Raw genomic sequence first — 57,256 nt, 5'->3', positions numbered from 1 at the left:
CTACCCGCGCTGCGGTGGCCGCGCGCCGGATCTGGAACAGCGCGAGACGCTGGTGCGCATTGGCCGCTTCATCGCGCGTATCCACGAGGTCGGGCGCGCCGACCGTTTTCGCGAGCGCCCGGTACTGGATCCCGTGCCACGTGGCGAGGAAGCGCGCCAGGCCGTGCTCGCCTCCGGCTATCTGCCACTGGAACTGGAATCGGTCTACCGCGACCTCAGCGCCGACCTGCTCCAGCGCATCCAGCGCACACTCGACAGCATTGGCCCGGTCCAGCAGCTGCGCCTGCATGGCGACACCCATCCCGGCAACATCCTGTGGACCGACGACGGGCCGCACTTCGTGGATCTGGACGATGCCTGCACCGGTCCGGCGATGCAGGATCTGTGGATGTTCCTGTCCGGCGAGCCCCCGGAGATGGCGTGGCAGATGCAGGCCCTGCTGGAGGGCTACGAGACCTTCGTGCCGCTGGATCGGCGCGAGCTTGGCCTGATCGCCCCGCTGCGCACCCTGCGCATCCTGCGGCATGCCGCCTGGCTGGCCCGCCGCGCCGACGACCCGGCCTTCATCGACGGCTTCCCGGTCTTCTACACCCCGCGCTACTGGGAAGACCACATCCTCACCCTGCGCGAGCAGGCCGCCGCCCTCGACGAGCCCGCCCTGGATCTCGGCTACTGACCCCTTGGCGCCGGGTCTCGCGCGCCAATTCAGGCCGAAACGGGCTCGGGACGGCTGCCCGGGATCGCGCCCAGGCCACGGTAGTGCTCCAGGAGCTGGCGGCCACTGGCGACCAGGTCATCGGTGACCTCCAGTTCGAAATCGCCAGCCACCCGACGGATCTGTTCGGCGCCCGTCGCCGGCGCCTCGAGCACACGCCACAGCAGGCGGGCACCGAGCGGATTCAGCTCGGCGAAGCGCACCCGCTCCTCGCCCGAGCGATAGGCCAGCAGATAGGTCGGGACCTCACCCGGCTGTTCCGGCTGGAACTCCGCCCCGATGCGATGCACCGGATACTCGTAGGCGAGCAGACGCGCGGTGGCGGAGAACACCGGGACCCCGGTCATCAGGTCGCCCGTGCGGTCGAGGTCCGCAGGGCGCGTATCCTCGGCGTAGACCAGTTCCGTCTCGACCCGCTCGTAATGGGCCAGCTCCGCCAGAAACGGCGGATCACCGGGCTGCCCCGAACGCTCGTCCGCCAGGTAGCGCACGAACTCCGCCGCCAGTTGCGGGAAGTACGGCGTCTCGCTGCCATGATCACGGTAGAAATCGCGTACCAGCTGTTCCCATGCGGCGGCTTCCAGCAACCCGCGCAAGACCGGAAACCCCCTGGCCAGCAGGTTCGCCACGTTGTTGAAGAACAGCCGCCGGTAGATCGCCAGGCGCCGGCTCTCGATGCCTTCCGGCGCCGGGTAGCGTTCGGGGTCGCGCAGATGCCGCGCGAATGCCGCCTGGATCTGCTGGAAGTCGGTCTCAGGCATGCAGGATACGCTCTTCCTGCCCTGCCCGCGCCTGGAGCTGCATATCGCGGATGCGGTTGGTCTCCGCCAGGAGCTCCTCCAGCGGCGGGAAATTGAAATCACGCTCGAGCAGCGTCGGCACCGGGCCGATGCGCGCGTAGGTCTCGCCCAGCAGATCCCAGACATCGCTGCAGATCGGCTGGCCATGGGTATCGACGCGCAGATCCGGCGCCTCGGCCTCGTGCCCCGCGATATGCAGATAGCGCACCCGCTCCAGGGGCATCGCGTCGAGAAACTCGGTCGGCGCGTAGCCGTGGTTGATGCTGTTGACGACCACGTTGTTCACGTCCAGCAGCAGGTCGCAGTCGGCCTCCTCCAGCACCGCGCGAACAAACGTGATCTCGTCGAGTTCGGCCCCCACCGGGGTGTAATACGAGACGTTCTCCAGGGCCATCCGGCGCCCGAGGATGTCCTGTACCTGACGTACGCGGTCGGCCACGTAGTGCACCGCCGCCTCGGTAAACGGGATCGGCATCAGGTCATACAGATGCCCCTGGCCATCGCCACAGGCCGAGAGATGCTCGCTGTAATCCTCGATCCCGTGAGTATCCAGGAAGGTCCGCAGGTCCTGCAGGAAGGTTCGGTCCAGCGGGCGCGGCCCGCCGATGTCGAGGGACAGCCCGTGGCAGACAAAGGGCTGGGCCTCGGTATATTCGCGAAAGATGCGCCCCAGGCGTCCGCCCAGGTGCATCCAGTTCTCCGGCGCCGCCTCGAAGAAGCCCAGGCGTTCCGTCGCCTCCGGGGCCTCGGCCAGCGGGCCCAGAAGGGCCCGCCGCAAACCGAGCCCGGCACCGCTGACGCGGGCCGGGTTGACGGGCCTGACGCTCCTAGCCGCCACAGGTCCCCTCTCCACAGGCCCCTTCGGAATCCTTGTCGTCGCCGGATCCGCCGCAGGTGCCTTCGCCACAGCTACCTTCGCTGTCCTTTCGTTCTCCGGCACCGCCGCAGGTACCTTCTCCGCAGGCCCCTTCGGCCAGCATCAGCGGCGACTGGCCACCCTGCTGATAGCCGTGGTTCAGGTCGGCCGATGCGAACACCGGGCTGGTGGCCATGGCCATACCGATCGCCGCGCTGCCGACGGCCCCGGCGAGGGTCTTGGTGGAAAACAGATCGTTCTTCATGATTTCACTCCTCGTCTTGCGATTATGGACCCTTGGCTTATAGACCCTTGGGTTATAGACCCTTGAGCTATAGAACCCGGCCCCGTTCAGTAATGGCTGCTCGCACAGCTCTTGGTGTTATCCCCTGCCCATCATCCTCCGACGGATGTAGTAGTCGATGCTGACATAGCGCCCCGCCCCCCAGAAGAACAGGACCAGCAGCATCACGAAAAAGGTCGCGGCCATCTCGATCCCGTTGTTGACGATGGCAAAGTTTCCGGTCTCGGTCAGCCAGTTATAGTTGCCATGTTCCTGCAGGATGGACTTGGCCCGGTCCAGGCGCATCTGCGCCTGTTCGATCCCGGAACAGTTGAACAGACACATCATCGGGTCGGAGATGCGCTGCCAGCCGTGTTCGAGATGCACGGTGACCGCCGCCACGACCATCGTGATCATCAGCGGGATGGAGAACCAGCGCGTGGCCAGCCCAAGCAGCAGCGCGATCGCGCCCAGCACCTCGGCATAGGCCGACAACAACACCATCAGATACGGGAACGGCATGCCCAGGCCCCAGTCCGCGTTGCCGAACCACATCACCACGCTTTCCTTCGGCAGCAGCCCGTCCAGCTTGTTGGTCCCCGCCATCCAGAAGATGGGGGCGAGGTAAAGCCGCAACAGCAAGGGCGCCAGGAAATCCGCGCCGCGCGTCCAGTCAAGCCAGCCCTGTATCCGTACCATCAAGTTTCCCGTCGCGCCCATGATGCCCTTCTCCATTTCGTCTGCTACTGGATGAAAGCCTAGACCGACCGCGTCGCCAGTACGCGGGGTCAGACACCGGCGTTTATGTTCGAGCGTCCAGATCCCCCCCTCATGGCCACAAAACGGCGGAAACCCGGGGCACAACGGTCTAAGGTGAATCCCAACCACAAGGGAAAAGGACGTTCAATGGATATCAGCCCGCACGAAGATGTGCTGTCGACGGTACTGGCGGCCTACAACCTGCGCGCGCGCATCGACACCAACCCGCGGCTGTGCGGGGAATGGCAGCTCAGCACCGCGGGTTCGGGGAATGCCAGCTTTCACCTGGTCGGCGAAGGCGGCTGCTATCTGCACATGGAGGATATGGCCCCCGTCTGGATGGAGGCCGGCGATCTGCTGTTGCTGCCCCACGACGACTGGCACCTGATGGCCAGCCGCGACACCGTGCCCGATCGGGACAACCACCTGACGCTGGTCGAGGGTGCGGATCCGCCGGACACCCCGGTCACGCAGCTCCTGTGCGGGCACTTCGAGTTCGATTCCGGCCGGCGCAACCCGATCCTGGCCGCTCTCCCCGACCACATCATCATCCGCCGTCGCGAATCGGGCGAACGCCTGGCGCATCTGGCGGATCTCATGAACATCGAACTCGCGGAGCGTTCCTCGGGCTACCGGCCGGTGCTGGATCGTCTGGCGGATACGCTGTTCGTGATGGCCGTGCGCCATCACATCTGCACCCAGCGCGAGCACTCGGAGGGATCCCTGATCGCGGCCCTGGCGGATGACCGCATCCGTCGCGCGCTGGATGCCCTGCACGCCCGGCCCGAGGCGAGCTGGACCCTGGAAGGCCTCGCCGGCGAGGCGGCCATGTCGCGCAGCAGCTTCGCCGAGCGCTTCCACACCCTGGTCGGGCAGACCCCCATCGACTACCTGACGCAGTGGCGCATGGTCCTGGCCGAGCGGCTGCTGCGCGATGGCCGCGAGTCGGTCGCCAGCGTGATGGACGCGGTGGGCTATACCTCGGAGGCGGCCTTTCGCAAGGCCTTCAAGCGGGTACACGGGTTCGGGCCGGGACGCCTCCGGCAACTGCTGCGCCGTCTGGGCTCCGGCCCGGCCTGAAGGCAGCCGTCAGAAGGTATTCGCGACGCTGGCCACGCCCGGTGCCCGCGAGCGGACCAGGCGTTCGACGACATTCTTGAGATCCAGCGTGGAACGCGGGCAGCCGACACAGGCTCCCTTCAACCGAACCCGCACGGTGCGCCCATCGAGTTCGACGAACTCGATATCGCCCCCGTCCTGCATCAGGATTCGCCGCGCCTCCTCGATCGCGGCGCGCACGGCGTCCTCGTCGATCGGACCGTCGGCGGGCACGTCCGCCGCCTCGCGCTGCGCATGGGTCTGGGCACGGTCCAGACGCAGCGCGAGTTCCGGGTCCAGCTCCTCGATCGCGTCGAGTTCCTCTTCACTGTAGACGTGATCGGGCTCGTCGCTCAGCAGATGCGAGACGTCCACCATCACCTGCGCATTGTCGGGTCCAGCCATGCTCGGGCCTCCGGGTACTCGGCTTTTGGCCAGTATAGCAACGCCCCGCTCCAGCCCAGCGCGAAGCCGCACCCGCCAGCCGGGATCCGCTTCCTCGCGCCCCGGAGGCCAGCGCAGGCGCATGCGCAAGCGGCGCAGGTCCTCCGGGTGCAACCGGCCCGCGTGCAGCCAGAGACGCCGGACCCGACCGGTCTCCGGGAGCCGGACCACCAGGATCACCATCCCGCGCAGCACCCGGGTATCGGGCAGGATCTCCACCCAGTCCACCCGCTCCTGGCGCAGTCCTTCGGCCGTGGCCAGCCACGTCGCGCCATCGGGCGTCTGGCCCAGCCAGTCCCAGGCCGGTGGCCGTGACCGCGCCTGCCATACCCACCCGGCCACCGCCAGTCCAAACACTGGCATGAGCGTCCACAACGGGCTGTACGTCAGCACGTACCCCACGACCGCCAGCAGCAGGAGGATCTGGCCCGCGAGCGCGAGCCGAGGAACAAGCGGATCAGGCCGGAGACGCAGCCTGAGCGGCGGCGCGGATCGCCGGGACAAGACGGGCTATCCCGTCGTCCACCGTGGTCTGGCGACCCATGACCACGTCCAGCAACACATTGTCGGGGTAGTCGAGCAGGCGCTCGAAGGCATCGCGACCCTCCTGGTCCAGTTGCGCATATCCCTGCGCGAGAAACTGCCCGAGCAGCCAGTCGTTCTCCAGCATGCCACGGCGGCAGCGCCAGCGGGTGCGGCTGTCGGGTTCCATCACCAAAACGCCCGTCCAGGCCCCTGGTAGGAGCCTGCTTGCAGGCGAAGCCCCTGCCCGCGTCTGGCTTTGGCGGGGGCATTCGCCTGCAAGCAGGCTCCCACGGGGGCCCGCTTGAGACGGTGCATGGCGCCGGTCACAGCGACTTCTTCAGCATGGTGCGGCGAATGTCGCTGATCGCCCGGCTCGGGTTCAGGCCCTTCGGGCAGACCTGGGTGCAGTTCATGATGGTGTGGCAGCGGTAGAGCTTCCAGGCATCGTCCAGCTGGGCCAGGCGGTGATCGGTGGCCTCGTCGCGGCTGTCCTGGATGAAGCGCGCGGCCTGCAGCAGTGCGGCCGGGCCGAGGAATTTGTCCGGATTCCACCAGTACGACGGGCAGGCGGCAGAACAGCAGCCGCACAGGATGCACTCGTACAGCCCGTCCAGTTCTTCACGATCCTCGGGGCTCTGCTTGCGCTCGACCTCGGGCTCCGGGCTGTCGTTGACCAGCCAGGGCTCGGCCTTGCGGTACTGGTCCCAGAAGTTGCCCATGTCCACGATCAGGTCGCGGATCACCGGCATCCCCGGGAACGGGCGCAGCGTGACCGGCGCTTCCAGATCCGCCAGCGGCGTGATGCAGGCTAGACCGTTCGTGCCGTTGATGTTCATGCCGTCCGAGCCGCAGACCCCGTGCTGACAGGAGCGGCGAAAGCCCAGGGAATCGTCCTGCTCCTTCAGCAACAGCAGCGCATCCAGCAGCATCATCCCCGGCTCGACCTGGTCGTCGGGCAGGGTGAAGCGCTGCATCTTCGGCAGCGTATCCGTCTCCGGGTTGAAGCGGTAGATCGAGAATTCCATCCGTACCTTCCTTCAGCGCCTGCTGATGCGGTTCGCGGCGCGAACCGCATCCCGCAGAGCGTTGCATTCCCGACAGGCCATCAGTACACGCGCTCCTTCGGCGGGAACGAGGCCACGGTGTTCGGCTGGGTGCGCACCGGCTTGTAGTCGAGGCTGTCGTCCGCCAGCGAGTACAGGCTGTGCTTGAGCCAGTGCTGGTCGTCGCGCTCGGGGAAGTCGATGCGCGAATGTGCCCCGCGGCTCTCCTCGCGCCCCAGCGCGGAGCGGATGGTCGCGATCGCGCAGTCCATCAGGTTCTCCAGCTCCATCGCCTCCACCCGTGCGGTGTTGAAGGTGGCCGAGTGGTCCGCGATCACTGCATGGTTCAGGCGCTCGCGCAGCGCGCGGACCTTCTCCACCCCCTCGCGCATCACCTGGTCGCTGCGGAATACCGAGCAGTGGTCCTCCATCACCTTGCGCAGTTCGCGCTTGAGCGGTTCGACCTGCTCGGCGGAGCCGTCGCCCGGGTCCTTGCGATCCCAGCGCGTCAGTCGCGCCATCGCCTGCTCCACGGCCGTCTCGTCCAGCGGGCGGTGGTAGCGGTTCTCGGCCAGGTACTCGAGGATGTGGTTCGCCGCTGCGCGGCCGAACACCAGGATATCCAGCAGCGAGTTACCGCCCAAGCGGTTGGCGCCATGAACCGAGACACAGGCGGCCTCCCCGGCCGCGTACAGCCCCGGCACCGGGTCCTCCGGGGTGTCCTTGACCGGCGCCACCACCTGGCCAAAGCGGTTGGTCGGGATCCCGCCCATGCTGTAGTGACAGGTCGGAAAGATCGGGATCGGCGCCTCGATCGGATCCACCCCGAGGAAGGTAATGCTCGTCTCGCGGATGCCCGGCAGACGCTGCATGATCGTGTCCGCGCCCAGATGGCGCAGATCCAGCAGCACATGGTCTGCGTTGCGCCCGCAGCCGCGGCCCTCGCGCACCTCGGTGGCGATGGAGCGGCTGACCACGTCGCGCGAGGCCAGGTCCTTGGCCCGCGGGGCGTAGCGCTCCATAAAGCGCTCGCCCTCGGAGTTGATCAGGAACCCGCCCTCGCCGCGCGCGCCCTCGGTAATCAGCATGCCGCGCCCGGCGATCCCGGTCGGGTGGAACTGCACGAACTCCATGTCCTCCAGCGGCACCCCGGCGCGCAGGGCCATCGCCATACCGTCGCCGGTATTGATCAGGGCGTTGGTGGTGGTGCGGAACAACTGCCCCGCCCCGCCGGTGGCGATCAGCGTGGTCTTCGCCTCGATCACGATCGGCTCGCCGGTCAGGATCTCGAAGGCCAGCACCCCGAGCACGAAGCCCTGCTCGTCGCGCAGCAGGTCCACCGCGAAGTACTCGTCGAAAAAGTGCGTACGCGCGCGCAGGTTCTGCTGGTACAGCGAGTGCAGAATGGCGTGCCCGGTGCGGTCAGCCGCCGCACAGGTGCGCGCCGCCTGGTCCTGGCCGAAGTTCTGGCTCTGCCCGCCGAATGCGCGCTGGTAGATATTGCCGTTGTCCAGGCGCGAGAACGGCACGCCGAAGTGGTCCAGCTCGTAGACCACCTTGGGCGCGGCGCGGCACATGTATTCGATTGCGTCCTGATCGCCCAGGTAGTCCGACCCCTTCACGGTGTCGAACATGTGCCAGTGCCAGGAGTCCGGCAGCACGTTGGCCAGCGCGGCGTTCACCCCGCCCTGCGCGGCCACCGTGTGCGAGCGCGTGGGAAACACCTTGGAGACCACCGCGACCTGGGCATCGCCGTTGGACAGCTGCAGCGCGGCGCGCAGGCCCGCGCCGCCGGCGCCGATGATCAGGGCGTCGAATTTGCGCCGTGCCACGTTCATGCCAGTCCCTTCATGCAAGCCCCGCTCGAATCAGAATGAATAACGCCCACAGGCCCGTCAGGAGCAACCCGCCGCCACCGAGCACGAACACCACAAGCCGTGCACCGGGGGCGTGCACGTAGTCCATCGCCACGTCGCGCAGGCCGATCCACGCATGCAGCCAGAGCAGCAACACGAACACGGCTGTCAGCAGCCCCACCACCGGGTGTCCCATCACCGCCAGCCAGGCCGCATGGTCCGCCGGCGCGGCCAGCACGAAGAACCCCAGGGCGAGAATTACGTACACGCCCACATAGACCGCCGTGATGCGCTGCAGCAGCCAGGCGCGCTGTCCGCTCAACAGCTTCACAGCACCAGCCCCAGCCAAACCAGCGCGGTGGCCAGAAGGCCGGCGTACAGCGCATCACGCGCCGTGCGCAGCGAGCCCTCGCGATCCTCCCCGATACCGAATTCCATCAGCAGGTAGCGAATGCCGGCGAACAGGTGATGCAGCAGCCACCACAGCCCGAGCGCCAGCGCCGCCAGGCCGAGCGGATGGTGGATGATCGCGATCACCTGTGCGAAGCCCGCGGGGCTGGCCAAGGAGCGGTCCAGCAGCCAAAGCAGCACGGGAATCGACAGAATCAGGAAGACGCCGGTAATCCGGTGCAGAATGGAGACCACGGCATTCAGCGGCAGTCGGATCTTGCGCAAATCCAGAAAGACGGGACGTCCCTGCCGAGTCATGCCACCCCCTTGAACAAAGATAAAGAATCCAGGGCTGACACCCTGTGAAAGGTTCGTCTACTATCGAGCCGCTTGGTTCAGCTTACCACCTCAATCCAGTGCAGCGCTGCCTTCCCGGGCGTCCCGGCCACCGATGGCGAATCGGTCCGGCGGCGCGCGGCGACGAGCACTGCCACAGGAGAATCCCGATGCGCGAAGACTGGAAACACCACTTGATCGACGCCGGCGCCGAGTTCGAGGAGGACGACCTCCTGCACTACGGCAACCCGGAGCGCGAGCGCCGCATGGCCGTCAACGGCGAGGTGATCTGCGACCTCTCCCACCGCGGTCTGCTGGAGGTGCGCGGCGACGACGCCACCGACTTCCTGCAGGGGCAGTTCGGCAACGACATCCACGCGGTGGACGCGCAGCACAGCCAGCTCTCCAGCTACTCCAGCCCCAAGGGGCGGGCCTATGCCGTGTTCCGCGTGCTGCGCACGGCGGACGGCTACCTGCTCGAGATGCCGGCGGACCGGATCGAGCCGGTCGCCAAGCGCCTGCAGATGTTCGTGCTGCGCGCGAACGTGATCATCGAGCACGCCGGGGACTCCCGCATCCACTTCGGCTTTTCCGGACCGGATGCCGAGAAGGAGCTGACCAACGCTCTGGGCGTGTGTCCCGGCGCGCCGGAAGAGGTGGTCGAGAAGAATGGCGTGACCGTCGTCCGGGTACCCGGAATGCACCCGCGCTTCGAACTGTTCGGCGAGATCGACGCCATGCGCCGCGCCTGGGACAGCCTGAACGTCCACGCGGCCCCGGTGGGCCCGCGTGACTGGGCACTGCTGGACATCCTTGCCGGCGTCCCGACGGTGGTGGAGGAAACCACCGAGATGTTCGTCCCGCAGATGCTGAACCTGCACGCCCTCGGCGCGATCAGTTTCGAGAAGGGCTGCTACCCGGGGCAGGAGGTGGTGGCGCGCATGCACTACCTCGGCAAGCTCAAGCGGCGCATGTTCCGCCTGGCCATCCATACCCAGACCCCGCCGCAACCCGGCTCGCCGGTCTTTCGCGCGGACGGCAAGCCGGAGCAGTCGGATGGCGAGATCGTCGCGGCCGAACTCCACCCGGACGGGCTCTACTCCGCCCTTGCGGTCGTGCAGGTGGCCGCCGCGGAAGGCGAGCTGCGCTGGGGTGCCCCGGATGGCGCAACGGCCGAGGTGGTCGATCTCCCCTACGCCGTCCCGGAAGGAGCCTGACGCATGCGCTTCCTGTTCTTCTTTTTCGTCCTCATCCTGCTGGCGCTGTGGGCGGCCTTCTTCAGCCGCCCCAACAACCCCACGCTGTCCAACTGGCTCTACGTGCTGGCCGGTGTGCTGGCCGTGCTGTTCCTGATCGGCTACCTGCGGCTCGACGGGGTCATATGAGTCCGCTCCGGGCCGGCCACGCCGGCCCGGTAGCGCATCACGACGCCAGGCGCGCCCGGGGATCCGCCACTGATTTGCCCAGGCAGGTCTCCAGTTCGCGCGCCCGCCGCGCGTGCCGCCCCGACAGGGCGAAGCCGGCGAGCCGTCCGTCGGCGTGATATTCCAGGTGGCGCCCGGCCCCATCGGCGCTGATCTCCACCCATTCCCCGGTATCCACCGGCGGCGGGCAGACATTCAACGGCAGGCTCCCCGTCTTGACCTGTACGACACCGGCATCCGGTCGGTAGACCGTCGCCTCGCCCGACAGGGTCCGCGCCAGCGCCGCCGCCTGGCCACGCAGGGACTCCACGTACGGGCGCAGCCGCCCCTCGAACTCGCAGCCATCGCCCAGGGCGAAGATCGCCGGATCGGTCGTGCGCAACAGCGCATCCACCTCGATCCCGCGGTCGCAGGACAGGCCCACGCGCTCCGCCAGGTCGCGCTGGGGCTCCAGGCCCAGCGCGGTGATCACCACCTCGGCCTCCAGTGTCGCTCCGTCATCCAGCACGAGGCGCCGTGTTGCATCCGTTACCGGTTCGATGCGCTCGACGGTGGCCTCGGTGTGCCACTGCACGCCATGATTCGCGAGTGCCTGCTGCAGGTCATCGCCCAGCGACCGGGGCAACAGCCCGGCCAGCGGCTGCGACGCACATTCGACGAGGTGCACGGGGTGGCCACCGGCCGCCAGGTCGTCCGCCAGTTCGCAGCCCACCAGACCTGCCCCGATGATGGCCACCCGGGTATGGGCAGGCGCGCCGCCACCGGCCTCCAGCGCCCCGCGCAGGGCCCGATAGTCCTCCAGCGTGTTCACGGCCAGGGGGGGCGTGGCGCCGCCGGGGAACGCCATCCTGCGCGGCCGGGCGCCAGTGGCCAGCACCAGCTGGCCGTACGGCACACCCCCGCGCGCTGTGATAAGGCGCTGCTGCGCACGGTGAATATCCAGCACCCGCACGAAGGGCATCAGGTCGATCCCGAGCCGCGCCGCCCGCGCCGATCCGGTCTCTTCGACCAGGTCCTCGACCGTGGTACCGTGCGCGAAGGCGTTGGAGATCCGCGGCTTGGTGTAGTAATCGCCCGAGTCGGCCGTCAGCAGGCGGATGGTCCGCCGCGGATCCCGCTCGCGCAGGGCCTCGGCCAGGGCCCAGCCGGCCATGCCGCCACCGACGATCACCACCGCATCCGGGTCGGCCATACCGCTCCCGGCACTCCAGGCCATCGCGGCGGCGCCCGCGTCCGCCGTTTCGGCGCGCGGTTCCAGCGCGGTGAAGTCGGCCTTGGTCACGTTGCAGTCGGGGCAGTACCAGTCGTCGGGGATATCCTCGAAGCGGGTCCCCGGCGCCAGGCCGGAATCCGGATCGCCCTTGGCCTCGTCGTAGATATAGCCGCAGACCTTGCAGATATAGCGCTTGAATGCGTCGGTTTCGGTACTCATCGCGCGGCCTCCACGGCGTCGAGAATGGCCTGCAGTTTCGGGTCCAGTTCGGATCCGATGGCCTCCAGGTCGGGGTTGGCCCACGGCGCGAACACCTCCCGCGCGGAACGCGTGCTGATACGCAGGATGTCGCCATCACCGGACACATGGATACGCAACGGGATGTCGATGCCCGCAGGCTTGCAGGCCTCCCAGACACGCACCGCGTAGCTCGGGTGAAAGACCTCGAGGATCTGATCGGTCGGCACCTCGACCCCAATCTTCGCGGCATTGGCCTGACCATTGATATGCGAGACCAGCTTCAGGCCCTGGGCATCGATCGCCGCCTTCAGGGTGTCGACGGCCGCCTCGGGATCCATTCGGGTAGTAATTTCCAGCATGGCGATTCCTTGATTCGGCCCGGGGCCCGGGGGCCCCGACCGTGGGTGGTGGTTTCAGTGCGCGTGGATGCGCGCAAGCTCCTTGCGCAGGTGCTTGATGGCCGGTGTCACGATGGCCACAAAGTACGACTCGCGCAGCTTGCGCTGGGCCGCCGCATCCGCCTTGTATCCGCGCGCCCCGCAGTGCAGCAGGGCCGACTGCGACGCGCGCAGGGACAGCTCGGACCCGGTCAGGCGCATCTGCAGCACGTCCGCGAAGAACCGCTCGGATTCGTCGAACGGCGTCTCGGCCAGCGCATAACAGGCCGCGCGCCCGTCCTCCAGGGCCTCTTCCAGTTCGCCGACCTGGTCGTCGAGATAGCCGTTTACGTGCGCCAGGGTCTCGTTGGCCTCGCGCATCGTGCGCAGGCAGCCGTCGATGAGCCCCAGCCCCATGCCCATCTGCAGCAGCACGAAGCCCGGACGGATCCGGCGGATGTACTCGGGGAGCGAGTCGGCCAGCACGTGGGCATCGGGCACGAATACGCGGTCGAAGTGGCAACCGAAGGTGCGCGACCCCTCCAGGGCCGTGAACTCGGGGCAGGCCGTCAGGCTGAAGCCGGGGTCGGCGCAGTTGATCAGCGCCATCACCGGGCGCGGGTTCGCGTCGGTGGTCCGGAAGATCGCGCCGAAGTAGTGATCCTCGCCCAGGTTGGACACCCAGGGCAGCGACCCGGAGACCACATAGCCCCCGTCCACGCGTTCGGCGGAGAGTTTCAGGTCCTCGATGTTGGCGAACCATTTCATCGGGTTGGACAGCGCGGTGGCGCCCAGCGCCTCGCCATTGGCCAGCTTCGGCAGCGCCTCGCGCTTGAGTGTGTCCGAGCTGCTGTTCTCCACGTACCAGGCGCAGGCGTTCTGGCACCAGGCCACGAACCCGGTGGTCATGCATTCGGCCGAGATCACCTCGGTGGCGCGGATCGCGCTGGCAATGTCGGTGGTGCCACTGGCGTTCTGGCTGGCAAGATGGCGGTTGAAGGCGCCGAGGCGGCCAGCCTCGCGCAGAAAATCCTCGGGGTACAGGCCTTCGCGGTCGATACGGGCGGTCAGTGGCGCGAGGTCGCGTTCCACCAGCGCCTGCAGCGCGGCGTCGGCATCCGCCGGCCCTGCGGCCGGCGACACCCCCGTCACGTCTTGAGTGCGGGTTTCGAGCATTGGGTTTTACTCCCGTAAAGATCCAGTAACCGGTTCAGGCCAGCTCGACGCTGACGTTGACCGGGTTGCGCATGGTGTTGGCGACCGGCGACCAGAAGTCGGCATGCGCCACCAGGTCCTTGAGCTGCTCCTCGCTGGCATCGCCTTCCAGGTGCGCCTTCACGCGGATGTCGGAGAAACCGAGGTGCTTGTTGACGTCGGTGTCGCCCACGCCCCATACGGCGGTCACGTTGATATCCCCTTCCAGAGTGAGTTCGAGCTTGGTCAGCGTGATGCCGCGGTCGATCGCGTTGGCGTGCATGCCCACCGACAGGCAGGCGCCCAGGCTGGCGAGAACGGCCTCGGAGGGATTCGGCGCGGTGTCGTCACCGAGCAGGTGCGGCGGCTCGTCGATTACGTGGGCATCCAGATCGCGCACGTAGGTCAGGTTGCGGAACTTGCCCTCGCAGACCGTGGTGGCCTTCAGGGTCACGATGCTTTCGGGGTTGGCCTTGCCCTTGGCGGCCAGGCCGTTCAGGCCGTCCTGGTCGATCGGCTCCAGGCCGTTGACGGTCAGGGAGGTGGTGGCTTCGGCTACGGACATGGTGATACTCCTCGCAGTTGGGATTCGTGGTTCCCCGGCGTTCGACCGGGTCGCCCATCCCGGTGCAGAAGCCGTGCCAACATCGCGCACACCGCACCACAAGGCCGTTTTCGGGACGTCGCTCCGGAATCGCCCCGTCACCCGACGACCATTTCGTCCACTTTGTCCACCCGGAATCGGCCGCTTTGTCCGGATTGTCCATTGCGCATGCCCCGCGCCGGATCGCCCCGGCTTGCCGGCGCACCCACCCTGCCTCCCGGTATTTCGCGTCAGCACGCCGTTTCGAACCCGCCAACGATGAAAATCCCGGGGATCAGGACGGGTTTGGCACGTCCCTTGTAAGGAACCTTCTGAACGCGCCGTCGAGGCGATCCGCCCGGCGGCTCATGAACGAAGGATCAAGAGGGACACGCCATGGGCGCCGCCATCTCCATCGACTACATCACCCATCACTATCCCGGGCAGGAAGCCCCCACGCTGAAGGACATCCAGGTCAACATCGCGCCGGGCGAGACCGTGGCCCTGATCGGCCAGAGTGGCTGCGGCAAGTCCACCCTGCTGCACATGCTCGCGGGGTTGCTGATGCCCAGCGATGGCTGCGTGCGCATCAACGGCCACCAGGTGATCAAGCCGAGTCCGCGCTGGAACATGATGTTTCAGAAGCCCTCGCTCTACCCCTGGATGACCGTGCGCAAGAACGCCTCGCTGGGCCTGATCTTCCAGGGCCGCAAGCGCGACATGCGCGAGCGCATCGACCAACTGCTGGAGACCGTCGGCCTGACCGACAAGGCCGAGGTCAACGTGCAGTCGCTCTCCGGCGGCCAGCAACAGCGTGTCGCCCTGGCGCGCAGCCTGGCCACCGACCCCGAGTTGCTGCTGCTCGATGAACCGTTCTCGGCTCTGGATGCCTTCACCCGGGTCGCCCTGCAGGACGAGGTCACCCGCCTGGCCCGCGAGCGCGGCATCTCCGTGGTGTTCGTCACCCACGACATCGAGGAGGCCGTGGCCATGGCCGACCGCGTGCTGGTCATGGGCTCCAACCCCGGCACGATCACCGCCGAGCTGAGCATCGAAATCGACCACCCCCGCGACCGCAACAGCCAGGCCTTCGTCGACCGCAAGGCCGAACTGATGGGCTACTTCGGAGCCACTCGAAGCCCCAGCACCGCTCCGGAAGCCGCCGAGTCCGAGACCGCTTCGCCTGACACGGAAGACGAAAGCCAGGCGACCGAACCGACCACATCCGAATCCCGGGCACGCGTACGCGCTGCCTGATCCACCGCCGCCACTGCCCGACCCTGACCGAGGAACCACCACCATGTGCAACTGCGACAATCACCATGACATCGACCGCGAGCTGGACAGCCTGCTGGACCGCAGCTTTTCCCGTCGCAACTTCCTGCGCACCGCCGCCGTCGGCGGCCTTGCCGGCACCGGGCTGGCCCTGCCCGGCTCGCTGTTCGGTGCCGAACCGGGCAGCCTGGAGGACCCCGAGGGCGTCGTCAGTGACTTCGACGGCGTCGTGCGTATCGGTTACATCCCGATCACCGATGCCGCCGCGCTGCTGGTCGCCCACTCCGAGGGCTATTTCGAGGACGAAGGCCTGGAGGTCGCCGACCCGACCCTGATCCGCGGCTGGTCGCCGCTGATCGAGTCCTTCGCCGCCAACCGTTTCAACCTGGTGCATCTACTCAAGCCGATCCCGCTGTGGATGCGCTACCAGAACGACTTTCCGGTCAAGATCATGTCCTGGGCCCACACCAACGGCTCTGCCGTGGTCACCGGGCGCCACGTCGACGTGCAGTCGTTCTCCGACCTGGGCGGCAAGAGCGTGGCCGTCCCCTACTGGTATTCGATGCACAACGTGGTCATGCAGATGGCCCTGCGCGACGCCGGCCTGACGCCGGTGATCCGCGACCAGGGCTCGGCGCTGGAGGCGCACGAGGTCAATCTGATGATCATGCCGCCGCCGGACATGCCGCCGGCCCTCGCCGCGCGCTCCATCGATGCCTACATCGTCGCCGAGCCGTTCAACGCGGCCGGCGAATTGCTGGCCCGCGGCAACGTGCTGCGCTTTACCGGCGACATCTGGAAGAACCATCCCTGCTGCGTGGTCTGCATGAATGAGCGCCTGACCGACCGCGAGCCGGAGTGGACGCAGAAGGTCATGAATGCCGTGGTCCGCGCCCAGGGCACCATCCAGGAGGACAAGAAGAGCATCGCCACAATGCTCTCGCGTGACGGCAAGGGCTACCTGCCTATGCCCGCCAACGTGGTGGAACGCGCGATGACGAACTACCACGACGACAGCACCTACGCCGACAGCGGCGCGATCCGTCACCCCGAATGGGAGAACGGCCGCATCGACTTCTCGCCCTGGCCGTATCCGTCCGCGACGAAAATGCTGGTGGGCGCGATGAACGAGACCCTGGTCGGTGGCGACACCACCTTCCTTGAAGGCCTGGACCCGGACTTCGTGAAGGATGACCTGGTGAACTACGACTTCGTGCGCAAGGCGATGGAGACCCACACCGCGTGGCAGGGTGCCCCGGGTGTGGACATGGATTCGCCGTTCGCCCGCGAGGAGGTGGTGGTCCTATGAACCGCGAAGCCACGCTCTCCGTCGACCCCACAACCGTGGAGCGGCTGATGCCGCTTCTGCGGTTCGCCGACCGCGCCCGCCGGGCACTGCAATACCCGGCACTGGGGATCGCCGGCCTGTTCGCCCTGTGGTACTGGGGCGGCTGGGCCATCGCCAACAACGAGGACACGATGGCCTTTGCCAGCTTCGCCCCCGGGCCGACGCTGGCGGCGTTCTGGGACCTTGTCGTCTCCGGCAACGTCTGGAAGCCGATCGAGTCCAGCCTGTACCGCGTGGGCTGGGGTCTGGCCTATGCGATCGCCATCGGCGTCCCGCTGGGGGTAATGATCGGCTACTTCCTGACCCTGAAGCAGGTCACCCATGTGCCGTTCCAGTTCCTGCGCATGATCTCGCCGCTGGCCTGGATGCCGATCGCGGTGCTGGCCTTCGCCACCTGGGACGCGGCCATCATCTTCCTGATCGCCATTGCCGCCGTCTGGCCCATCACCTATGCCACCGCGCACGGGGTACAGCGCATCGACCCGATGTGGCTTAAGGTGGGCAACAACCTGGGGGCCAACCCGTACCACACCCTGCGCTACATCGTGATGCCCGCGATCGCGCAGGATGTGTTTGCCGGGATCCGCCTGGCCGTGGGGGTCGCCTGGATCGTGCTGGTCCCGGCGGAATACCTCGGCGTCACCTCGGGGCTGGGCTACGCGATCAACGATGCCCGCGACACCCTGGAGTACGACAAACTGGCCGCCTTTGTGCTGGTGATCGGCATCATCGGCTACATGCTGGACGCCATCTGCGTGCGCCTGATCAAGCGCAGCAGCTACCACGCCGAGGGATAATCCCCACAAGCGGGACCCCATGGGCCCGGCCACCCCGGCCGGGCCTCTTTCCCTCACCCGGCAAGGCGCGTGCAAGCCAACGGTGCGCCGCCCCGCCCCATCACGAGGCACCAGTACCAAAACGGACCGCGCCGCTGCTGCGCCAGACCTGTACAAACCGCCTTGAGCGCACTGGCAGGGTTTCTGCATATCCCCACCCATGGCCTCGCAACACGCATCCGATTCGACCCCGCCCGACCTCGCCACGCGGGAGCAGGAGATCACCCTGCTTCTGGAGGTCGCCAAACTCATGGGACGCTCCGGCGACCCGGACGCCGCGATCTACCGCATCCTCGGGATGATGTCGCAGCTGCTGGGCCTCAACCGCGGCCGCGTCCTGCTGCCGGACCCGAACAGCGGACAGCTGCGCATCCGCCACGCCTACGGTCTGACCGACGCCGAGCGCGACCGCGGCAGCTACAGCCTGGGCGAAGGCGTCACCGGGCGCGTGATGAAGACCGGCCAGATCGCCCTGATCCAGGATATCGACAACGAGCCCGAATATCTCGCGCGCGCCATCGACCGCTCCACCCTGCCGCAGGAGACCGTCGCCTATATCGCCGTCCCCATCGTGCAGGACGAACACGCCATCGGCGTCCTCGGGGTGCATCGCCTGCGCCGCCGTTCGCGCCAGTTCCAGGACGACCTGAACCTGCTGCGGGTCGTCGCCAGCATGATCGGTCAGGTCCTGCGCATTCACCAGCTCATCGCCGAACGCACCGCCGAACTGGTGTCCGAGAATCGCTACCTGAAGAGCGCACTGGACACCCAGGGCGGGCAGTACGGCATCCTCGGCGAGAGCCCGGCCCTGCGCCATGTCCTGAAGCAGGTCCACCGCATCGCGGACACCCAGGCCACCGTCCTCGTCACCGGGGCCTCCGGCACCGGGAAGGAGAAGATCGCGCGCATGATCCACCGGATCAGCCAGCGCAGCGCCAAACCGTTCATCTCCATCAACTGCGCCGCGATCCCGGCCGATCTGCTGGAATCCGAACTGTTCGGCCACGAAAAGGGCGCCTTCACCGGTGCCTCCAGCGCCAAGACCGGCAAGATCGCCCTGGCCGACGGCGGCACGCTGTTCCTGGACGAGATCGGCGACATGCCGGAGGCATTGCAATCGAAGATCCTGCGCGTGCTGCAGGAGCGCGTGGTCCAGCCGATCGGCGGTTCGCGCGATATCCCGGTGGACGTGCGCATCATCGCCGCGACCCACCAGAACCTGCAGGCCGCGGTGAATGCCGGGGAGTTCCGGCTCGACCTGTTCTACCGCCTGAACGTGATCCCGCTGCACATGCCGGCGCTGCGCGACCGCGCCAGCGACATCCGTCTGCTCACCCGTCATTTCCTCGACCGCTACACCCACCTGCACGGCTGGAACGTGGTCGTGGATGACGGCGTCCTGGAGCGCCTGGAGGCCTTCGACTGGCCGGGCAATATCCGGCAACTGGAGAACGTACTCGAGCGGGCCGTGCTGCTGTCCACCGACGGCCGCATCGGCACACCGCTGATTGACGAGATCCTCCACGAAGAGTCCCGCATCAGTCCGTTCGAGCGTGAACCCCTGGGCTCGCACGCCGAGCCCGCGCCGGCGCCCCCTTACGGCGCAGACTGCACCAGCGCGGTGCGCCCCTACCAGCGTGTGCACGCCTCCGAGGCAGAGCGCCTGGCGCGGGCGATCGAGCGGGCGCGCGGGAACAAGACCCGCGCCGCCCTGGAACTCGGGCTGACCCCGCGCCAGCTGCGCTACCGCCTGAAAAAGCTCGGAATCGAAACGACTTAGCGCCGCCCCCGGCGCCAAGGGACGATTCGTCCGCATTGCCCGAAATGACGTCAAAGTGTCGGCCGGCCGTGGCACTGTGGGGGCCCCGGTGCAACCGTTTCCACCCGTTGGCATGGCACCTGCAAAGACTCTCGACATGCGCGGCAACGATGCCCGCATCGATTCGAGCCACGAGGAGAGCCGACCATGCCGACCAAGAGTCTTCACGATCCCTTTGACGCCAATGCCGACCTGCGCCATGGCTCCAGCTGCCGCCACGGCCATACCGGCCCCGGGAGCTGCAGTTGCTTCGACACCGCGTCCCCGGACCTGGAAGAAAAACTGGAGCACCGCGCCACCCATGACCCCGTGCAGGCCGACGCCCACCAGACTGGCGAGGACCTGAGCGACGAGGGCATGATCGACCGCGCCGTGGAAAGCGCCATCGTCCGCGGCATGTTCGGCCACAACGAGATCAACCGTCGCCGCTTCCTGCAGATGCTGGGCGGCGGCACCTTGGCCGCGGCTCTGGGTTCCATACTGCCGCTCGACAAGGTGAAGGCCGCGATCAAGGACGGCGGGCCGCTGGAGAAGACCAAGCTGCGCGTCGGCTTCGTGCCGATCACCTGCGCCACCCCCATCATCATGGCCCACCCGATGGGCTTCTACGAGCGCCACGGCCTCGACGTGGACGTGATCAAGACCGCCGGCTGGGCCGTCGCCCGCGACATGTCGCTGTCGGGTGAATACGACGCCTCGCACATGCTCTCGCCGATGCCGCTGTCCATGACGCTGGGCTCGGGCTCCTCGCGCGAGCACTACATCATGCCGGCGGTCGAGAACATCAACGGCCAGGCCATCACCCTGCACAACAAGCACAAGGACAAGCGTGACCCGAAGGACTGGAAGGGCTTCACCTTCGCCGTGCCCTTCGAGTACTCCATGCACAACTTCCTGCTGCGCTACCTGGTCGCCGAGCACGGGCTGGACCCGGATCGCGATATCAGCATCCGCGTCGTCCCGCCGCCGGAGATGGTGGCCAACCTGCGCGCCGAGAACGTCGACGGCTACCTGGCCCCCGACCCCTTCAACCAGCGCGCGGTCTGGGACGGCATCGGCTTCATTCACATGCTGACCAAGGATATCTGGGACGGACACCCGTGCTGCGCCTTCGCCTGCTCCGCGGCCTGGGCCGACGAGCATCCCAACACGTTCGGGGCCCTGTTCCGCTCGCTGATCGAGGCCACGCAGTACAGCTCGGACATCAACAACCGCGCCGAGATCGCCGAGGCCATCTCCCCGCGCGCCTACCTCAACCAGCCGCAGTCGGTGGTGGAGCAGGTGCTCACCGGTCGCTACGCCGACGGCCTGGGCAACGTGCAGAACGACCCGCACCGGATCGACTTCGACCCCTTCCCCTGGCACTCGATGGCAACCTGGATCCTCACGCAGATGAAGCGCTGGGGGTACGTGGATCGAGACTTCGACTACAACCGCCTGGCCGAAGACGTCTTCCTGGCCAGCGAATGTGCCGAGGTGATGACCGAGCTGGGCTACGAGGCCCCCAGCGACACGTACAAGAACTTCGAGATCATGGGCAAGGTGTTCGACTACACCGACCCGGAAGGCTATCTCGACAGCTTCGAAATCCGCAGGAGCTAAGCCATGTTGAGCAATCTCAACTTCCGGGCGACCGTCCTCTCGCTGGTAATGCTCGTGGTCTTCCTGGGTGTGTGGCAACTCGCCACCGCCCCGGAGGTCCTCGCGCCCCAGCAGGGCGAGCTGAGCGAATACGAACAACTGATGGGAGCTGGCACGGACCGCAGTTCCAGCAGCGGCATCCCCGCCCCGACACAGGTGTTCAGCCATGCATTCAGCGAACTGAGCAACCCGTTCTACGACGCGGGGCCGAACGACAAGGGCATCGGCATCCAGCTGGCCTACTCGATCTACCGCGTCCTGCTGGGCTTTGCGCTGGCCGCGCTGATCGCCATCCCGCTCGGCTTCGTGATCGGCATGTCGCCGCTGCTGAACAAGGCGTTCGATCCCTACATCCAGATCCTCAAGCCAATCTCGCCGCTGGCCTGGATGCCGCTCGCCCTGTTCGTGATCCGCGATTCGAACATCTCGGCGATCTTCGTGATCTTCATCTGTTCGATCTGGCCGATGCTGGTGAACACGGCCTACGGCGTCGCCTCGGTGCGCAATGACTGGCTGAACGTGGCCAAGACCCATGAGCTGTCCAAGGTGCGCACGGCATTCACCGTGATCCTGCCCGCCGCGGCCCCGACCATCCTGACCGGCATGCGCATCTCCATCGGGATTGCCTGGCTGGTCATCGTCGCCGCCGAGATGCTCGTGGGCGGCACCGGCATCGGCTACTACATCTGGAACGAGTGGAACAACCTCGATCTCGCCAGCGTGATCTTCGCGATCATCATGATCGGCATTGTCGGCTTCCTGCTGGATGCCTCCCTCGCCCAGGCCACCAAACTCGTGCGCTACGCCGACTGAGTCGGCGAAGCCCAACCAGGAGTACAACCATGAGCAAGGGATTCCTCGAAATCGAGAACCTGAGCCAGCGTTTCCCGCAGCCCGACTCGAACGACCTGATGACGGTGTTCGAGGGGGTCGACCTGGACATCGAAAAGGGCGAATTCGTCTGCCTGATCGGTCACTCCGGCTGCGGCAAGTCCACCATCCTCAACGTGCTCGCCGGCCTGGCCACCCCCACCGACGGCAACGTGATCATGGACAACAAGGAGATCAAGGGCCCGAGCCTCGACCAGGGCGTGATCTTCCAGAACCACAGCCTGCTGCCCTGGCTGTCGGCCCGCGACAACGTGATGTTCGCGGTGCGCGCCCGCTGGCCGCACTGGAGCAAGGCCAAGCGCCGCGAACACGCGGAGAAGTATCTGCACATGGTGGGCCTGGATCATGCGATGGACCGCAAGCCCGCTCAGCTCTCCGGGGGCATGCGCCAGCGCGTCGGCATCGCCCGCGCCTTTGCCATTGAACCCAAGCTGCTGCTGATGGACGAGCCGTTCGGGGCCCTGGACGCCCTGACCCGCGGCGTCATCCAGGAAGAGCTGCTGAAGATCTGGTCGGAGACCCACCAGACCGTGTTCATGATCACCCACGACGTGGACGAGGCGATCCTGCTGGCCGACCGCGTGCTGCTGATGACCAACGGTCCGCATGCCCAGGTGGCCGAGTCGGTCAAGATCGACATCCCGCGCCCGCGGAAACGGGCCACCCTGCATCAGGAGGAGGCCTACTACCCGATCCGCAACCACCTGGTGGACTTCCTGGTGGACGGCGCCAAGGCGATGTCCGCGAAGGCGCAGGAGGCGGCCGCCCGCGGCGAAAATCCGCGCCACCGTCCGCGCATCGTCAACCCGGCCCGGCCCGAGGCCGATCCCGAACCCGGCCCGCGCATGGTCCGCGCGGTCTGAACCCTTCCCTCTATCCCTTTCAAGGAGCACACGATGAGTCTCAGCAAGAGCGCCATGACCACCACCATCCTCGAGGCGAAAGAGAACCGCGGCACCACCTGGGCCGCGATCGCCGAGGCCACCGGGTTGCACGAGGTCTATGTGACCTCCGCCTGCTACGGCATGAATCACCTGGAGAGCGACCAGGCCGACAAACTGGCCACTTTCCTGGGGCTTGGCCCGGAGGTCGCCCAGGCCCTGCAGGTCTTCCCGCACAAGGACTGGGACAAGACCATCCCGACCGACCCGGTGCTCTACCGCTTCTACGAGGCCATCAACGTCTACGGCGACACCATGAAGGCCCTGATCCACGAGAAGTTCGGCGACGGCATCATGAGCGCGATCGACTTCACCATGGACATCGACAAGGTCGAGGACCCCAAGGGCGACCGCGTCAAAATCACCTGGAACGGCAAGTTCCTGCCCTACAAGAGCTGGTAGTCCACCCCTCCGGTCACGCGGCGGCGACCTTGCTTGCCGCGTGACCGCCCCTCATCCACAGGCCGGTCAAGTACGGCCCTCCAGCCGGGAGCGTGTACGGCAAGTCCCTTCTCATAGTAGGCTCTTGCCGATGCGCCTCCGGTCCCCCCTCGTCCGTCTGCTGATCCTGCTGTCCGCGCTGTCCTGCGCCGCGCCGGCGATGGCCGGAGATCATGACGGTGCCGAGGTGTACACCATTGGCGTGCTGGCCTTCCTCGACGCCGGCCAGACCGCTGCCCAGTGGCAGCCCACCGCCGACTACCTGAGCGCGCAGATCGACTCGGCCGAATTCCGTATCCAGGCCCTGAACTACCCGGAGCTGGATCGGGCCGTCGCCGCGCGCGACATCGATTTCGTCCTGACCAACACCGGACATTACGTACGCCTGGAGGCCGGACAGGGCATTACCCGCCTGGCCACCCTGATCGCCGAGGAACAGGGCCAGCCTATCCGCCAGTTCGGCGGGACCATCCTGGTGCGTGACGACCGCGCGGATCTTCAGTCCCTGGACGACCTGAGAGGCCAGCGACTGCTCGCCGTGGACGCGGACTCGCTGGGCGGCTGGCTGGCGGGCCACGAGGCGCTGCGTAACGCGGGCGTGGAGCCACAGGACGATCTCGCCGCCCTTGAATTCACCGGCATGCCACACCACCGCGTGATCGAGGGGCTGCTCGCCGGAGACGCCGATGCCGGCATCGTGCGCACCGGCGTACTGGAGGGCCAGCTCCGGGCCGGCACCCTCGCCCCGAGGGCACTGCGCGTCCTGGAACCCCGGGAGACCGCGGAGTTCCCGTTCGCCCACTCCACCCGCCTGTATCCGGAATGGCCCTTCTCGCGCCTGGAACACACGCCGGATCCGCTGGCGGAGGCGGTGAGCATCGCCCTGCTGAGCCTGCCGTCCGACCATCCCGCGGTGCGCGCCGGCGGCTACCACGGCTGGTCGGCGCCGTTGTCCTATGCCTCGGTTCACACCCTGCTGGAAGAACTCGGCCGTCCGCCCTACGACCGTCCGGTGGTGGTCGACCTGCGCGCCTACTGGGAGGCCCGACCCGAGGTCCTGCTGGGGTTCCTGGCGGGCCTGTTGCTGCTGAGCGGCCTCGCCGCACTTTATTACCGGCGTCTCACCACCCGGCTGTCGCTGGAGGTCGAGCAGCGCCGGGCGGCCGAAGCGCGCCTGCGCACGCACGAGGCGGAACTGGCCTACCAGGCCGGACACGATCCGCTCACCGGCCTGCCCAACCGCACGCTGCTGCAGGAGTGCCTGCACGATGCCATGCAGCAGGCCCGCGAGGCGAACGGATGCCTGGCCATCCTGTTCGTCGATCTCGACCGCTTCAAGACCGTCAACGACAGCCTGGGTCACCGGGTCGGCGATGACCTGCTGCAAATCCTCGGCGAGCGCCTGAAGACGCGTTTCGAAGCGCGCACCATCGCGCGCATCGGCGGCGACGAGTTCGTTGTGATCATCGAAGACGCGGCCGATCACCGGGAACTCGAGGCGCGCGCCCGCCAGTTGCTGGCGCTGATCGCGGAACCCTTCGCCGTCGGGGGCTGGAGCGACCTCCAGGTGGGCGCAAGCATTGGCATCGCCCTGTATCCCGACGACGCCACCGAGGCCGGCGAACTGATCACCCAGGCCGACGCCGCGATGTACGAGGCCAAGGACGCGGGACGCAATACCTTCCGCTTCTACCGCACCGCCCTCACCGATGCGGCCAGCCAGCGCCTGGAGATCGAGAACCGCCTGCGCCGCGCGCTGGCGCAGGGCGAACTGGAGGTGTTCTACCAGCCCCAGGTCCAGGTGACGTCCGGCGTGATCACCGGCATCGAGGCCCTGGTGCGCTGGCGCGATCCGGAACACGGCCTGGTCACGCCGGACGTGTTCATCCCGCTGGCGGAGGAGACCGGGCTCATTGTGGATGTCGGCGCGTTCGTCCTGCGCGAGGCCTGTCGTCAGGTCGTTGACTGGGACCGGGCCGGACTGCCGCCGCTGGAGATCTCGGTCAACCTGTCGGCCCGCCAGGTCGCCGCACCGGGCCTGCTTCACCAGGTCCGACAGGTCCTGCAGGAAACCGGTCTCCCGGCCCGACGCCTGACCCTCGAGCTGACCGAAAGCACGCTGATGGAACAGGCCGAGACGACCCGCGGCACCCTGCAACAGCTCAAGCAACTGGGCGTGGCACTGGCCATCGACGATTTCGGCACGGGCTATTCGTCGCTGGCCTACCTGAAGGAATTCGCCATCGACATCCTGAAGATCGACCAGACCTTTGTGCGCGACCTGCCCGAGGATCGCAGCGACGCCGAGCTGGCCGTCACCATCATCGGCATGGCGCACAACCTCGGGCTGGATGTTCTCGCCGAGGGGGTGGAAAACGCCGCGCAACTCGGCTTTCTCGCCACCCAGGGCTGCGATGCCTGGCAGGGCTACCTGTGCAGCCGCCCCCTGCCGGCCGATGCCCTCGCCGCACTCGTGCGCCAGCACGCGCCCGAGCACTTCGCCCGCCGGACCGCACCGCGCAGACGAACATTGCCCCGGCGCCACGCGGGCCCATAACCCGCCCAAAAAGAAAAAGGCCTGCACGAGGCAGGCCTTTTTCAGGTGTTTGGTGGAGCGGAGGAGGATCGAACTCCCGACCTTCGCATTGCGAACGCGACGCTCTCCCAGCTGAGCTACCGCCCCAAACAGGACGCGCATTCTAGCAACTCCACCGGGTGGCGGGAAGACCCGTCGGTGCAACTTTCGTCTGCGCATATCGCCCGCGAAATCGCCTTTTCGAGCGACACGTCACGGAAGCCGGGGCTGGACTGGGTCTAGCATTGAGGCATGTCCGTCAGCCACATCCAGCACCCAGGGAAACACGGATCCATGTACACGCTCGCGTTGGCACCCCAGGTTTTCCGAGACAAGGCGCGGTGCGCAGCCGGTAGAGGTTCTACCGGCCCGTTTTTGATGGATGCGGGCCGCAACGCAGGATCGGGGAACCTGGGGTGCCAACCCCGAAGGGGCTCGGCCGCCCGTTGTGATCAAAAACGGGCGCGCGCACGGCGTTGCGGCTCCCTTGTGCAGAATGACTGCACCGCAGTCACCGCGCCTTGTTCGCACGCAAAAGCGACTCGAGCGCGAGCGTGTACATGGATCCGTGTTTCCCTAGGGGTGTCCGGCGTCGGCTCGCACTCCCCCAATCCAGCCGCGGGACGGCCCGCCGCCGGCTGGATATACTACGCCGCATGAGCTTGACCGTTCGCATCCTGGGCGCCAGTGGCGGGATCGGCCCGGGCCGGCGCACCACGTCGATCCTTATCGATGACGATGTCCTGATCGATGCCGGCAGCGGCGTCGGGGACCTGAGCCTGGACGAACTCCGCCGCATTCGCCACGTGTTCCTGACCCACTCGCATCTGGACCACATCGCCTTCCTCCCGATGCTGGCCGACATGGTCTACGGCCCGGATGCCGCACCCATTCATGTGCATGGACTGCCCGCCACGCTGAAGGCCCTGTGCGACCACGTGTTCAACTGGGTGATCTGGCCGGACTTCACCCGACTGCCCCGGCCCGACCAGCCCCTGATCCGGCTGGAGACCGTGCAGCCGGGGCAGACCATCGCGGTGGACCAGCGCGAGATTTGCGTGCTGCCGGCGCGTCACACCGTTCCCGCGGTTGGCTACAGCGTCACCAATCACGACGGCGCGGCCTTCGCCTTCAGCGGCGACACCACCTCCTCGCACCAGCTCTGGCCGGCGCTCAACGCCCTGCCCAACCTCGACCTGCTGATGATCGAGACCGGTCTCCCGGACGAGATGGAGGGCATGGCCGACCTGGCCAAGCACTACACCCCGCAGCATCTGGGCGAGGATCTGGCCATGCTGGAACACCGCCCGCGGATCGCCATCACCCACCTCAAGCCCGGCCATGAGCAGGCGATCCGCCAGCAACTGGCCCGCTCCCCTCACCACGACGGCATGATCTTCCTGCACGGCGACGAGCGCTTCGTACTCGGCACCTGAAGGCGTGGCCGCCAGCGCGCAGGCCAACGGGCCTCCAAACCTGCACCTTCGGGACCATTCACGATCCGCAGGTTCACATGTCTGTAACATGGCTGTTATCTAATGCCGACCAGGCAATCACGAGACGGGGCCATGGCCACTCGAATTCTGCTGGTGGAGGATGACACCGCCATTCGCGAAATGCTGCAGCTGCCGTTCCAGAAGGCGGGCTACGAGGTGCGCGAGGCCGGCGACGTGCGCAGCGCCAAGTCCCTGCTGCTGGAGGACCCGCCGGACCTGATCCTGCTGGACTGGATGCTGCCCGACATCAGCGGCATCGACTGGGCACGCACCCTGAAGGCAAGCCCGGTCACCAAGGACATCCCGCTGATCATGCTGACCGCGCGCGGCGAAGAGGAAGACCGCGTGCGCGGCCTGGATGTCGGCGCCGACGACTACGTGACCAAGCCGTTCTCGCCGCGCGAGCTGGTCGCGCGAATGAAGGCGGTGCTGCGACGCACCTCGCCCACTACCAGCGAGGAACCGGTCGAGATCGAGGGCCTGCGCCTGGATCCGGTCTCGCACCGCATCACCGGCAATGGCGAACCCATCAGCATGGGCCCCACGGAATACAACCTTCTGCACTTCTTCATGACCCACCAGGACCGCGTGTTCAGCCGCGAACAGCTTCTGGACAAGGTCTGGGGCACCAACGTGTACGTCGAGGAACGCACGGTAGACGTACACATCCGCCGCCTGCGCAAGGCGCTGGCCGACACCGGCCATGATCACCTGGTGCAGACCGTGCGCGGTTCGGGGTACCGTTTCTCGCAACACCCCTGACCTTCGGCGGTCCCCGTGCAGCCCCGCAAGACCTGGCCCGACATCCTCATTACCAGCCTGCTGATCGCGCTGCCGATCCTGGCGCTTGGCTGGGCAACCGGCCAGTTCTGGCCCACGGTGGCCTTCCTGCTGGGCGCGGCCCTGGCCTGGAATATCGCCAACCTGCTGTGGCTGGAGACCTGGCTGCGCCGTGGCGGGCGCGCCGAGCCCCCCGATGTGCGTGGGCTCTGGGGCGTGATCTTCGATCAGCTCTACCGCCGCCGCAAACGCCACGAGAATCGGGTGCATCGGCTGCGCCAGCTCCTGGAACGCTACCGCGACTCGGCCCGCGCGATGCCCGACGCGGTCGTGGTCCTCAACGACGACCTGCGCATCGAGTGGATCAACGACATGGCCTGCCAGCTGCTCGGGCTCGAGTGGCCGCGTGATGAGGGCCAGCGCATCACCCACCTGCTGCGCCACCCGGAATTCCTCACCTTCATGGAACGCGCCCGCGAGTCGCTGGCGCGGGTCACCGTGCCGTCGCCGCTGGATGACGAGCGCCAACTGGAGATGCGCATGCTCCCCTACGGCGATGCGCAGTACCTGCTTCTGGCGCGCGACACCACCCATCTGCACCGGCTGGAGGTAATGCGCCGCGACTTCATCGCGAATGTCTCGCACGAGCTGCGCACGCCGCTGACCGTGCTCTACGGCGTTACCGAGACACTGGAAGACGCGCTGGAGGACCAGCCCGAACTGACCCGCTCGGTGCAGATGCTGCGCGAACAGTCGGAACGCATGAAGCTGCTGGTGGACGACCTGCTACTGCTCTCGCGCCTGGAAACCGGCGAAACCACCGGCCCGCAGGACTGGTTCAACCCGCTACCGATGCTGCAGAAACTGACCGAGGAGGCACGGCTGCTGTCGAGCACGGAGGCCCATCGGATCGTCCTTGACGCCGACCCCACGCTGGAATTCCGGGGGAATTCGGACGAGCTGCGTTCCGCCTGCGCGAACCTGATGTTCAATGCGGTCAAGTACACCCCCGGCGGGACCACAATCACGCTGAAATGGCGAGCCGATCCTGACGGTGCGCGCCTGATCGTCGACGACACCGGCCCCGGCATCGCCAGCCATCACCTCGGTCGGCTGACCGAACGCTTCTACCGGGTCGACGCCGGACGCACTCAGTCCCGCGGCGGCACCGGACTGGGGCTTGCCATCGTCAAGCACGTCCTTGCCCGCCACGACGGCCACCTCGCGATCGAGAGCCAGGTCGGCCAGGGCAGCCGCTTCACCTGCCTGTTCCCCCTGAGCCGCATTCGCCACGCCGAAGCCGCCGACCGATCCAGCCAGGAAGACCCGGCGGGGGCCTGACGAGCATCCACAAGGTTCCCGGTCCCGGGCCATCCGGACCGATTGCCGCGTCGCTGCGCTCCTCGCAATGAGCGATACAGCGACCCGTCATTGCGTGCGCAGCGAAGCAATCTGCCGGGCATAGCCCGGGTCTGGCCGAACCCCTGTCCCGGATCGCTGCGCAGCCGCGCCGTCCGCCACATGTCACACCGCTGTCATGTGGCCGTCACGCAACTGCAAGCAAGCCTCCCGATAATCCCGCATCAAGGACCGACCGATCGGCTCCGAACAAACCTCAAAGCAAGCACCAGGGAGTACACCCATGCTGTTCAAGCGCACGATTCTCGCCGCCGCCGCGGCTGCCGCCCTCGCCATTACCCCGGCGATGGCCGATGTCGACCCCAACCTGCCGGCCTATCAGGCTGTCAGCGGGATCTCCGGTAACCTGTCCAGCGAAGGCTCGGACACCCTGAACAACCTGATGGCGCTGTGGGCCGAGGAGTTTCAGGACTTCTACCCGAACGTCAACATCCAGATCCAGGGCGCCGGCACCTCCACCGCCCCGCCCGCCCTGACCGAAGGCACCGCAGACTTCGGCCCGATGTCCCGCCAGCCGCGCGACAGCGAGCAGGCCGCGTTCGAAGAGCGTCACGGCTACGAGATGACCCTGGTGCCGGTCGCCATCGACTCCATCGCGGTCTACGTCAACCGTGACAACCCGATCGAGGGCATGTCCATCGCCGACGTGGATGCGGTGTTCTCCTCGACTCGCCGCTGCGGCGGTGCCGAGGACATCACCCGCTGGGGCCAGCTGGGTCTGGAAGGCTCCTGGGCCAACCGCGACATCACCATCTACGGTCGTAACGCGGTCTCCGGTACCTACGGCTACTTCCGTCAGCACGCCCTGTGTGACGGCGACTTCAAGAACGCCGTGAACGAGCAGCCCGGTTCCGCCTCCGTGGTCCAGGGGGTCGCCGAGTCCCTGAACGGCATCGGCTACTCCGGCATCGGCTACCTGACCTCCGGCGTGCGCACCGTTGCCCTGGGCGAGAACGAAGGCGAATACTTCGAGCCGACCGCCGAGAACGCCGCGTCTGGCGACTACCCGCTGTCCCGCTTCCTGTACGTCGCGGTCAACAAGCACCCGGAAGACGGTCTCGCCCCGCGCCAGGCCGAGTTCCTGAAGATGGTGCTGTCCAAGGAAGGCCAGGAAGTGGTCGTGCGTGACGGCTTCGTGCCGCTGCCCGAGACCGTCGCCCAGCGCCAGCGCGAAGCCCTCGGCCTCGAGTAAACACTGCCACAGGAGTCTGCCGGCGGGGCTTCACCCCCAAGGCCGCTCCCACCGCGATCATCGGCCGCGGCCGAGACCGCACAAGGCCCGGACTCCGTCCGGGCCTTTTTTTGTGCCGCCAAGCCTTCCCATTGGCGTTCAAACGGCTGTCACGTATCTGTCACCGTTCTGTCACGAAGCGCCCGTAGCATGCACGCCATCTCAAGCCTTCCGCCTGCCGACCCTCAGGGGAATCCCGAATGTCCGGACCTCATGCGATCTCCACCCTTGGCCGCTTCCAGCGCTGGCGCCGCGCCAAGGACACCTCGGCGCGCTACCTGATCGGCTTTTTCGGCGTCGCGGTGGTCGGTGCGCTAACTCTGATGTTCGTCTACCTGCTGAGCGAGACGCTGCCCATGTTCCTGGGCGCGGAGCTCGAGGAACAGACCCAGTACAGCGCCCCCGGCGGCGCCGACACGGGGACCGTCCACCTGGCCGTCAACCGCCACCGGGAAATGGCCGTGCGCCTGACCGAGGACCGGCGGGCCATCTTCTTCCGCCCGGAAAGCGGCGAGATCGTGCAGGAACAGTCACTGCCGATCCCCGACGATGCCCGGGTCACCAGCTTCACGGCCGCCGAACCGCGCACCCGACTGGTCGCGATCGGACTGGACAATGGTCAGGTCCTCGCCATCGAGTACGAGTACAACGAACGCTTCACACCCGAAGGCCGCGCCTATGATCCCGGCCTGGTCTATCCCCTGGGGGACGAAAGCTCCTCCCTTCTCGATGTCGATGGCGACGGCCAGGCCATCGACGTCGTCGGCATCCAGCGCGGCTCCAGCGGCGTCCGCGTCGCCGCGGCCACAGCCGATGGCCGCCTGCGTCTGGTGAACTTCGAGGAACGCACCTCGATGATGACCGGCGAGGTCGAAGTTCGCCGCTCCGCCCACGACCTGCCGTCCCTGCCGGATGGCGCCACCCCGTCGCGCATCCTGCTGGACATCACCGGGCGCAACATGCTGGTGGGTGACAATCAGGGCCGACTCCACTACTACGACATCTCCAACCCCCGCAATGCCCAGCGTATCGATACCCGTCGCGTGGTCGAGGGCGAGGACGCCGAGGTCACCTCGCTGGAGTATCTGCTGGGTACGGTCTCGGTGATGGTTGGCGGGTCGGACGGCTCCGTGACGCAGTACATGCTGGTGCGCGACGACGACAACGTGAACCGGATTACCCGGGTACGCGAGTTTCCCCGTCACGCGGCTGCCGTGACCAACACCCAGCCGGAATATATCCGCAAGGGCTTCGCCACCGCGGACGCCAGTGGCGCCCTGGCCATCCACTACCCCACCTCGCAGCGCACGCTGGTCCAGCATCAGGTCGGCACCACGCCCCTGCATCGGGTCTACATGGACCCGCGCAACCGGCTCCTGGTCGCGATCGACACCGACGAGACCTGGACCCTGCACCGCCTGTCGAACCCGCACCCGGAGGTCTCGCTCCACGTGCTGTGGCAGAAGGTCTGGTACGAGGGCCGCTCCAGCGGTGACTACGTCTGGCAGTCGTCCTCCGCAACCGACGAGTTCGAACCGAAGTTCTCGCTGGTGCCGCTGACCCTGGGCACGGTCAAGGCCGCCTTCTACGCGATGCTGTTCGCCACCCCGCTGGCGATCATGGGGGCGATCTACAGCGCCTACTTCATGTCCAGCCGCATGCGCAGCCTGACCAAGCCCAGCATCGAGCTGATGGAGGCCCTGCCGACCGTCATCCTCGGCTTCCTCGCCGGGCTCTGGCTGGCCCCGTACATCGAATCCAACCTGCCGGCGGTCGCCAGCATCCTGATCCTGATGCCCCTGATGATGCTGGTGGTCGCCTTCGTCTGGACGCAGCTGCTGCCGGAGGGCGTGCGCCGCGTGATCCCGGCCGGCTGGGAGGCCGCCGTGCTGATCCCGGTGGTGATCCTGGTGGGCTGGTTCTCCGCGTCGATGAGCCCCCTGATCGAGGTCTGGCTGTTCAACGGCGACGCCCGCCAGTGGCTGACCGATGCTGGCTACACCTACGACCAGCGCAACGCCCTGGTCATCGGTATCGCCATGGGCTTCGCAGTGATCCCGACCATCTACTCGATCTCCGAGGACGCGGTCTTCAACGTGCCCAAGCACCTGACCCAGGGCTCGCTGGCGCTGGGGGCGACCCCGTGGCAGACGGTGGTACGCGTGGTGCTGCTGACCGCCAGCCCGGGGATCTTCTCGGCGGTGATGATCGGCTTCGGCCGCGCCGTGGGCGAGACCATGATCGTGCTGATGGCCACCGGCAACTCGCCGGTCGTGAACTTCAACATCTTCGAGGGCATGCGCACGCTCTCCGCCAACATCGCGGTAGAGATGCCCGAGACCGCGGTGGGCGGCACGCATTACCGCATCCTGTTCCTCGCCGCCCTGGTGCTGTTCGCGCTGACCTTCTTCGTGAACACGGTCGCCGAGATCGTGCGCCAGCGCCTGCGCAACAAGTACAGCTCCCTCTAAACCGCACCGACGACAGGCTCCGATCCGATGAATAAATGGTTCAAAACGGGCACCCCCTGGATCTGGCTCAACGCGGGCGCCGTGGCGGTGTCGCTGACGATGGTCTTCGGGCTGATCATGATGATCGCGGTCAACGGCCTGTCGTTCTTCTGGCCCTCGGACATCATCGAATTCGAGTACCAGACCACCGAGCAGAGCGAGCCCGTCCGGGTGATGGGCGAGCTTTCACGCTCCGAGACCATGACCGCCCAGGCCATGCGCGAGACCGGCTTCGATGTCCCGGAAGGCCAGGAGATCGTGGTCCGCCACCTGATCAAGCGCGGCAACCGCGACCTCGATTCGCGCGACTTCCGCTGGTACGTCGAGGACTTCATGTCCGGATGGGAACGCCCGCGCGATGCCGTGGCCCTGGAACGCCTGCAATGGGGCAACTTCTACGGCTACATCCGCGAGTTCCGGGTGGACGACGAGGTGGTGGCCGAGGGTAGCGCGGCCCGCGAGGCCTTCGAGGCGCGCATCCCGGAAACCCGCTCCCTGGTGCAGCAGATCGAGCGCATCGAGCGCATCGAGATCGGCCGTATCAACCACGCGCTGGAACAGGTCCGCCTGGCCGAACGCGGCCTGGAGCGCGACACCGCGCTTTCCGACGCGGAACGTTCCGAACGCCATGAGGCACTCAAGGCCGAGCGCGAGGCACTGGATGCGGAGTACAGCGAACTTGAGGCCGAGCGCAACCGCCTGCGCCAGGAGGTCGCCCGCTACGCGCTCACCCTGCAGACCGCCGATGGCCAGCGTTCCAGCATCAGCCTGTCCCAGATCGTGAACGCCTGGTGGCCGAACGATATGGGCACCGTGCAGAAGCTCGGCCACTACGTGGTCAACTTCTGGGACTTCATGACCGGCTTCCCGCGCGAGGCGAACACCGAGGGCGGCATCCTGCCGGCGATCTTCGGCACCGTGCTGATGGTGCTACTGATGTCCATCGTGGTGACCCCGTTCGGCGTGCTGGCCGCCATCTACCTGCGCGAATACGCCAAGCAGGGGCCGCTGGTGCGCACCATCCGCATCTCGGTGAACAACCTCGCCGGGGTCCCCTCCATCGTGTTCGGCGTGTTTGGCCTGGGCTTCTTCGTCTACCTGATCGGCGGCAACATCGACCAGGTCTTCTTCCAGGACGCCCTGCCCTCGCCGACCTTCGGCTCGCCGGCGATCATCTGGGCCTCGCTGACCCTCGCCCTGCTGACCTTGCCCGTGGTGATCGTGTCCACCGAGGAAGGCCTGACCCGCATCGGCAGCAGCATCCGCCATGGCTCGCTGGCCCTCGGGGCCACCAAGGCCGAGACCCTGTGGCGGCTGATCGTGCCGCTGTCCGCCCCCGCCATGATGACCGGCCTGATCCTGGCGGTGGCGCGTGCCGCCGGCGAGGTGGCCCCCCTGATGCTGGTTGGCGTGGTCAAGCTGGCGCCCAACCTCCCGGTGGACGGCAACTTCCCGTATCTCCACCTGGACCGCGCCTTCATGCACCTCGGCTACCACATCTACGACGTCGGCTTCAAAAGTCCGAATGTCGAGGCCGGCCGGCCGCTGGTCTACGCGACCGCGCTGGTCCTGGTGCTGCTTATCATCGTGCTCAACCTCACGGCGATCTCCATCCGCAACCACCTGCGCGAAAAGTACCGCGCCGACAGCGACTGAGACGCGCCATGCACAACGTCTCTCTCAGGCACGGTCATTGCGAGGCCCCGCAGGGGCCGCGGCAACCTCGCGACGCAACCCCGACGTTCGCTCCAGTCGCCTGCGGCGTCCGTCACAGAGATCGCCACGGCCCTGCGCGCCTCCCCATGACGCCTGGCTTCTCCCGTCATTGCGAGGGTCCGCAGGACCCGTGGCACAAAAGCGCGAAGCGCGTTGAACGGCCGCAGGCCGGCCCGAAGGGCGAGCGCAGCGAGTTATCTCCCGACGCAACCCCGATGCCTGCCCCGGGCCGCGTCGGCGCCGACCACGCCGATCGCCACGCGCCTGCGGCGCTCGCGATGACGGTGCTTTTCCGGACCGCCGCCGCACGCTTCGTGCCGACGCGATGTGTCGAACCCTATTCCCCATGGAGTACCCGAAATGAGTGACACCCAGACCCACGCCGTCAACGTGGCCCAGAACAACCAGGCCCCGCGCGGCCTGAACCTCGACCGCGAGGACATCTGCCTGACCGCGGAGGACCTCAAGCTCTATTACGGCGAGGACCAGGCACTCAAGGGGATCGACATCCGCATCCCGAAAAACCGCATCACCGCGTTCATCGGACCGTCCGGCTGCGGCAAGTCCACGTTCCTGCGCTGCTTCAACCGCATGAACGACCTGATCGACGCAGCCCGCATCGAGGGCACCATCCGGCTCGACGGCGCGGACATCTACGACAAGACCGTGGACATCCCCGAGCTGCGCCGACGCGTCGGCATGGTGTTCCAGAAGCCGAACCCGTTCCCCAAGTCGATCTACGAGAACGTGGCCTACGGCCTGCGCCTGCAGGGGGTCAAGAACCGGCGCCGGCTGGACGAGGTTGTCGAGAAATCGCTCAAGCGCGCGGCGCTGTGGGACGAGGTCAAGGATCGCCTGCACGAGAACGCCTTCGGCCTGTCCGGCGGCCAGCAGCAGCGCCTGGTGATCGCCCGCGCCATCGCGATCGACCCCGAGGTTCTGCTGCTGGACGAGCCCTGCTCCGCGCTGGACCCGCTGGCCACGCTGAAGATCGAGGAGCTGATGATCGAGCTGAAGAAGGACTACACGCTGGTCATCGTCACCCACAACATGCAGCAGGCCGCGCGCGTATCCGACTACACCGCCTTCATGTATATGGGCGAGCTGATCGAATACGCTGACACCGACACCCTGTTCACCTCGCCCGCGAAAAAGCAGACCGAGGACTACATCACCGGCCGCTTCGGCTGACGTCGCGACCGCAAGGGGATACCACAATGGACAAGAGCTTCTTCAAACAGCACATCTCGCAGCAGTTCAACGCCGAGCTGGAGGACATCATCAAGCAGGTGATGGCCATGGGCGGCCTGGTCGAACAGCAGCTCGCCGATGCTGTCCACGCGATGGTCGAGGGGGATGTCGAACTCGCCGAAAAGGTGATGACCTCGGACTACCAGATCAACGCCAAGGAGGTCGAGATCGACGAGGAATGCACCCACATCCTCGCGCGGCGCCAGCCCACTGCCTCCGACCTGCGCCTGGTGATCGCGGTGATCAAGACCATCACCGACCTGGAACGCATGGGCGACGAGGCCGAGCGCGTCGGCCGCATGGGCCTGCACCTGCTGGACGCGGACCGCAACAGCGCCCCGATGGCGGACATCGCCAGCATGGGCGAACACGCCCGCGAGATGACGCGCGGCGCTCTCGATGCCTTTGCCCGTATGGATGTTGAACAGGCCGTGCGTGTGGCGCAGCAGGACATCCAGATCGACAGCCTGTACGAGATCATCACCCAGAAGCTGATGAAACAGATGACCGCCTCGCCCGATTCGGTCCCGCGCCTGATGGACATCATCTGGGCCACCCGTTCGCTGGAACGCATCGGCGACCGCGCCCGCAACATCTGCGAATACGTCGTCTACTTCGTCAAGGGCAAGGACGTGCGCCACACCAGCTACGACCAGATGGCCGAAGAGGCCACCGGCGACCGCCACTGAGGCAGGTCCCGTCGCACCCGGGACACGGTCGTTTGCGTCCCGGTCCGGTGCCCGCTTCAATGGGGGCATGCGCAGCTACAGCCTCCTCAAGTCGTTCGCGTCCCGCTCCGGGGGGCTCGTCGCCCTGTGCCTGTGCATCCTGAGCGCGATGCCGGCGCTGGCCGCGAACCCGCTCGGCGCACCCGAAGAGGCGCCCGCGGGAGAACCCTCGGCCGCCGTACTCGAGATGCTGGAGCGCGACGAACGCCCCGCCGGCGTGGTCTTCGAGATCATCGAGAATGACCGCGCGGCACTCGCCGCGCTGCTTCCCGAGATCCGCGCGAACATCGCCCGGCTGCGCGAAGACGACCCGGATTTCCCGGTGGCCATCGTCGCCCACGGCGCGGAGCAGTTCACCCTCACCCGCGGCGAGGCCGGCCAGCACCCCGGCCTGCACGCCGAGGTCGAGGCACTGGTGCGCGACGAAGACGTAAGCGTCGCCGTCTGTGGCACCTTCGCAGACTGGCGCGGCATCGAGGCCGACGCCTTCGCCGACTTCGTGGAGGTCGCCGATCTGGCCCCGGATCGCCTCGACGACTACCGCGCACTCGGCTTCGAGATCATCCGCCTGCGCCCCTCCCTGCTCGACGCCCCCGAACAGGACCCCTGGCAGTTCGACTTCGGCAATCCCTGACCTGCCGCTTGCAAGACCTTTTTCACCACGAAGGGCACGAAGGCACGAAGAAGGGCCAGGTCAAAGTCAAAGGCAGTTCACAGGAAGGCTGGAAGATGCGAAGGATGGATCGGCCAGAACCGGCCGGAACCCGGCAAACGCACCGGGCAACCCCCTGTGGGAGCGGGCTTGCCCGCGAAGCCCCCGCCCGCGCCCACTCAGCCACCGGCCTTCAAAACACCCCTCCCCGCCGGGCCCTGCCAGACCCATTACCCGATCCATATCTCTTCCAATCTTCCCCTCTTCCTGTAAATCGATTCTCCGCCCTTGACCCGCCCCTTCTTCGTGCCTTCGTGCGCTTCGTGGTGAATCCGCCCTTAAACCGCCCTTGAAGCAGCATGACTAACACTCCGGCCGTCGGGATGCTGTAACGCCGTCGGTCTCCTGTGGCATGCTTCCCGCATGCGATTCCTGATCCGAACCTTCTTCCGTGGCGTGCGCCTGATCCTGACCCCGTTCATGCTGATCGGGGAGCGCGTCTCGCGCCCGCGCGGCATCGAGCGCGACCCGGCCGAACAGGCCCGGGTCGACGAGCAAACCCGCCATCTGGCCCTCTATCACTTCCCGGCCTGCCCGTTCTGCATCAAGGCCCGACGCGCCATGCAGCGGCTTTCGCTGGACATCGAACTGCGCAACGCCCAGGCCGCCGGGCCCTGGCGCGAGGAGCTGCAGAACGAGGGCGGGCGCCTTCAGGTACCCTGCCTGCGCATCGAGGAAGACGACCACTCGGTGCGCTGGCTGTACGAATCCGACGCGATCATCCGTTACCTGCGCGAGCGCTTCGATCCGCAACAGGCCGCGCCGGCCGCCGCCACCGACGCCCCGCCGCGTTCCTGACCCGGAGCGACAGCCGAAGACCATGTATCACTCCATCCGTCGTTCCCTGCTCGCGCTCCTGCTGACCCTGCCATTCGCGGCGGCCAGCGCCGCTTCGCCGATCTTTGACGCCCACCTGCACTACCGGCCGGCCGAGGCCGCACACTTCGGCATTAGCGACGTCGCGCGTACCCTGGCCGCCAACGAGGTGCGCAGCGCCATCGTCATGGCCCCCGAAGACGATCTGATCCGCCGCCTCAAGGCCGGGTCCGATACGCGCATCGTGCCGTTCCTGGAGGTTTCGCAGCGGCTGGGCAAGAAGATGGACTGGATGCATGTCGAGGATCTCGGCGACCGCGTCGCCCGCATGCTCGATGAATCCGACGTGAAATGGCGCGGCCTGGGCGAGTTCCATATCCTGGCGGATGACCGCTTCGCCCCCGGTTTCGAGCAGCTGCTGGACCTGGCCGTGGCGCGCGACCTCACCGTCATGATCCACGGCGACCCCGCCGTAATCGACCACGCCTACGCGACCCATCCCGAGGTCCGCATCCTCTGGGCCCATGCCGGCAGCTACGCGTACCCGCCGCTGGTGCAGGACTACCTCGAACGCCACCCGCGCATGAACATGGACCTGTCCATGCGCAACCCGCGCATCAATCCCGGCGGCCAGATCGACGACGCCTGGTTCGAGCTCTTCCTGGCCCACCCCGACCGCTTCATGATCGGCGTGGACACCTTCACGCGCACCCGCTGGGAACAGTACACGCGCCTGAAGGACGAGACCCGCGCCTGGCTGAAACAACTCCCCGAGGACGTCGCCCGCGCGATCGCATGGGAGAACGGCGAAAGGCTCTTTCCCGCCCAGTAAGGGCCTGGATTCACCACGAAGCGCACGAAGGCACGAAGAAGGGCCAGGTCAAGGGCGATTCACAGGAAGGCCGAAAGATTCGAAGGATGAATCGGCTAAAACCGCCCGGGGCCTGGCCGACGCCGTGACCCGTCCAGCCCGCCGGCCGAGCCCCCTGTGGGAGCGGGCTCGCCCGCGAAGCCCCCGCCCGCGTCCGCTCGAGCACCAGCCCTCCAACCAACCCTCCCCGTCAGACCGTGCCCGATCCATTACCCCATCAATCTCGCTTCCAATCTTCCCCGCTTCCTGTAGACCGGTTTTCGCCATCGAACCAGCCCTTCTTCGTGCCTTCGTGCACTTCGTGGTGAATCAAGCCGTTCAACCACAAACGCATGAAAAAGCCCGCCACCCCACAAGGATGGCGGGCTCGGCTCCCGGCACCTGATCGTGATCAGACCTTGAACTGACCCACGCGCTGCTGCTGCTCGGAGGCCAGCTTGGACAGCTCCTCGGACGCATTGCGGATCTGCTCCGAACCCGACGCGGTCTGATCCAGCACCTCGGTGATGTTGGCCACGTTGCGGTTGATCTCCTCGGCCACCGTGGACTGTTCCTCGGCGGCGCTGGCGATCTGCGTGTTCATGTCGCTGATGCGGGTGACGGATTGCGTGATCGCGACCAGCGACTCGCCGGCCAGGTTCACCTGCTCCACGCTCTCGTGGGCCTTGGCACGACCGTCTTCCATCGCCTGCACCGCCTCGCGCGTGCCGGTCTGGACCCGCTCGATCATCTGCTGGATCTCGTGGGTCGAGTCCTGGGTGCGGCTGGCCAGCGTGCGCACCTCGTCCGCCACCACCGCGAAGCCGCGGCCCTGCTCGCCGGCGCGGGCGGCCTCGATCGCCGCGTTCAGCGCCAGCAGGTTGGTCTGATCGGCAATGTCGCCGATCACCTCGAGGACCTTGTTGATCTCCTCGGCGTCCTGCGACAGACGGCTGACCACCTCGGCGGCACTGTCCACCTGAGTGGACAGACCATTGATCGCGGTGACCGTCTTCTGCACCACCTGCTGGCCGGCGTTCGCGTCCTGGTCGGTGGTCTGCGCGGCGGCGGCGGCGTCCGCGGCATTCCGGGCCACTTCCTGCACGGTGGCCGTCATCTCGTTCATTGCGGTGGCGACCTGGTCCGTCTCCGCCTTCTGGCGGCGGACCTGCTCGTTGGTCTCCTCGCTGGTCGCGGACAGCTCGTTGGCCGCGGCCGCCACCTGGTCGGAACCGGCCGCCACCTGCTGGATCAGCACCCGGATCTTCTCCACGAAGTTGTTGAAGGCGATGGACAGATCCCCCAGCTCGTTCTTGCCGGATACTTCCAGCTGACGCGTCAGGTCCCCTTCGCCACTGGCGATATCGTTCAGACGGTCCACGGTCTGGCACAACGGCCGCACGATGCTGCGCGTCAGGAACCAGGCCAGCAGCGCGCCCAGGATCACCGCAATCGCGCCGACCATCACCACGGTACCCGTGGCATTGCGGGTCATGTCGACGTATGCGCTGCGATCGACCATCAGCTCGAGGACGCCCACCGCGTCCCCGGAGAAGTCCCGTACCGGACGGGCGATCACCGCCGTCGGCTCGCCCTGGTACGTCACGTTACGCACCAGGCGTTCGCCCTCCAGGACCCGCCGCATCTCCTCGGCGCTGAAGGTGGCATCACCGTCGATGGTGCCGCCAAAGCGACTGAAGCGTCCGTCGTCCCGCAGGTACAGTGCGACCGGCGCCCCCATCTCCTCGGTAAACTGCTCGAAGAAGGGATCACCGAAGGACAGGCCAAACTCCACCGAGCCCACGTGCTCACCGTTATGGGCGATCGGCACGACACCTCGAATCCCGAGGCCCGCCACACCCTCTTCCAGACCGGAGATCGGCGCCTGGTTATTGTTGGTATCGACCACGGTCTGGCGGAAGCCGGACAGGTCGTCATCGAAGCGGTCCGGACGATGCACGCGCAGGAAGGACGTCGCCGGCGGCGTATGGAACTGGTACTGGCGCACCCCGTAGTCCGTACTCAGCGACTCGAAGGTCGGCACGGTCATCGCGGCCAGCCGCTCGCGATCGCCCGTGGCCATTGCCTCCTGGATATCCGGGATGCGGGCGACCGTCTCGGCCATCGCCGTGGCTCGCGCCGCCTCCTGGTCCAGCCGATCCAGCAACTGTCCGGCCAGGTCGTTCAGCTCGCGCTGTTCGGCGCGATCCGCCATCGTGCCCAGGGCGTTCATCACCACCACCAGCGTCAGCACCACGGCGAGTACGACCACGCCGATGATGCCCACCATGAGCCGTACACCAATCCGGATATTCTCAAACATGTCTGCGCGTCCTTTCCTGCACCGGTTGCGGCCGGCTTCAGAATCAAGATTCAGGTCAGTCGTCCTTCCTAGCGGCGGCGAATCCTAAAACTTGAATACCAAAGTGCTTTCTTCCCCACAGGTTCTCAGGGGACAAGATTCCCTCGGTAGGCCGCTTCCGGCCTCCGCGCTCAGACGGGCTACAACAACAGAATCTCGGCAAACACGTAGACCACCAGGCTGATCAGCACCAGCGCCAGCACCGAGAGCAATGCCCCGCCACGCACCATGTCCAGCACCCGCAGCCGGTTGCTGGCGAACACGATGGCGTTGGGTGGCGTCGCCACCGGCAGCATGAAGGCCACCGACGCGGCAAACGCCACCGGCAGGGCCAGCAGCAGTACGGGCACGTCCATGCTCAGCGCGAACGCGGTCACCAACGGCAACAGCGTGGCCGCTGTGGCGGTATTGCTCGTCACATGACTCAGGGTCATGGTCAGGAGCGCCACCCCGGCCATGATCAGGATCAGCGGCCAGGCCTGGGCGATCACCAGGGCATCCGCCGCCAGCTCCGCCAGCCCGCTGGACTCGATCGCCGCGCCCAGGCTCAAGCCTCCGCCTACCAGCAACAGCACGCCCCAGGGGAGCTCGCGCGTATTGTCCCAGCTCAGCAGCCGGCGCTGTTCGCGCGAGCCCGACGGCACCAGAAACAGCAACCCGGCACCGAGGATCGCGATGCCGGCATCGGTCAGCGAGATCGGCAGCCAGCCCTCGAGCAGCGGCCGTGTCAGCCAGGCCAGCGCAACCAGCAGAAACACCCCGGCCACCCGCTTTTCCGCGACTGACCAGGGGCCCACGGTCGCGCGCTGTTCATCCAGCAGCGCGCGCAGACCGTTCAGCTCCACCCGGTGCACCGGAAACACCCAGCGGGTCAGCGACCACCACGCAAGGGCCAGCAGCACCGCCGCCAGCGGCAGCCCCAGGGTCATCCATTCCAGGAATCCGATCTCCATCTCGTGGCGATCGCCAAGGTATGCGGCCGTCAGGGCATTTGGCGGCGAACCGATGATGGTCGCCATGCCCCCGATGTTCGCGGCGAACGCGATGCCCAGCAGGAGCGCCAGGGCCGGGCGGCGCGACTCCATGTCCGGCCCCTGTGGCGACGCGCCACGCTCGATCAGCCCCAGCACCGAGAGCGCGATCGGCAGCATCAGGGCCGCCGTCGCGGTATTGCTGACCCACATGGACAACCCCGCCGTGGCCAGCATGAAGGCCCCCACCAGCACATGCAGGCGATTGCCGGCGCGCGCCACGATCGCCAGCGCCATGCGCCGGTGGAGATCCCAGCGCTGCACGGCCAGGGCAATGGCGAAGCCGCCCATGAACAGGAAAATGATCGGATTCGCGTACGGCGCGGTGGCCTCGTCCATGGGCACGATGTCGAGCACCGGCAGGACCGCGATCGGCAGGAGCGCCGTCACCGGCAGCGGCAGGGCCTCGCTGATCCACCAGGTCGCCATGAACAGCGTCAGACCCAGCACCCGCCAGGCCGCCGGATCGAACCCCGCCGGGGCCGGCACCAGCAGGAAGATGACGAAGATCGCCGGCCCCAGCAACAGACCGATGCGCCCGCGCCAGTTCACCGGAGGGGTCTTTTCCGGTTGGGTGTCGCGTTGCCCTGCCGTGTCCTCGGTCGCTGCCATGGGCCTCTTTCGTCGGTCAAGCATCAGGGTATAGGGCCCGGGCCAAAACCAACCCGTACCATCGGAAATTGCATCGTCCGGGCAACGTGACTATCGTTGTCGCGTTATGCGGCGTGCCCGTTTCGGGACGCTGCCACAGCAGTTTCTCACGACACTGTCCAAGGAGTCTTTCATGGCCTACGAACTGCCCGATCTGCCCTACGCCAAGAACGCGCTGGAGCCGCACCTCTCCGCCGAGACGCTGGAATACCATCACGACAAGCACCACGCGACCTACGTGACCAAGCTGAACGGCCTGCTGCCGGGCTCCGAGTTCGAAAACGCCACGCTGGAAGACATCATCAAGAAGGCCCCGGCCGGCGGCATCTTCAACAACGGCGCCCAGGTCTGGAACCACACCTTCTACTTCAACTGCATGGCCCCGAACGCCGGCGGCGAGCCCTCGGGCAAGCTGGCCGATGCCATCAACAGCGCCTTCGGCTCCTTCGACGCCTTCAAGGAGAAGTTCAACGAGTCCGCCGTTGGCAACTTCGGCTCCGGCTGGACCTGGCTGGTGCAGAACAGTGATGGCTCGGTGGAGATCGTCAACACCTCCAACGCCGCCAACCCGCTGCGCGACGGCAAGACCCCGCTGCTGACCTGCGACGTCTGGGAGCACGCCTACTACATCGACTACCGCAACGCCCGCCCGAAGTACCTCGAGAACTTCTGGGCCGTGGTGAACTGGGACTTTGTGGCCCAGCAGATGAAGTAAAGTCCCAAGCGGACTAAACTAGGCGCCTTTGGCCGCATGACGCGGCCGCGCCTTTCATCGAGCCGGCGGCCCTCCGCCGGCTCTTTGGTTTCGGAGAACCCCATGAGCGACGCCCTGCAGAACACCTACAAGCGCCTGCCCGTTGCCTTCGAGCGCGGCGAAGGCGCCTGGCTGTGGGATACCGACGGCAAGCGCTATCTCGACGCCCTGTCGGGGATCGCGGTGTGTGGCCTTGGCCACGCCCATCCCAAGGTCGCCCAGGCCGTCTGCGACCAGGCCAGCACCCTAGTGCACACATCCAACCTCTACCGCATCCCGCTGCAGGAACAGCTGGCGCGGCGCCTGTGCGCACTGTCCGGCATGGATCGCGCCTTCTTCTGCAACTCGGGGGCCGAGGCCAACGAGGCGGCGATCAAGCTCGCCCGCCTGCATGGCCGTGCCCGCGGGATCGCCGAGCCGAAGATCGTGGTGATGGAAGGCAGCTTCCATGGCCGCACCATGGCCACCCTGTCCGCCACCGGCAACGCGAAGGTCCGGGCCGGATTCGAGCCGCTGGTATCGGGCTTTGTGCATGTGCCCCACGGCGACGCCGAGGCAGTCGAAGCCCTGGCGGCCGACCCGGACGTCGTCGCGATCCTGGTGGAGCCGGTCACCGGCGAGGGCGGCATCCATGTCCCGCCGCCCGGCTACCTGCGCCGCCTGCGCGAGCTGGCCGACCAGCACGGCTGGCTGCTGATGCTGGACGAGATCCAGGCCGGCATCGGCCGTACCGGGCACTGGTTCGCCTTCCAGCACGAGGGCATCCCCCCGGATGTGGTCAGCCTGGCCAAGGGTCTCGGCAACGGCATCCCCATTGGCGCCAATCTGGTGGCTGGTGCCGCCCGCGAGCTCTTCAGCCCGGGCATGCACGGCACCACGTTTGGCGGCAACCCGCTGGTGTGCCGGGCGGCGCTGGCCGTACTCGATGTGATGCAGGACGAGGCCCTGTGCGAACAGGCGTCCCGTCAGGGCGAGCTCCTGCTGAACCGACTGCGCGACCGCCTCGCGGACCATGCGGGCGTCGTCGCCGTGCGTGGCCGCGGTCTGATGATCGGGGTCGAACTGGACCGCCCCGCCGGCGAGCTGGTCATGGCGGCGCTGGAGCGGGGGCTGATCCTGAACGTGACCGCGGATCGGGTCATTCGCCTGTTGCCGCCGCTGATCATCGACGACGACCAGGTGGAACAGATCGCCGTAACCGTAGCCGACCTGGTGGACGCGTTCCTGGCGTCGCCCCAAGCCAACGAGGTCTCCGCATGAACCCACGCCACTACCTCTCGTTCCTGGATCTCTCCGGCGACGAAACCCGGGCCCTGCTGCAGCGCGCCATCGAGCTCAAGCAGCAACTGAAGGCCGGCGAGCACCACGACGACCTGCTGCGCGGCAAGACCCTCGGCATGATCTTCGAGAAGTCCTCCACCCGCACCCGCGTGTCGTTCGAAGTGGGCATGCAGCAGCTGGGCGGCAACGCCCTGTTCCTGTCCCCGCGCGACACCCAGCTGGGACGCGGCGAGCCGATCGAGGACACCGCCCGCGTGCTCTCGCGCATGGTCGACTGCGTGATGATCCGCACCTACGAGCACGAGAAGATCGAGCTGTTCGCCAAGCACGCCACGGTGCCGGTGATCAACGGCCTGACCGACCTCGAGCACCCGGCCCAGCTGCTGGCCGACCTGCAGACCTACTTCGAGCATCGCGGCGACATCCGCGGCAAGCGCGTCGCCTGGATCGGCGACGGCAACAACATGTGCCACAGCTACATGTACGCCGCGCGCCTGCTGGACTTCCAGCTGGTCGCCGCCTGCCCCGAGGGCTACGACCCGGAACCCAGCGTGGTCGATACCACGCGCGAACACTTCGAGCTGACCCGCGATGCCCGCGCCGCCGCCGAGGGTGCGGATCTGGTCGTCACCGATGTCTGGGCCAGCATGGGCCAAGAGCAGGAAAAGAGCGCCCGCCGCCGGGCCTTCTCCGGGTTCTTCGTGGATGCCGACCTGATGCGGCTCGCCAACGACGATGCGCTGTTCATGCACTGCCTGCCGGCACACCGAGAGGAAGAGGTCTCCACCGAGGTCCTGGAAGGCCCGCAGAGCGTCGTCTGGGACGAGGCCGAAAACCGCCTCCACGCCCAGAAGGCCCTGCTCGAATTCCTCATCACCCTCAACGCCGACCAGCGCACGTCGTAAGGGCGAAAAGCGTTAACAGGAAGATGGGAAGTTAGGAAGGGTTATTGGTGAGGTGGCATCCCCGGCGCGGCGGCTAGCATCGCGCGGTGGGCGAAATCTCGGCCCCCACAATCAAAACCTTCCTGTCTTCCCATCTTCCTGTGAAACGCCCTTGACCTGAACCTTCAGGCGGGCGCGCGGCGGCGGGCATGGATGCGCCGGCGGGTCTGCCAGCGGTAGACGACGCGCCAGCCGAGCAGGAAGGCCAGGATGGCCGCGTACAGGGCCACCTCGGCGTAGTCAGCCCGCGCGAGCCACAGGAAATGCAGGATAGCCAGCACGCCGGCCACGTACACCCCGCGGTGCAGCCAGACCCACCCCTTCTTCAGCCAGCGCTGGGCACCATCGGTGGAGGTGACCGCCAGCGCCAGCAGGATCACCCAGGCGGCGAAGCCGACCATCACGAACGGCCGCTCGGTCAGGTCGTAGAGCACCAGTTCCCAGTCGAAGAACAGGTCCACGCCCAGCCAGATCAGGGCGTGCGCGGTCACGTAACCGAACGCGACCAGCCCCAGCATCCGCCGCAACCGGGTGAGCCACGCCAGCCCGGTCATCCGCCGCAGCGGGGTCACCGCCAGCGCCACCAGCAGCGCGATCATCGCGTGCGTGCCGGATAGCTCCAGCAGCTTCTCGATCGGGTTCACACCCAACCCGCCGAACCAGCCAAGCGTACGCAAGCCGATCCACATGGCCGGCAGAAGCGCCACCAGCAGGACGGCCCACCACACCCCGGTGGGCGGACGGGACCGGGCTCGACGGGTTGTGGCGGTCATGCCCCCATCCCGTCAGAAGTGCTCGCGCAGGTCCATGCCCTCGTACAGCGACGCCACCTCGTCCCCGTAACCGTTGAACATCTCCGTGCGCCGGCGCCGGAACTCGCCGATGCGGCGCTCGGTGCGCTGCGACCAGCGCGGATGATCCACGTCCGGATTCACGTTGCTGTAAAAGCCGTACTCGTCAGGCTGCGCCTGGTTCCACAGGGTCGGTGGCTGGTCCTCGACGAAGCGGATGTGCTGAATGGACTTGATGCTCTTGAAGCCGTACTTCCACGGTACCACCAGCCGGATCGGCGCCCCGTTCTGGTTGGGCAGCACCTCGTCGTACAGACCGACCGCGAGGATGGTCAGCGGGTGCATCGCCTCGTCCAGGCGCAGGCCCTCGGTATAGGGCCACTGCAAACCACCGGAACTGGCCCGGCGCCGGGGCCGCTGCCCCCGCAGGTTTTCGGGGTCGTGAATACTCTCGAAGGCCACGTAGCGCGCACCCCCGCGCGGCTGCGCCTGCTCGATGATGCGGTTCAACTCGAAGCCGATCCAGGGGATCACCATCGACCAGCCTTCCACACAGCGCATGCGATAGATGCGCTCCTCCAGCGACCAGGGGCTGATGAAGTCCTCCACCGCGTACTCACCCGGGTTGTCGCACAGCCCGTCCACCGTGATCGTCCAGGGATCGGTCTTCAGCTGATCGGCGTAGGTCTTCGGATCCCCCTTCCCCGGGCCCATCTCGAAGAAGTTGTTGTAACTGGTGATCTCGTCGTACGAGGTCTTCGACTCGTCGGTCGAGAAATCGCTGGGTTCGAATTCCAGCGGATACCCCCGCAGGGCGGCGGAGGCCGGCAGCGCCGCGCCCAGCCCACCGAGCGCCAGACCAGCGCCCAGCCCGATCCCCGTTCGCAGGAAATCGCGCCGCCGCGCGTAGATCTCCGGCGGCGTAATCTCGCTACGGGAACACTCGGAACGACGTCGGGTGCGGATCAGCATGGCCTGCCCTCGCAACTGTTCGGCGGCGACGGGAAACGCCGCCACTCGTGCACCATGGACCAGCAGCGCCCGCTCGAGTTCGGATCGCGTACTCCATAAGGGAAATCGAGGAACAATAAGAATTTTCTGCTTGCGGGCCGGCCGAAACGATATATAAGGCTTTTCTGATACCGCAGTCCGGGGTGGCCCGGCCGGCTTGTCAGGAGACCCGACAATGGACCCGACGATCGATGATGCGGCCGATGGCGCCGACGAGATCGCCAGCCTGTTCGACACTCAGCTCGTGAACGACCGCGGCCCGGCGCGTCACGCCGCCCGCCGCACCCTGGAACGCCTGATGGAAGAACGCGCCCTGCGCGCCCATCTTCAGGACGACTTCGACCTCGACATCCCGCACGAGGCGATGGACTGGTGACCCCCGGGGTGGCCTCGCGCCACCCCTCGCCTGCAGGCAGCCCTGTTGCACCACAGAGGGCACAGAGGACACGGAGAACAGCCAGATCAAAAGCGAAAAGCATTCACAGGAAGATTGGAAGACCGGAAGGTTTTTTGGGTGCCGGAAGCGCTGTATCCAGGTCACGATCAGCCCCGGCGCGCAGGGTTAACCCGGGGACCCCACAGCAACCCTTCCTACCTTCAAATCTTCCTGTTAATCGCTTTTGACCTGCCTTTTTCCCTGTGTCCTCTGTGCCCTCTGTGGTGAAAACGCCCTAATCGTCCTCGTACCCCGTCAGCTCCACAAAGCCTCGCCCGATCGCCTCTCCGTCCGGATCGAGGATATCCACGGCGCCCTCCCAGTAGCGGATCACGGTGTCCATCTCCTGTTCGTCGCGGATGGCGCGCACGGTGAATTCGCGTGACGCCGAGCCGTCCGGCGGCGCGATGCGCATGGCCCACTCCACCGGATAGCGATTGCCGGAGGGCTGTGTGGCCCAGCGCCGGAGTTCCAGTTCGACCTGATCGGGCTCCAGAAGCCGATCTTCGGCGTCCCCCGGCATCCAGCGGCCCTTGGACAGCGGATGCGGCTCCCCGTCCTCCTTGCGCAACTGGTAGTACATGACGTCCAGCCCGTCGTCGAACTGCAACGCGAACCAGTCCCAGCCCACCTGATCCTCGGACAGAGCACTGGTGCTCCACTCGCGGTCCATCCAGGCCTGACCGATCACCGCCAGGCGCCCGAGCTCCGCGCGCTCGACCTCCCCGCGCACCGCGATACGGGGCATGGAGTAGTAGTAGGAGGCATTGCCCGGCTCCGGGCCCTTCTGGCTGAGCCCCGCCTCGCCCTGGAGGACCGGGCCGCGCAGGGGCTCCAGTTCCAGCGCCAGCCGGTAGTCGTCCACGCTGAAGTCCAGCGTCCAGCGATCCCGGTCCAGATCGGCCAGCTGCCAGCCCTCGGCCCAGACCCGGCCGACCGGCTCCGTGGCCCCGGCCAGCCCCGCCCCGTCGCGTACGAAACGCTCCTCGGAGGCATGGTGCCCGGCCTCGCGATCGATCACCGCCGTATGCGCCATCCAGATATCCGGGCTGGCCCAGGCCGAGTCGTGCCAGTGCGCATCCCCCGCCAGCTCCGGCGCCAGCCCGACGCGGAAGAAGGTGATGTGAAAGCCCAGCCGCTCGCCCTCCGGCCCGTCGAGATTGCCGGTCACATACCACCACTCGTTGCGAAACCCCGGGTGCGGCCCGTGATCACGCGGAAACTCGAACACCCGCGGCGCATCCGCACGCCGGAACCCGTCCGTCTCCTCCCCGCCCAGGGCCTCGCCCACCCGCAGCCCGGTCACCCCCGGATCATCGGTCTCGGGCGGATCCACACCCCCGCAGGCGCCCAACACCCCCACCATCATCAGCACCATAACCACCCGCAGGCGCAGCCCCAGTGGGAGCCTGCTTGCAGGCGAAGCCCCTGCCCGCGCTGGACCCTGCCAAACCCCATTCGCGGGCAAGCCCGCTCCCACATGTCCCAACCAACGCCTCATCCAGTCCATCACGGCACCTCTCTAAGGGCGGGTACCAGGCGCATCCGCGCCATTCGCCAGGCCGGAATCACCGAGGCCAACAGCGCGGCCCCGATCCCCAGCAGCACGGTCTCGACCACCTCGTCCCAGGGCAGACGCAGGTCCATCCCCCAGCCGAAAGCCTCGCGGTTGATCACCTCGATCAGCAGCCAGCCCATGCCCAGCCCCAGCGGGATCGCCGCCAGCGCGGCAAACGTGCCGAGTACCCCGCCCTGCAGCACGACCAGACCACGCACGCCCCCGGGCAAAAGCCCGAGGCTGCGCAGCGTGGCGAACTCCCGCGCCCGTTCCATCTGCAACGCCATGAGCGCGCCCAGGATCGCGATGAAGGCCACCACCAGCGTGATCACCCGCAGCAAATGGGTAATGGCGAACGTCCGGTCGAAGATCGCCATCGACTCCTGCTCGATATCGCCCGGTCGTGTCACCAGCGCCGCGCGGTCCTGCTCTGCCAGCCAGGCTTCCAGGCGTTCCACGACCGCTTCCACATCCACCCCCGCCGGCAACCGGAGCCCGAACGACCCCACTCCATCGGGTGGCATGCCCGCCCGGACAAAGGCCGCCTGGGTCATCAGCACAGTACCGCTCGGGTTGCCGTAATCACGGTAGATCCCGAGGACTTCGAAGGGGCGCTGGCCGCCGGGCACCGCCAGCGACAGCCGATCCCCCGGCCGAACGTCGTGGTGCGCCGCAAACGGCTCGGTCACCAGCACCGCATCCTCTGTCGCGAGCCGCTCCCCCAGCGCTTCACGCGCCACCGTGCTCTCCAAAAGCGGCAGATAATCCAGCCAGTTGGCATGCGGTCGCACCACATAGAGATCGACCAGGCCGCGCTCGCTGACGACCTCCTGACTGGACCCGGTACTGACCGACACGGCTCCCGAGCGCGCCACCAGGTCGGCCATCCAGTCCTCGGGCAGACGCGCACCACCGCGCGCCGAAGCCGGCGCCGCGGGCACCACGTAAAGATCCGACGTCAGTGCCTGGCCCAGCCACTGCTCCACACTGCCGCGAAAGCTGCCGACCATCACCGCCACGCCGATCGCTGCCGCCAGCGCCAGGGTCAGCGCCGAGGTAGCAGGCGCGCTGCGCGACAGGCTGCGCTCCAGGCTGCGCACCGCGATGCGCGGCAGGGTCACCCCGCGAACCAGCGCCGCCAGCCCGCGCAGCGTCCACGCCAGCACCCAGGGCAACAGCAGTACAAAACCGGCAATCAGCAGGAACAACGCCACAAAGCCGCCCACCAGCGCCACCGCGCCGGTGACGATCAAACCACCCCCCGCGAGCAGCAGCGCGATGGACAGCACAGCCAGCCATGCCGCCCAGCGACGGGCGCGGCGCTCCAGACCCCCGCGCCCCGTGCCGCCCGCACGCGCTGCCTCCCAGGCAGGGGCCAGCGCCGCCAACAGCGAGAGCCCCACTCCCAGCAGGAACACCGCCCCCAGGGCCAGCGGGCGCGGCGTCACCCCGGTTACTGCCACCGCGAAGAAGTGATCCGTGACGGTCTGCGCCACCTGCGCCACCAGCACCTGCGCCAGCGCAATGCCCAGTAGCGCGCCCAGCAGCGTCCCGATCACGCCGACCAGCAACGCCTCCAGCAACACCACGCCGAAGATCGCCCGCCGGCCCACACCGACCAGGCGCAGACTCGCGATCACTTCGCGGCGCCGGAGCACGGCAAAGGTCTGGGTGTTGTAGATCAAGAATGCTGCGATCAGCAGCGCCAGCAGGCTCATCGCCGTCAGGTTGGTGCGAAATGCCTGGGCCAGCTCGCGCGCGGCCTGCCCCCGGCTCTCCACCGGCACCAGCTCCAGTTCGGCGGGCAGCGCCTCGGCCAGCACATCGACCTCGGCATCCGTCAGCCGTACATCGATCCGATCCAGCCGCCCCAGCCGGTCGAGCAGACCCTGCGCCGTGGCGATATCCGTCACCCATAGCGAGCCACCACCCTCATCGGTCGCGGTGTCCGCCTGGTCACGCTCGGCCGCTCGATCAATGACCGTCACCTCGCGCGCACCCCCCGCCGCCTCCAGCGTCACACGCGACTCGTGAGCCCGGCCCGAATCGCGGAACCACCCCGCCGGCGGCAGAATCGTCCCCGGCTCGGTCACCAGGCGCTGCACCGGGGCATCGCCGATATCGGAAGCCGCGCCGCGAAACGGCCCCTCGGCCAGCGGATCGACACCCAGCACATAGATCGTGCTGCCGTCCGGCAGACGGGCCGGCCCCTCCACGATCGGAGCGGTATCACGCCATCCGGCCATACGCAGCTCGCGGTACAAGGCCTCGTCGAACCCGCTGGCCGGCCCCAGGACCTGGTGCGTCGCAGCGCCTGCGACCTCATCCATGGAGCGGTCAAACGCCCGCTGGGCCGACTGGTTCGCCAGGTCCACCGCGAGCACCACGGCCACGCCAATGATCACCCCCACCAGCGTCAGCAACCGCTGCAGCGGCCGCCGGCGCCAGTCGCGCAGCCAGGCTCGCAGGACCAGAAGGCTCATGCGGGAGCGGCTTCCGTGGAACCGGCCGACTGCAGGAGCCCGTCGCGCATGGTCAGAACCCGGTCCAGCCGACCCGCCAGTTCATGACTGTGGGTCACCAGCAGCAACGAACAACCGGTGGCCCGAACCTGCTCCAGCAACAGGGCAAACACCGTCTCGCCGGTGCGCGAGTCGAGGTTGCCGGTGGGCTCGTCCGCCAGGATCAGCGCGGGTTCGTGCACCAGCGCCCGCGCGATCGCGACGCGTTGCTGCTCGCCACCGGACAGGGCCTCCGGATACCGCGCGCCCTTGTCGCCCAGCCCCACCGCCTCCAGCTGCGCCGCGGCGCGCTCGCGGCGTTCGCCGGCAGGCAAGTCTGTCGCCAGCTCCAGTGGCAGCATCACATTCTCCAGCACGGTCAGCGTCGGAATCAGGTGAAACGACTGGAACACGATCCCTACGCGGCCCCGCCGCAGGCGCGTGCGCGCCGCCTCGTCCAGCCCCGCCAGCGCCTGCCCCGTAAGGTGCACCTGGCCGCGCGCCGCCGCCTCCAGCCCGGCCGCGAGATGCAGCAGGGTGGACTTGCCGCTGCCGCTCTCACCGACAATCGCCACCCGCTCCCCGGCGCGAAGCGCGAAATCCACCCCGTGCAGCACCTCCCCCTCGCCGGGGTAGGCAAACGCCACATCGGTCAGCGACAGCACCACGCCTTTTACCGAGCCTTGTTGCTCCATCGCACCCACCTTCGCAATACACGCAATCTTCGCCTGCGAGCAGGCTCCTACCCGGCAGGGGAAGCCCCCCGTAGGAGCCTGCTCGCAGGCGAACAATCCTCATTGAACGCCCCGCACCCTCTGCCCCCCTGCAGACCATGAAGAGTAGATGAATGTTTCAAAACCCCGCACAAGCGGTTGATTGAGGCCCGTCATCCGTTAGAATAAGCAGCATCTCCACACGCGGGAACACGCCTTGAAACGTCGATCACGAAGTCGATCTATCCGCGCCTAGCGGCAAGCGCCCGTTCCCCGACCGGTCGCTTCCGTCAGGCCTCTTTGATCAAAGAGCCGGGAGCGGCCGGGCCCAGCCCGACCCGAACCTGGACCATCCACCGCATCCGTGCGGCGCCTCGCCGGTCTGTGCCCGAGCACAGTCCACTCCGAGCGCCCCGATGCCGCCGGGAGAAGGGCATGGAGCTTCACCTCGAACAGTCCATCATCGAGCTGAAGGAGCTGTTGCGTCTGGACGACCGCGACGGGCTCCACGAACTGCTCGACTACATGCGCGTGCAGGATATCGCCCACGCGCTGATGGAGCTGGGCGACGACGACCTCTGCGCCGTGTTCAACCTGCTGCCGCCCGGGCGCAAGGCGGACGTCTTCGCCTACCTCGACACGGCACATCAGATCCGCCTGCTGGAGGCCTCCCCGCGCGAGGATGCCCGCTTCATCCTCTCCGAGATGGAGGCGGACGACCTCACCGCCCTGCTCCAGACCCTGGACCCGGACACGCTGCGCGGCTACCTGCGCCTGCTGCCGTTCCGCGCCATCCGCCGGGCGCTCAAGCAGCTCAACTATCCGGAGGACTCGGTCGGCCGCGTGATGTCGCCGGACGTGGTCGCGGTGGACCCGGACTGGACACTCAAGCGCGCACTGGCGTTCATCCGCCGCAACGCCGACGAGCACTCCAACAACGTGATCTTCGTGGTCGACCAGGACCGCGTCCTCCTGGCCGCCGTGCCCATCCGCCACTTCCTGCGCGCCGGTGCCGACAGCCCGGTGCGCGACCTGCTGGACGAGGGCGAGCCGATTACCATCGCGGTCTCCGAAGACGCGGTGGAGGCCGCCCGCCGCATCCAGCACTACGACCTGGAGACCCTTCCCGTCGTCGGCGAGACCGGCGAGCTGCTGGGCGTGGTCACGGTGGACGACGTAATGGACCTGATCGAGGCCGAATCCACCGAGGACTTCCACAAGCTGGGCTCGGTGGGCACCCTGCCCCTATCGCCGCAGGAGGCGAGCCCGTTCCTGCTCTATCGCAAGCGGATCGGCTGGCTGCTGGGCCTGGTGGCCTTCAATACCATCGGCGCCATGATGATCTCCCAGTACGAAGAGATCATCGAAGCGGTGGTGGTGCTGGTGTTCTTCCTCCCGCTGCTGATCGCCTCCGGTGGTAACGCAGGCGCGCAAAGCTCCACGCTGATGGTGCGTGCCATGGCCACCGGCGAGGTCACCGCCCGCGACTGGCTCAAGCTGTGGGCCAAGGAGATGGGCGTCTCCGTGACCCTGGGCGTCAGCATGGGCGTGGCGGTCTCGCTGGTCGGCCTGTGGCGCGGCGGTCCGGAGATCGCACTGCTGGTCGCCCTGGCCATGACCGTCATCGTCACCGTGGCCAGCATCCTCGGCATGCTCCTGCCGGTGGTCCTGAACAAGCTCCGCCTCGATCCGGCCACGGCCAGCGTCCCGCTGGTCACCTCGCTCGCCGACATCGGCGGTATCCTGATCTACTTCTCGCTGGCCGTAGCCCTGCTCGGCCTCGCAACTCCGTAAGGTACCTCGCGCATGAGCGCCACCGAACCCGATCTCGAGACCCTGCCGCAGGTGATCGCCGACGCCCTGGACGAACCGGAGGCGGACGTCCTGCAGGCAATCTGCGGCTCCTACGCCGCGCCGGACCTCTCCGACGCGCTGGAGACCCTGCCAGCCGAGCAGATGGAGGCCTTCTTCCAGCGCCTGGACGTCGAGTGCACGGCGGATATCTACGCCCACCTGGAACCGGACCATCAGTCACGGGTGTTCCAGGCGCTGGACGACGCGCACGCCAGCCGCCTGGTCGCCGCGCTGTCCTACGACGACGCCGTCTCCGTCATCGACGGCCTGGAGGACGACCAGGCCGAATCCCTCCTGGAGACCCTGCCAGACGACGACCAGGAGGCCCTGGAGACCCTGCTCGGCTACCCGGAGGAGAGCGCCGGGCGTCTGATGACGCCCGAGTTCGCGACCGTCCAGCCGGACTGGTCCGTGGCCGAGGCCATGGATCACCTGCGGGAACACAGCGATCTGGCCGAGACCGTCAACACCATCTTCGTGATCACACCCAACGGCGAACTGCTCGGCTGGGTGCGCCTGAAAGAACTGCTGCTGTCGCGTCCCTCCACCAGCGTGCGCGAACGCATGCACACAGATGTCGTCAGCATCGCGGCGGAGGAAGACCGCGAAGAGGCCGCCCACCGCATCTCCCACTACGACCTGGACGTGCTCCCGGTCGTGAACGACGACGGCCACCTCCTCGGCATCATCACCGTCGACGACGTAATGGACGTGCTGCGCGCGGAGACCACCGAGGACTTCCACCGCATGGCCGCGGTCGGCGACGTCGTGCTCTCTCTGCGCGACGCCAGCATGCAGCTCCTCTACCGCAAGCGCATCGGCTGGCTGGTGATCCTGGTCGCCGTGAACATCCTCTCCGGCATGGCCATCGCCCACTTCGAGGCCGCCATCGAGACCGTGGTCGCGCTGATCTTCTTCCTGCCCATGGTCATCGCCACCGGGGGCAACGCCGGCGCCCAGGCCTCCACGCTCGTGGTGCGCTCACTGGCCACCAACGACATCAAACTCCAGGACTGGTGGCGCCTGGGCGGCAAGGAAATCCTCGTCTCCTCCGCCCTGGGTGCCACCCTCGCCGGCGCCATCTGGCTCTCCGGCAACTGGCTCGGCAGCCTCGAGGTCGCCAATGCCATCGCGCTGGGCATGTTCCTGGTCGTCCTGTTCGGCTCCATGTTCGGCCTGCTGCTCCCCTTCACCCTCACCCGCTTCGGCGTCGACCCGGCCGTCGCCAGCGCCCCGCTGATCACCTCCGTCGTCGACGTCGTCGGCATCACCATCTACTTCGCCACCGCCGTCGCCATCCTCGGCCTCTGATTCGCATTCTCCGTAGGAGCCTGCTTGCAGGCGAAGCCCCTGCCAACGCCTGGCCGGCACCGAAACACCACCCTCCCCGCGGGCGCCCCCTTCTGGCAACGCCCTTGTGGGAGCGGGCTTGCCCGCGAAACCCCTGCCAAAAGAAACCCGTCATTGCGAGGAGCAGAGCGACGAAGCAATCGGCCTGAGATCCCGGAGCGCTTCTCGTAGACCCGCGCCCAGTAACCCGAAGAGCCGGGATCTCCACCGATGAGCGAAACCCACCACATCCCGGACCACCACCGAGGACCACCCGGAACAAAGACGAAATCGGCAACAGCCCCCGAGACACACATCAGCGGTCCAATCCACGAGCCGGGTTGTGTGCGTCAAGTTGTGCAGAAATGAGTCGGCCATGTTCGGTTGGTCCGTATGGCTCAGGCGGCCTCGGCCTGCCGGAGCAAGATCTTCTTGTGTTCTTTGAGCAGATCCATGTTCAGGTAGCGGTTGTCCTCCAGCCAGCCTTCGTGGATTTCGACGGCCAGGGCCCGCACCAGACGTAGACAGCTGTGGGTGTTGGGGAAGATCCGGACCACCCGGGTCCGGCGCCGGATCTCCTCGTTCAGCCGCTCGAGCATGTTGGTGCTCTTCATGTGCTTGTGGTGGG

Annotated in this window: 52 protein-coding genes and 1 tRNA gene (1 of these 53 cut by a window edge); 30 read left to right on the top strand and 23 right to left on the bottom strand. The window is 67.1% G+C overall.

What is annotated here, in order from left to right; translation table 11 throughout:
* Positions 1–676 carry the 3' portion of a serine/threonine protein kinase gene (locus F793_RS0109005; RefSeq protein ID WP_026280872.1) on the top strand. 320 nt of this gene lie to the left of the window's left edge, so only the last 676 of its 996 coding nucleotides appear in the window; its start codon lies off the left edge, out of view; it ends in the stop codon at positions 674–676.
* A gap of 29 nt (positions 677–705) precedes the next feature.
* Here F793_RS0109005 and F793_RS0109000 read toward each other — a convergent pair whose 3' ends face one another.
* From F793_RS0109000 to F793_RS0108985, 4 genes are all read right to left on the bottom strand, one after another.
* The gene (locus F793_RS0109000; RefSeq protein WP_018882382.1) at positions 706–1,476 is read right to left on the bottom strand and encodes a DUF2063 domain-containing protein; all 771 of its coding nucleotides are present in this window, start codon (positions 1,474–1,476) and stop codon (positions 706–708) included.
* A complete protein-coding gene (locus tag F793_RS0108995) occupies positions 1,469–2,353 on the bottom strand; it encodes a DUF692 domain-containing protein (protein ID WP_026279281.1) in 885 nt (294 codons plus the stop codon). The genes F793_RS0109000 and F793_RS0108995 overlap by 8 nt, the downstream gene beginning before the upstream one ends.
* Positions 2,343–2,636 carry a hypothetical protein gene (locus F793_RS0108990; protein ID WP_018882383.1) on the bottom strand — a complete coding sequence of 98 codons (294 nt, stop codon included), beginning with the start codon at positions 2,634–2,636 and terminating at the stop codon, positions 2,343–2,345. Before F793_RS0108990 ends, F793_RS0108995 begins: the two co-directional genes overlap by 11 nt.
* Before the next feature lie 117 nt (positions 2,637–2,753).
* Complete coding sequence (locus F793_RS0108985; RefSeq protein WP_018878970.1) at positions 2,754–3,389, bottom strand: DoxX family protein; 636 nt, start codon at positions 3,387–3,389, stop codon at positions 2,754–2,756.
* Between the two features lie 171 nt (positions 3,390–3,560).
* Here F793_RS0108985 and F793_RS0108980 point away from each other — a divergent pair, with 171 nt between their 5' ends.
* Entirely contained in the window at positions 3,561–4,493 is a 933-nt protein-coding gene (locus F793_RS0108980; protein ID WP_018882384.1) for an AraC family transcriptional regulator, read from the top strand.
* A gap of 9 nt (positions 4,494–4,502) precedes the next feature.
* Here F793_RS0108980 and F793_RS0108975 read toward each other — a convergent pair whose 3' ends face one another.
* The 6 genes from F793_RS0108975 to sdhC all read right to left on the bottom strand — a co-directional run bounded on the left by F793_RS0108975 (position 4,503) and on the right by sdhC (position 9,087).
* On the bottom strand, positions 4,503–5,459 hold the full coding sequence (locus tag F793_RS0108975; RefSeq protein ID WP_081618692.1) for a NifU family protein: 957 nt from the start codon (positions 5,457–5,459) through the stop codon (positions 4,503–4,505).
* Positions 5,413–5,667, bottom strand: coding sequence for a succinate dehydrogenase assembly factor 2 (locus tag F793_RS0108970; RefSeq protein WP_019592807.1), 255 nt, complete (start codon positions 5,665–5,667; stop codon positions 5,413–5,415). The genes F793_RS0108975 and F793_RS0108970 overlap by 47 nt, the downstream gene beginning before the upstream one ends.
* Before the next feature lie 136 nt (positions 5,668–5,803).
* Positions 5,804–6,505 carry a succinate dehydrogenase iron-sulfur subunit gene (locus tag F793_RS0108965; RefSeq protein ID WP_018882387.1) on the bottom strand — a complete coding sequence of 234 codons (702 nt, stop codon included), beginning with the start codon at positions 6,503–6,505 and terminating at the stop codon, positions 5,804–5,806.
* Between the two features lie 80 nt (positions 6,506–6,585).
* A complete protein-coding gene (gene sdhA, locus F793_RS0108960; RefSeq protein ID WP_018877839.1) occupies positions 6,586–8,361 on the bottom strand; it encodes a succinate dehydrogenase flavoprotein subunit in 1,776 nt (591 codons plus the stop codon).
* Between the two features lie 10 nt (positions 8,362–8,371).
* A complete protein-coding gene (sdhD, locus tag F793_RS0108955; protein ID WP_018867305.1) occupies positions 8,372–8,710 on the bottom strand; it encodes a succinate dehydrogenase, hydrophobic membrane anchor protein in 339 nt (112 codons plus the stop codon).
* Positions 8,707–9,087, bottom strand: a complete 381-nt coding sequence (sdhC, locus tag F793_RS0108950) for a succinate dehydrogenase, cytochrome b556 subunit (protein ID WP_018867304.1) — start codon at positions 9,085–9,087, stop codon at positions 8,707–8,709. Before sdhC ends, sdhD begins: the two co-directional genes overlap by 4 nt.
* Before the next feature lie 188 nt (positions 9,088–9,275).
* Here sdhC and F793_RS0108945 point away from each other — a divergent pair, with 188 nt between their 5' ends.
* Positions 9,276–10,322, top strand: a complete 1,047-nt coding sequence (locus F793_RS0108945; protein ID WP_018878965.1) for a folate-binding protein YgfZ — start codon at positions 9,276–9,278, stop codon at positions 10,320–10,322.
* A 3-nt stretch (positions 10,323–10,325) separates the two neighbouring features.
* Positions 10,326–10,490 (top strand): hypothetical protein, encoded by a 165-nt coding sequence (locus F793_RS14085; protein WP_012983248.1) that lies wholly within the window; start codon positions 10,326–10,328, stop codon positions 10,488–10,490.
* Positions 10,491–10,527: 37 nt separating this feature from the next.
* Here F793_RS14085 and F793_RS0108935 read toward each other — a convergent pair whose 3' ends face one another.
* From F793_RS0108935 to F793_RS0108920, 4 genes are read right to left on the bottom strand one after another with little or no spacing between them, the layout of a single operon-like run.
* On the bottom strand, positions 10,528–11,961 hold the full coding sequence (locus F793_RS0108935) for an FAD-dependent oxidoreductase (protein WP_018882388.1): 1,434 nt from the start codon (positions 11,959–11,961) through the stop codon (positions 10,528–10,530).
* The gene (locus tag F793_RS0108930) at positions 11,958–12,341 is read right to left on the bottom strand and encodes a DUF302 domain-containing protein (RefSeq protein WP_026280874.1); all 384 of its coding nucleotides are present in this window, start codon (positions 12,339–12,341) and stop codon (positions 11,958–11,960) included. The genes F793_RS0108935 and F793_RS0108930 overlap by 4 nt, the downstream gene beginning before the upstream one ends.
* A gap of 54 nt (positions 12,342–12,395) precedes the next feature.
* Entirely contained in the window at positions 12,396–13,535 is a 1,140-nt protein-coding gene (locus F793_RS0108925) for an acyl-CoA dehydrogenase family protein (protein ID WP_018882390.1), read from the bottom strand.
* 34 nt (positions 13,536–13,569) lie between these two features.
* On the bottom strand, positions 13,570–14,118 hold the full coding sequence (locus F793_RS0108920; protein WP_018867299.1) for an OsmC family protein: 549 nt from the start codon (positions 14,116–14,118) through the stop codon (positions 13,570–13,572).
* A 414-nt stretch (positions 14,119–14,532) separates the two neighbouring features.
* Here F793_RS0108920 and F793_RS0108915 point away from each other — a divergent pair, with 414 nt between their 5' ends.
* From F793_RS0108915 to F793_RS0108875, 9 genes are all read left to right on the top strand, one after another.
* Positions 14,533–15,393, top strand: coding sequence for an ABC transporter ATP-binding protein (locus F793_RS0108915; protein ID WP_018867298.1), 861 nt, complete (start codon positions 14,533–14,535; stop codon positions 15,391–15,393).
* A 43-nt stretch (positions 15,394–15,436) separates the two neighbouring features.
* A complete protein-coding gene (locus tag F793_RS0108910; protein ID WP_018882391.1) occupies positions 15,437–16,720 on the top strand; it encodes an ABC transporter substrate-binding protein in 1,284 nt (427 codons plus the stop codon).
* Positions 16,717–17,556 (top strand): ABC transporter permease, encoded by an 840-nt coding sequence (locus F793_RS0108905; protein WP_018867296.1) that lies wholly within the window; start codon positions 16,717–16,719, stop codon positions 17,554–17,556. Before F793_RS0108910 ends, F793_RS0108905 begins: the two co-directional genes overlap by 4 nt.
* A 199-nt stretch (positions 17,557–17,755) precedes the next feature.
* Positions 17,756–19,375: a sigma-54-dependent Fis family transcriptional regulator gene (locus F793_RS0108900; protein ID WP_018881180.1), complete on the top strand. Its 1,620-nt coding sequence runs from the start codon at positions 17,756–17,758 to the stop codon at positions 19,373–19,375.
* Positions 19,376–19,561: 186 nt separating this feature from the next.
* On the top strand, positions 19,562–21,016 hold the full coding sequence (locus F793_RS0108895; RefSeq protein ID WP_018877848.1) for an ABC transporter substrate-binding protein: 1,455 nt from the start codon (positions 19,562–19,564) through the stop codon (positions 21,014–21,016).
* Between the two features lie 3 nt (positions 21,017–21,019).
* Positions 21,020–21,868, top strand: a complete 849-nt coding sequence (gene ntrB / locus F793_RS0108890; protein ID WP_018878959.1) for a nitrate ABC transporter permease — start codon at positions 21,020–21,022, stop codon at positions 21,866–21,868.
* 29 nt (positions 21,869–21,897) lie between these two features.
* Positions 21,898–22,809, top strand: a complete 912-nt coding sequence (locus F793_RS0108885; RefSeq protein WP_018867292.1) for an ABC transporter ATP-binding protein — start codon at positions 21,898–21,900, stop codon at positions 22,807–22,809.
* A 33-nt stretch (positions 22,810–22,842) separates the two neighbouring features.
* Entirely contained in the window at positions 22,843–23,289 is a 447-nt protein-coding gene (cynS, locus tag F793_RS0108880; RefSeq protein WP_018867291.1) for a cyanase, read from the top strand.
* 130 nt (positions 23,290–23,419) lie between these two features.
* Entirely contained in the window at positions 23,420–25,885 is a 2,466-nt protein-coding gene (locus F793_RS0108875) for an EAL domain-containing protein (protein ID WP_018882392.1), read from the top strand.
* Between the two features lie 50 nt (positions 25,886–25,935).
* On the opposite strand, the gene F793_RS0108870 is transcribed toward F793_RS0108875, so the two are convergent.
* A tRNA-Ala gene (locus tag F793_RS0108870) sits at positions 25,936–26,011 on the bottom strand.
* Positions 26,012–26,559: 548 nt separating this feature from the next.
* Between F793_RS0108870 and F793_RS0108865 the strand changes: the two genes are divergently transcribed.
* The 11 genes from F793_RS0108865 to F793_RS0108815 all read left to right on the top strand — a co-directional run bounded on the left by F793_RS0108865 (position 26,560) and on the right by F793_RS0108815 (position 39,394).
* Positions 26,560–27,339, top strand: a complete 780-nt coding sequence (locus F793_RS0108865) for a 3',5'-cyclic-nucleotide phosphodiesterase (protein WP_018882393.1) — start codon at positions 26,560–26,562, stop codon at positions 27,337–27,339.
* A 132-nt stretch (positions 27,340–27,471) separates the two neighbouring features.
* Positions 27,472–28,161 (top strand): phosphate regulon transcriptional regulator PhoB, encoded by a 690-nt coding sequence (gene phoB / locus F793_RS0108860; RefSeq protein ID WP_018867288.1) that lies wholly within the window; start codon positions 27,472–27,474, stop codon positions 28,159–28,161.
* A 15-nt stretch (positions 28,162–28,176) separates the two neighbouring features.
* The gene (phoR, locus tag F793_RS0108855; protein ID WP_018882394.1) at positions 28,177–29,520 is read left to right on the top strand and encodes a phosphate regulon sensor histidine kinase PhoR; all 1,344 of its coding nucleotides are present in this window, start codon (positions 28,177–28,179) and stop codon (positions 29,518–29,520) included.
* A 301-nt stretch (positions 29,521–29,821) separates the two neighbouring features.
* Positions 29,822–30,790 (top strand): PstS family phosphate ABC transporter substrate-binding protein, encoded by a 969-nt coding sequence (locus tag F793_RS0108850; protein WP_018867286.1) that lies wholly within the window; start codon positions 29,822–29,824, stop codon positions 30,788–30,790.
* A 239-nt stretch (positions 30,791–31,029) separates the two neighbouring features.
* A complete protein-coding gene (locus F793_RS0108845; protein WP_018882395.1) occupies positions 31,030–33,300 on the top strand; it encodes an ABC transporter permease subunit in 2,271 nt (756 codons plus the stop codon).
* A 27-nt stretch (positions 33,301–33,327) separates the two neighbouring features.
* The gene (gene pstA, locus F793_RS0108840) at positions 33,328–34,995 is read left to right on the top strand and encodes a phosphate ABC transporter permease PstA (protein ID WP_018882396.1); all 1,668 of its coding nucleotides are present in this window, start codon (positions 33,328–33,330) and stop codon (positions 34,993–34,995) included.
* Between the two features lie 420 nt (positions 34,996–35,415).
* Complete coding sequence (gene pstB / locus F793_RS0108835) at positions 35,416–36,246, top strand: phosphate ABC transporter ATP-binding protein PstB (RefSeq protein WP_018867283.1); 831 nt, start codon at positions 35,416–35,418, stop codon at positions 36,244–36,246.
* A gap of 26 nt (positions 36,247–36,272) precedes the next feature.
* Positions 36,273–36,995 (top strand): phosphate signaling complex protein PhoU, encoded by a 723-nt coding sequence (gene phoU, locus F793_RS0108830; protein WP_018867282.1) that lies wholly within the window; start codon positions 36,273–36,275, stop codon positions 36,993–36,995.
* 67 nt (positions 36,996–37,062) lie between these two features.
* Positions 37,063–37,668 (top strand): DsrE family protein, encoded by a 606-nt coding sequence (locus F793_RS0108825; protein ID WP_018882397.1) that lies wholly within the window; start codon positions 37,063–37,065, stop codon positions 37,666–37,668.
* Between the two features lie 441 nt (positions 37,669–38,109).
* A complete protein-coding gene (locus tag F793_RS0108820) occupies positions 38,110–38,544 on the top strand; it encodes a glutathione S-transferase N-terminal domain-containing protein (RefSeq protein ID WP_018867280.1) in 435 nt (144 codons plus the stop codon).
* A gap of 22 nt (positions 38,545–38,566) precedes the next feature.
* Positions 38,567–39,394 carry an amidohydrolase family protein gene (locus F793_RS0108815; protein ID WP_018882398.1) on the top strand — a complete coding sequence of 276 codons (828 nt, stop codon included), beginning with the start codon at positions 38,567–38,569 and terminating at the stop codon, positions 39,392–39,394.
* Between the two features lie 430 nt (positions 39,395–39,824).
* On the opposite strand, the gene F793_RS0108810 is transcribed toward F793_RS0108815, so the two are convergent.
* Together F793_RS0108810 and F793_RS0108805 are read right to left on the bottom strand one after the other, a co-directional pair.
* Positions 39,825–41,735, bottom strand: coding sequence for a methyl-accepting chemotaxis protein (locus F793_RS0108810; protein WP_018882399.1), 1,911 nt, complete (start codon positions 41,733–41,735; stop codon positions 39,825–39,827).
* Positions 41,736–41,914: 179 nt separating this feature from the next.
* The gene (locus F793_RS0108805; protein WP_018882400.1) at positions 41,915–43,417 is read right to left on the bottom strand and encodes a DASS family sodium-coupled anion symporter; all 1,503 of its coding nucleotides are present in this window, start codon (positions 43,415–43,417) and stop codon (positions 41,915–41,917) included.
* A gap of 172 nt (positions 43,418–43,589) precedes the next feature.
* Between F793_RS0108805 and F793_RS0108800 the strand changes: the two genes are divergently transcribed.
* The 3 genes from F793_RS0108800 (at position 43,590) to argF (ending at position 46,396) form a co-directional block, all read left to right on the top strand.
* Complete coding sequence (locus tag F793_RS0108800) at positions 43,590–44,171, top strand: superoxide dismutase (protein WP_018882401.1); 582 nt, start codon at positions 43,590–43,592, stop codon at positions 44,169–44,171.
* Between the two features lie 102 nt (positions 44,172–44,273).
* Complete coding sequence (locus F793_RS0108795; protein WP_018882402.1) at positions 44,274–45,470, top strand: acetylornithine transaminase; 1,197 nt, start codon at positions 44,274–44,276, stop codon at positions 45,468–45,470.
* On the top strand, positions 45,467–46,396 hold the full coding sequence (gene argF / locus F793_RS0108790; protein ID WP_018882403.1) for an ornithine carbamoyltransferase: 930 nt from the start codon (positions 45,467–45,469) through the stop codon (positions 46,394–46,396). Before F793_RS0108795 ends, argF begins: the two co-directional genes overlap by 4 nt.
* A 164-nt stretch (positions 46,397–46,560) precedes the next feature.
* Here the strand turns inward: argF and F793_RS0108785 are convergent, their stop codons facing one another.
* Both F793_RS0108785 and msrP read right to left on the bottom strand, forming a co-directional pair.
* Entirely contained in the window at positions 46,561–47,208 is a 648-nt protein-coding gene (locus F793_RS0108785) for a sulfite oxidase heme-binding subunit YedZ (RefSeq protein WP_019592805.1), read from the bottom strand.
* A 12-nt stretch (positions 47,209–47,220) separates the two neighbouring features.
* On the bottom strand, positions 47,221–48,198 hold the full coding sequence (msrP, locus tag F793_RS0108780; protein ID WP_019592804.1) for a protein-methionine-sulfoxide reductase catalytic subunit MsrP: 978 nt from the start codon (positions 48,196–48,198) through the stop codon (positions 47,221–47,223).
* 214 nt (positions 48,199–48,412) lie between these two features.
* Here msrP and F793_RS0108775 point away from each other — a divergent pair, with 214 nt between their 5' ends.
* Positions 48,413–48,613: a PA3496 family putative envelope integrity protein gene (locus F793_RS0108775; protein WP_018867271.1), complete on the top strand. Its 201-nt coding sequence runs from the start codon at positions 48,413–48,415 to the stop codon at positions 48,611–48,613.
* A 295-nt stretch (positions 48,614–48,908) separates the two neighbouring features.
* Here the strand turns inward: F793_RS0108775 and F793_RS0108770 are convergent, their stop codons facing one another.
* The 3 genes from F793_RS0108770 to F793_RS0108760 form a co-directional block, all read right to left on the bottom strand.
* Entirely contained in the window at positions 48,909–50,051 is a 1,143-nt protein-coding gene (locus F793_RS0108770) for a lipocalin-like domain-containing protein (protein ID WP_018882405.1), read from the bottom strand.
* Positions 50,052–50,182: 131 nt separating this feature from the next.
* Positions 50,183–52,714, bottom strand: a complete 2,532-nt coding sequence (locus F793_RS0108765; protein WP_018882406.1) for an ABC transporter permease — start codon at positions 52,712–52,714, stop codon at positions 50,183–50,185.
* Positions 52,711–53,427: an ABC transporter ATP-binding protein gene (locus F793_RS0108760; protein ID WP_026280875.1), complete on the bottom strand. Its 717-nt coding sequence runs from the start codon at positions 53,425–53,427 to the stop codon at positions 52,711–52,713. Before F793_RS0108760 ends, F793_RS0108765 begins: the two co-directional genes overlap by 4 nt.
* A gap of 453 nt (positions 53,428–53,880) precedes the next feature.
* On the opposite strand from F793_RS0108760, the gene mgtE (F793_RS0108755) reads away from it, so the two are divergent.
* Positions 53,881–55,239, top strand: coding sequence for a magnesium transporter (gene mgtE, locus F793_RS0108755; RefSeq protein WP_018882408.1), 1,359 nt, complete (start codon positions 53,881–53,883; stop codon positions 55,237–55,239).
* Between the two features lie 12 nt (positions 55,240–55,251).
* Positions 55,252–56,610, top strand: coding sequence for a magnesium transporter (gene mgtE, locus F793_RS0108750; protein ID WP_018882409.1), 1,359 nt, complete (start codon positions 55,252–55,254; stop codon positions 56,608–56,610).
* Between the two features lie 416 nt (positions 56,611–57,026).
* Here mgtE (F793_RS0108750) and F793_RS13385 read toward each other — a convergent pair.
* Positions 57,027–57,256 (bottom strand): transposase (locus tag F793_RS13385; RefSeq protein ID WP_026280900.1); only part of this gene is annotated, 230 nt, incomplete at its 5' end.

It is taken from the genome of Thioalkalivibrio sp. ALE22, assembly GCF_000381445.1.
Classification (GTDB): Bacteria; Pseudomonadota; Gammaproteobacteria; order Ectothiorhodospirales; family Ectothiorhodospiraceae; genus Thioalkalivibrio.
The sequence above is the reverse complement of the archived record's forward strand: the minus strand, read 5'-3'. Positions and strand labels throughout refer to the sequence as shown.

Coding starts and splice junctions, on each gene's coding strand:
- F793_RS0108990 (WP_018882383.1), bottom strand. CDS start 2,636: ATGAAGAACGATCTGTTTTCCACCAAGACCCTCGCCGGGGCCGTCGGC.
- F793_RS0108810 (WP_018882399.1), bottom strand. CDS start 41,735: ATGTTTGAGAATATCCGGATTGGTGTACGGCTCATGGTGGGCATCATC.
- ntrB (WP_018878959.1), top strand. CDS start 21,020: ATGTTGAGCAATCTCAACTTCCGGGCGACCGTCCTCTCGCTGGTAATG.
- mgtE (WP_018882408.1), top strand. CDS start 53,881: ATGGAGCTTCACCTCGAACAGTCCATCATCGAGCTGAAGGAGCTGTTG.
- F793_RS0108845 (WP_018882395.1), top strand. CDS start 31,030: ATGTCCGGACCTCATGCGATCTCCACCCTTGGCCGCTTCCAGCGCTGG.
- F793_RS0108765 (WP_018882406.1), bottom strand. CDS start 52,714: ATGAGCCTTCTGGTCCTGCGAGCCTGGCTGCGCGACTGGCGCCGGCGG.
- F793_RS0108945 (WP_018878965.1), top strand. CDS start 9,276: ATGCGCGAAGACTGGAAACACCACTTGATCGACGCCGGCGCCGAGTTC.
- F793_RS0108850 (WP_018867286.1), top strand. CDS start 29,822: ATGCTGTTCAAGCGCACGATTCTCGCCGCCGCCGCGGCTGCCGCCCTC.
- F793_RS0108965 (WP_018882387.1), bottom strand. CDS start 6,505: ATGGAATTCTCGATCTACCGCTTCAACCCGGAGACGGATACGCTGCCG.
- F793_RS0108795 (WP_018882402.1), top strand. CDS start 44,274: ATGAGCGACGCCCTGCAGAACACCTACAAGCGCCTGCCCGTTGCCTTC.
- F793_RS0108800 (WP_018882401.1), top strand. CDS start 43,590: ATGGCCTACGAACTGCCCGATCTGCCCTACGCCAAGAACGCGCTGGAG.
- F793_RS0108905 (WP_018867296.1), top strand. CDS start 16,717: ATGAACCGCGAAGCCACGCTCTCCGTCGACCCCACAACCGTGGAGCGG.
- F793_RS0108885 (WP_018867292.1), top strand. CDS start 21,898: ATGAGCAAGGGATTCCTCGAAATCGAGAACCTGAGCCAGCGTTTCCCG.
- F793_RS14085 (WP_012983248.1), top strand. CDS start 10,326: ATGCGCTTCCTGTTCTTCTTTTTCGTCCTCATCCTGCTGGCGCTGTGG.
- F793_RS0108895 (WP_018877848.1), top strand. CDS start 19,562: ATGCCGACCAAGAGTCTTCACGATCCCTTTGACGCCAATGCCGACCTG.
- argF (WP_018882403.1), top strand. CDS start 45,467: ATGAACCCACGCCACTACCTCTCGTTCCTGGATCTCTCCGGCGACGAA.
- F793_RS0108815 (WP_018882398.1), top strand. CDS start 38,567: ATGTATCACTCCATCCGTCGTTCCCTGCTCGCGCTCCTGCTGACCCTG.
- phoU (WP_018867282.1), top strand. CDS start 36,273: ATGGACAAGAGCTTCTTCAAACAGCACATCTCGCAGCAGTTCAACGCC.
- F793_RS0108985 (WP_018878970.1), bottom strand. CDS start 3,389: ATGGAGAAGGGCATCATGGGCGCGACGGGAAACTTGATGGTACGGATA.
- msrP (WP_019592804.1), bottom strand. CDS start 48,198: ATGCTGATCCGCACCCGACGTCGTTCCGAGTGTTCCCGTAGCGAGATT.
- pstB (WP_018867283.1), top strand. CDS start 35,416: ATGAGTGACACCCAGACCCACGCCGTCAACGTGGCCCAGAACAACCAG.
- F793_RS0108920 (WP_018867299.1), bottom strand. CDS start 14,118: ATGTCCGTAGCCGAAGCCACCACCTCCCTGACCGTCAACGGCCTGGAG.
- pstA (WP_018882396.1), top strand. CDS start 33,328: ATGAATAAATGGTTCAAAACGGGCACCCCCTGGATCTGGCTCAACGCG.
- F793_RS0108805 (WP_018882400.1), bottom strand. CDS start 43,417: ATGGCAGCGACCGAGGACACGGCAGGGCAACGCGACACCCAACCGGAA.
- F793_RS0108760 (WP_026280875.1), bottom strand. CDS start 53,427: ATGGAGCAACAAGGCTCGGTAAAAGGCGTGGTGCTGTCGCTGACCGAT.
- cynS (WP_018867291.1), top strand. CDS start 22,843: ATGAGTCTCAGCAAGAGCGCCATGACCACCACCATCCTCGAGGCGAAA.
- F793_RS0108930 (WP_026280874.1), bottom strand. CDS start 12,341: ATGCTGGAAATTACTACCCGAATGGATCCCGAGGCGGCCGTCGACACC.
- F793_RS0108915 (WP_018867298.1), top strand. CDS start 14,533: ATGGGCGCCGCCATCTCCATCGACTACATCACCCATCACTATCCCGGG.
- F793_RS0108970 (WP_019592807.1), bottom strand. CDS start 5,667: ATGGAACCCGACAGCCGCACCCGCTGGCGCTGCCGCCGTGGCATGCTG.
- phoB (WP_018867288.1), top strand. CDS start 27,472: ATGGCCACTCGAATTCTGCTGGTGGAGGATGACACCGCCATTCGCGAA.
- F793_RS0109000 (WP_018882382.1), bottom strand. CDS start 1,476: ATGCCTGAGACCGACTTCCAGCAGATCCAGGCGGCATTCGCGCGGCAT.
- F793_RS0108925 (WP_018882390.1), bottom strand. CDS start 13,535: ATGCTCGAAACCCGCACTCAAGACGTGACGGGGGTGTCGCCGGCCGCA.
- F793_RS0108865 (WP_018882393.1), top strand. CDS start 26,560: ATGAGCTTGACCGTTCGCATCCTGGGCGCCAGTGGCGGGATCGGCCCG.
- F793_RS0108820 (WP_018867280.1), top strand. CDS start 38,110: ATGCGATTCCTGATCCGAACCTTCTTCCGTGGCGTGCGCCTGATCCTG.
- F793_RS0108875 (WP_018882392.1), top strand. CDS start 23,420: ATGCGCCTCCGGTCCCCCCTCGTCCGTCTGCTGATCCTGCTGTCCGCG.
- F793_RS0108910 (WP_018882391.1), top strand. CDS start 15,437: ATGTGCAACTGCGACAATCACCATGACATCGACCGCGAGCTGGACAGC.
- F793_RS0108980 (WP_018882384.1), top strand. CDS start 3,561: ATGGATATCAGCCCGCACGAAGATGTGCTGTCGACGGTACTGGCGGCC.
- sdhC (WP_018867304.1), bottom strand. CDS start 9,087: ATGACTCGGCAGGGACGTCCCGTCTTTCTGGATTTGCGCAAGATCCGA.
- F793_RS0108775 (WP_018867271.1), top strand. CDS start 48,413: ATGGACCCGACGATCGATGATGCGGCCGATGGCGCCGACGAGATCGCC.
- mgtE (WP_018882409.1), top strand. CDS start 55,252: ATGAGCGCCACCGAACCCGATCTCGAGACCCTGCCGCAGGTGATCGCC.
- F793_RS0108935 (WP_018882388.1), bottom strand. CDS start 11,961: ATGAGTACCGAAACCGACGCATTCAAGCGCTATATCTGCAAGGTCTGC.
- F793_RS0108770 (WP_018882405.1), bottom strand. CDS start 50,051: ATGGTGCTGATGATGGTGGGGGTGTTGGGCGCCTGCGGGGGTGTGGAT.
- F793_RS0108900 (WP_018881180.1), top strand. CDS start 17,756: ATGGCCTCGCAACACGCATCCGATTCGACCCCGCCCGACCTCGCCACG.
- F793_RS0108825 (WP_018882397.1), top strand. CDS start 37,063: ATGCGCAGCTACAGCCTCCTCAAGTCGTTCGCGTCCCGCTCCGGGGGG.
- F793_RS0108785 (WP_019592805.1), bottom strand. CDS start 47,208: ATGACCGCCACAACCCGTCGAGCCCGGTCCCGTCCGCCCACCGGGGTG.
- sdhA (WP_018877839.1), bottom strand. CDS start 8,361: ATGAACGTGGCACGGCGCAAATTCGACGCCCTGATCATCGGCGCCGGC.